Source organism: Kribbella sp. NPDC055110, assembly GCF_053607525.1.
In genome coordinates this window covers 1-55,922 of record NZ_JBSGTS010000020.1, presented here as the reverse complement: position 1 = coordinate 55,922, position 55,922 = coordinate 1, and the positions used below count along the sequence as shown (strand labels likewise).

General features: G+C 68.6%; 56 protein-coding genes (1 of these 56 running past the window's edge). 27 read left to right on the top strand and 29 right to left on the bottom strand.

Translation table 11 applies throughout. The features are described 5' to 3' along the window. Positions 1-1,348 carry the 3' portion of a DUF222 domain-containing protein gene (locus ACWF0M_RS27125; protein WP_452238530.1) on the top strand. The gene continues 632 nt to the left of window position 1, outside the view, so only the last 1,348 of its 1,980 coding nucleotides appear in the window; the start codon falls outside the window, past its left edge; it ends in the stop codon at positions 1,346-1,348. A gap of 449 nt (positions 1,349-1,797) precedes the next feature. Here the strand turns inward: ACWF0M_RS27125 and ACWF0M_RS27120 are convergent, their stop codons facing one another. Next, positions 1,798-2,484 carry a hypothetical protein gene (locus tag ACWF0M_RS27120; RefSeq protein ID WP_452238529.1) on the bottom strand — a complete coding sequence of 229 codons (687 nt, stop codon included), beginning with the start codon at positions 2,482-2,484 and terminating at the stop codon, positions 1,798-1,800. A gap of 11 nt (positions 2,485-2,495) precedes the next feature. Then, a complete protein-coding gene (locus tag ACWF0M_RS27115; RefSeq protein WP_452238528.1) occupies positions 2,496-3,356 on the bottom strand; it encodes an alpha/beta fold hydrolase in 861 nt (286 codons plus the stop codon). Between the two features lie 183 nt (positions 3,357-3,539). On the opposite strand from ACWF0M_RS27115, the gene ACWF0M_RS27110 reads away from it, so the two are divergent. Next, positions 3,540-3,911, top strand: a complete 372-nt coding sequence (locus ACWF0M_RS27110; RefSeq protein ID WP_133785989.1) for an FKBP-type peptidyl-prolyl cis-trans isomerase — start codon at positions 3,540-3,542, stop codon at positions 3,909-3,911. A gap of 72 nt (positions 3,912-3,983) precedes the next feature. Here ACWF0M_RS27110 and ACWF0M_RS27105 read toward each other — a convergent pair whose 3' ends face one another. Next, entirely contained in the window at positions 3,984-7,688 is a 3,705-nt protein-coding gene (locus ACWF0M_RS27105) for a S8 family serine peptidase (protein WP_452238527.1), read from the bottom strand. Positions 7,689-7,828: 140 nt separating this feature from the next. On the opposite strand from ACWF0M_RS27105, the gene ACWF0M_RS27100 reads away from it, so the two are divergent. Both ACWF0M_RS27100 and ACWF0M_RS27095 read left to right on the top strand, forming a co-directional pair. Beyond that, positions 7,829-8,812, top strand: a complete 984-nt coding sequence (locus ACWF0M_RS27100; RefSeq protein ID WP_452238526.1) for a helix-turn-helix domain-containing protein — start codon at positions 7,829-7,831, stop codon at positions 8,810-8,812. 54 nt (positions 8,813-8,866) lie between these two features. Then, positions 8,867-9,475 (top strand): hypothetical protein, encoded by a 609-nt coding sequence (locus tag ACWF0M_RS27095; RefSeq protein WP_452238525.1) that lies wholly within the window; start codon positions 8,867-8,869, stop codon positions 9,473-9,475. Between the two features lie 3 nt (positions 9,476-9,478). Here ACWF0M_RS27095 and ACWF0M_RS27090 read toward each other — a convergent pair whose 3' ends face one another. From ACWF0M_RS27090 to ACWF0M_RS27080, 3 genes are read right to left on the bottom strand one after another with little or no spacing between them, the layout of a single operon-like run. Then, positions 9,479-10,372, bottom strand: coding sequence for an ABC transporter ATP-binding protein (locus ACWF0M_RS27090; RefSeq protein WP_452238524.1), 894 nt, complete (start codon positions 10,370-10,372; stop codon positions 9,479-9,481). A gap of 3 nt (positions 10,373-10,375) precedes the next feature. Continuing rightward, entirely contained in the window at positions 10,376-11,413 is a 1,038-nt protein-coding gene (locus ACWF0M_RS27085; protein ID WP_452238523.1) for a FecCD family ABC transporter permease, read from the bottom strand. After that, the gene (locus ACWF0M_RS27080; RefSeq protein WP_452238522.1) at positions 11,410-12,480 is read right to left on the bottom strand and encodes a FecCD family ABC transporter permease; all 1,071 of its coding nucleotides are present in this window, start codon (positions 12,478-12,480) and stop codon (positions 11,410-11,412) included. The genes ACWF0M_RS27085 and ACWF0M_RS27080 overlap by 4 nt, the downstream gene beginning before the upstream one ends. 114 nt (positions 12,481-12,594) lie before the next feature. On the opposite strand from ACWF0M_RS27080, the gene ACWF0M_RS27075 reads away from it, so the two are divergent. Continuing rightward, the gene (locus tag ACWF0M_RS27075; RefSeq protein WP_452238521.1) at positions 12,595-13,395 is read left to right on the top strand and encodes a siderophore-interacting protein; all 801 of its coding nucleotides are present in this window, start codon (positions 12,595-12,597) and stop codon (positions 13,393-13,395) included. Positions 13,396-13,441: 46 nt separating this feature from the next. Here ACWF0M_RS27075 and ACWF0M_RS27070 read toward each other — a convergent pair whose 3' ends face one another. After that, a complete protein-coding gene (locus ACWF0M_RS27070; protein ID WP_452238520.1) occupies positions 13,442-14,629 on the bottom strand; it encodes an alginate lyase family protein in 1,188 nt (395 codons plus the stop codon). Positions 14,630-14,908: 279 nt separating this feature from the next. Beyond that, complete coding sequence (locus ACWF0M_RS27065) at positions 14,909-15,493, bottom strand: TetR/AcrR family transcriptional regulator (protein ID WP_452238519.1); 585 nt, start codon at positions 15,491-15,493, stop codon at positions 14,909-14,911. A gap of 88 nt (positions 15,494-15,581) precedes the next feature. Here ACWF0M_RS27065 and ACWF0M_RS27060 point away from each other — a divergent pair, with 88 nt between their 5' ends. Both ACWF0M_RS27060 and ACWF0M_RS27055 read left to right on the top strand, forming a co-directional pair. Then, positions 15,582-16,283: an SDR family oxidoreductase gene (locus tag ACWF0M_RS27060; protein WP_452238518.1), complete on the top strand. Its 702-nt coding sequence runs from the start codon at positions 15,582-15,584 to the stop codon at positions 16,281-16,283. Between the two features lie 104 nt (positions 16,284-16,387). Beyond that, complete coding sequence (locus ACWF0M_RS27055) at positions 16,388-18,208, top strand: protein kinase domain-containing protein (protein WP_452238517.1); 1,821 nt, start codon at positions 16,388-16,390, stop codon at positions 18,206-18,208. 19 nt (positions 18,209-18,227) lie between these two features. On the opposite strand, the gene ACWF0M_RS27050 is transcribed toward ACWF0M_RS27055, so the two are convergent. Further along, positions 18,228-19,508: an adenylosuccinate synthase gene (locus ACWF0M_RS27050; RefSeq protein WP_452238516.1), complete on the bottom strand. Its 1,281-nt coding sequence runs from the start codon at positions 19,506-19,508 to the stop codon at positions 18,228-18,230. A gap of 266 nt (positions 19,509-19,774) precedes the next feature. Next, a complete protein-coding gene (locus ACWF0M_RS27045; protein ID WP_452238515.1) occupies positions 19,775-20,251 on the bottom strand; it encodes a VOC family protein in 477 nt (158 codons plus the stop codon). Positions 20,252-20,308: 57 nt separating this feature from the next. Here ACWF0M_RS27045 and ACWF0M_RS27040 point away from each other — a divergent pair, with 57 nt between their 5' ends. Then, the gene (locus ACWF0M_RS27040; RefSeq protein WP_452238514.1) at positions 20,309-21,127 is read left to right on the top strand and encodes a helix-turn-helix domain-containing protein; all 819 of its coding nucleotides are present in this window, start codon (positions 20,309-20,311) and stop codon (positions 21,125-21,127) included. Here ACWF0M_RS27040 and ACWF0M_RS27035 read toward each other — a convergent pair. The 3 genes from ACWF0M_RS27035 to ACWF0M_RS27025 form a co-directional block, all read right to left on the bottom strand. Then, positions 21,114-22,319, bottom strand: a complete 1,206-nt coding sequence (locus tag ACWF0M_RS27035) for an MFS transporter (protein ID WP_452238513.1) — start codon at positions 22,317-22,319, stop codon at positions 21,114-21,116. The two genes, ACWF0M_RS27040 and ACWF0M_RS27035, sit on opposite strands and share 14 nt — an antisense overlap. A gap of 154 nt (positions 22,320-22,473) precedes the next feature. Next, positions 22,474-23,211, bottom strand: coding sequence for a 2-phosphosulfolactate phosphatase (locus ACWF0M_RS27030; RefSeq protein ID WP_452238512.1), 738 nt, complete (start codon positions 23,209-23,211; stop codon positions 22,474-22,476). 43 nt (positions 23,212-23,254) lie between these two features. Next, on the bottom strand, positions 23,255-23,662 hold the full coding sequence (locus ACWF0M_RS27025; RefSeq protein WP_452238511.1) for a DUF3151 domain-containing protein: 408 nt from the start codon (positions 23,660-23,662) through the stop codon (positions 23,255-23,257). A gap of 143 nt (positions 23,663-23,805) precedes the next feature. Between ACWF0M_RS27025 and ACWF0M_RS27020 the strand changes: the two genes are divergently transcribed. The 3 genes from ACWF0M_RS27020 to ACWF0M_RS27010 are packed head-to-tail and all read left to right on the top strand — an operon-like array spanning position 23,806 to position 26,037. Then, a complete protein-coding gene (locus tag ACWF0M_RS27020) occupies positions 23,806-24,255 on the top strand; it encodes an HNH endonuclease (protein ID WP_452238510.1) in 450 nt (149 codons plus the stop codon). Between the two features lie 12 nt (positions 24,256-24,267). Continuing rightward, entirely contained in the window at positions 24,268-25,020 is a 753-nt protein-coding gene (locus ACWF0M_RS27015; protein ID WP_452238509.1) for a GNAT family N-acetyltransferase, read from the top strand. Positions 25,021-25,065: 45 nt separating this feature from the next. Next, positions 25,066-26,037 carry a type IV toxin-antitoxin system AbiEi family antitoxin domain-containing protein gene (locus ACWF0M_RS27010; protein ID WP_452238508.1) on the top strand — a complete coding sequence of 324 codons (972 nt, stop codon included), beginning with the start codon at positions 25,066-25,068 and terminating at the stop codon, positions 26,035-26,037. Between the two features lie 65 nt (positions 26,038-26,102). Here the strand turns inward: ACWF0M_RS27010 and fbaA are convergent, their stop codons facing one another. Continuing rightward, positions 26,103-27,128, bottom strand: a complete 1,026-nt coding sequence (gene fbaA, locus ACWF0M_RS27005; RefSeq protein WP_452238507.1) for a class II fructose-bisphosphate aldolase — start codon at positions 27,126-27,128, stop codon at positions 26,103-26,105. Positions 27,129-27,320: 192 nt separating this feature from the next. Beyond that, on the bottom strand, positions 27,321-28,040 hold the full coding sequence (locus tag ACWF0M_RS27000) for a GntR family transcriptional regulator (RefSeq protein ID WP_452238506.1): 720 nt from the start codon (positions 28,038-28,040) through the stop codon (positions 27,321-27,323). A 139-nt stretch (positions 28,041-28,179) separates the two neighbouring features. Here ACWF0M_RS27000 and ACWF0M_RS26995 point away from each other — a divergent pair, with 139 nt between their 5' ends. Beyond that, positions 28,180-29,199 (top strand): SIS domain-containing protein, encoded by a 1,020-nt coding sequence (locus ACWF0M_RS26995; protein ID WP_452238505.1) that lies wholly within the window; start codon positions 28,180-28,182, stop codon positions 29,197-29,199. 82 nt (positions 29,200-29,281) lie between these two features. Further along, a complete protein-coding gene (locus ACWF0M_RS26990) occupies positions 29,282-29,701 on the top strand; it encodes a VOC family protein (RefSeq protein WP_452238504.1) in 420 nt (139 codons plus the stop codon). Between the two features lie 13 nt (positions 29,702-29,714). Here the strand turns inward: ACWF0M_RS26990 and ACWF0M_RS26985 are convergent, their stop codons facing one another. Beyond that, entirely contained in the window at positions 29,715-30,656 is a 942-nt protein-coding gene (locus ACWF0M_RS26985; RefSeq protein WP_452238503.1) for a GNAT family N-acetyltransferase, read from the bottom strand. 64 nt (positions 30,657-30,720) lie between these two features. Further along, positions 30,721-31,503: an IclR family transcriptional regulator domain-containing protein gene (locus tag ACWF0M_RS26980; RefSeq protein ID WP_452238502.1), complete on the bottom strand. Its 783-nt coding sequence runs from the start codon at positions 31,501-31,503 to the stop codon at positions 30,721-30,723. A 64-nt stretch (positions 31,504-31,567) separates the two neighbouring features. On the opposite strand from ACWF0M_RS26980, the gene ACWF0M_RS26975 reads away from it, so the two are divergent. Genes ACWF0M_RS26975 through ACWF0M_RS26965 form a run of 3 tightly spaced genes read left to right on the top strand, consistent with a single transcriptional unit; the run spans position 31,568 to position 35,224 of the window. After that, a complete protein-coding gene (locus ACWF0M_RS26975; protein ID WP_452238501.1) occupies positions 31,568-32,635 on the top strand; it encodes a maleylacetate reductase in 1,068 nt (355 codons plus the stop codon). Positions 32,636-32,651: 16 nt separating this feature from the next. Continuing rightward, positions 32,652-33,497 (top strand): intradiol ring-cleavage dioxygenase, encoded by an 846-nt coding sequence (locus ACWF0M_RS26970; protein ID WP_452238500.1) that lies wholly within the window; start codon positions 32,652-32,654, stop codon positions 33,495-33,497. After that, positions 33,494-35,224, top strand: coding sequence for an FAD-dependent monooxygenase (locus ACWF0M_RS26965; protein ID WP_452238499.1), 1,731 nt, complete (start codon positions 33,494-33,496; stop codon positions 35,222-35,224). Before ACWF0M_RS26970 ends, ACWF0M_RS26965 begins: the two co-directional genes overlap by 4 nt. On the opposite strand, the gene ACWF0M_RS26960 is transcribed toward ACWF0M_RS26965, so the two are convergent. From ACWF0M_RS26960 to ACWF0M_RS26950, 3 genes are all read right to left on the bottom strand, one after another. Further along, positions 35,213-35,398: a hypothetical protein gene (locus ACWF0M_RS26960; RefSeq protein ID WP_452238498.1), complete on the bottom strand. Its 186-nt coding sequence runs from the start codon at positions 35,396-35,398 to the stop codon at positions 35,213-35,215. The genes ACWF0M_RS26965 and ACWF0M_RS26960 overlap by 12 nt on opposite strands. Before the next feature lie 93 nt (positions 35,399-35,491). Next, on the bottom strand, positions 35,492-36,664 hold the full coding sequence (locus tag ACWF0M_RS26955) for an alpha-amylase family protein (RefSeq protein ID WP_452238497.1): 1,173 nt from the start codon (positions 36,662-36,664) through the stop codon (positions 35,492-35,494). Further along, positions 36,654-37,385 (bottom strand): FUSC family protein, encoded by a 732-nt coding sequence (locus ACWF0M_RS26950; protein WP_452238496.1) that lies wholly within the window; start codon positions 37,383-37,385, stop codon positions 36,654-36,656. Before ACWF0M_RS26950 ends, ACWF0M_RS26955 begins: the two co-directional genes overlap by 11 nt. A 141-nt stretch (positions 37,386-37,526) precedes the next feature. On the opposite strand from ACWF0M_RS26950, the gene ACWF0M_RS26945 reads away from it, so the two are divergent. Both ACWF0M_RS26945 and ACWF0M_RS26940 read left to right on the top strand, forming a co-directional pair. Further along, positions 37,527-37,736, top strand: coding sequence for a hypothetical protein (locus tag ACWF0M_RS26945; protein ID WP_452238495.1), 210 nt, complete (start codon positions 37,527-37,529; stop codon positions 37,734-37,736). A 77-nt stretch (positions 37,737-37,813) separates the two neighbouring features. Next, positions 37,814-38,242: a MarR family winged helix-turn-helix transcriptional regulator gene (locus tag ACWF0M_RS26940; RefSeq protein WP_452238494.1), complete on the top strand. Its 429-nt coding sequence runs from the start codon at positions 37,814-37,816 to the stop codon at positions 38,240-38,242. Here ACWF0M_RS26940 and ACWF0M_RS26935 read toward each other — a convergent pair. Beyond that, a complete protein-coding gene (locus tag ACWF0M_RS26935; RefSeq protein ID WP_452238612.1) occupies positions 38,239-38,859 on the bottom strand; it encodes a TrmH family RNA methyltransferase in 621 nt (206 codons plus the stop codon). The genes ACWF0M_RS26940 and ACWF0M_RS26935 overlap by 4 nt on opposite strands. Before the next feature lie 60 nt (positions 38,860-38,919). Between ACWF0M_RS26935 and ACWF0M_RS26930 the strand changes: the two genes are divergently transcribed. Next, complete coding sequence (locus tag ACWF0M_RS26930) at positions 38,920-39,615, top strand: DedA family protein (protein ID WP_452238493.1); 696 nt, start codon at positions 38,920-38,922, stop codon at positions 39,613-39,615. A gap of 19 nt (positions 39,616-39,634) precedes the next feature. Here ACWF0M_RS26930 and ACWF0M_RS26925 read toward each other — a convergent pair whose 3' ends face one another. The 6 genes from ACWF0M_RS26925 to ACWF0M_RS26900 all read right to left on the bottom strand — a co-directional run bounded on the left by ACWF0M_RS26925 (position 39,635) and on the right by ACWF0M_RS26900 (position 46,073). After that, positions 39,635-40,045, bottom strand: coding sequence for a hypothetical protein (locus tag ACWF0M_RS26925; protein WP_452238492.1), 411 nt, complete (start codon positions 40,043-40,045; stop codon positions 39,635-39,637). A 90-nt stretch (positions 40,046-40,135) separates the two neighbouring features. Continuing rightward, on the bottom strand, positions 40,136-43,117 hold the full coding sequence (locus ACWF0M_RS26920; protein ID WP_452238491.1) for an AfsR/SARP family transcriptional regulator: 2,982 nt from the start codon (positions 43,115-43,117) through the stop codon (positions 40,136-40,138). Positions 43,118-43,334: 217 nt separating this feature from the next. Further along, the gene (locus ACWF0M_RS26915) at positions 43,335-44,111 is read right to left on the bottom strand and encodes a LemA family protein (RefSeq protein ID WP_452238490.1); all 777 of its coding nucleotides are present in this window, start codon (positions 44,109-44,111) and stop codon (positions 43,335-43,337) included. 37 nt (positions 44,112-44,148) lie between these two features. After that, entirely contained in the window at positions 44,149-44,880 is a 732-nt protein-coding gene (locus ACWF0M_RS26910) for a hypothetical protein (protein WP_452238489.1), read from the bottom strand. After that, positions 44,880-45,425, bottom strand: coding sequence for an orotate phosphoribosyltransferase (gene pyrE / locus ACWF0M_RS26905; protein ID WP_452238488.1), 546 nt, complete (start codon positions 45,423-45,425; stop codon positions 44,880-44,882). Before pyrE ends, ACWF0M_RS26910 begins: the two co-directional genes overlap by 1 nt. Positions 45,426-45,458: 33 nt before the next feature. After that, complete coding sequence (locus ACWF0M_RS26900; RefSeq protein WP_452238487.1) at positions 45,459-46,073, bottom strand: class E sortase; 615 nt, start codon at positions 46,071-46,073, stop codon at positions 45,459-45,461. Between the two features lie 84 nt (positions 46,074-46,157). Here ACWF0M_RS26900 and tdh point away from each other — a divergent pair, with 84 nt between their 5' ends. The 7 genes from tdh (at position 46,158) to ACWF0M_RS26865 (ending at position 51,760) form a co-directional block, all read left to right on the top strand. Continuing rightward, positions 46,158-47,207, top strand: coding sequence for an L-threonine 3-dehydrogenase (gene tdh, locus ACWF0M_RS26895; protein ID WP_452238486.1), 1,050 nt, complete (start codon positions 46,158-46,160; stop codon positions 47,205-47,207). Then, positions 47,207-48,391 (top strand): glycine C-acetyltransferase, encoded by a 1,185-nt coding sequence (locus ACWF0M_RS26890; protein WP_452238485.1) that lies wholly within the window; start codon positions 47,207-47,209, stop codon positions 48,389-48,391. The genes tdh and ACWF0M_RS26890 overlap by 1 nt, the downstream gene beginning before the upstream one ends. 229 nt (positions 48,392-48,620) lie before the next feature. Beyond that, on the top strand, positions 48,621-49,028 hold the full coding sequence (locus ACWF0M_RS26885; RefSeq protein ID WP_452238484.1) for a hypothetical protein: 408 nt from the start codon (positions 48,621-48,623) through the stop codon (positions 49,026-49,028). A gap of 38 nt (positions 49,029-49,066) precedes the next feature. Then, entirely contained in the window at positions 49,067-49,345 is a 279-nt protein-coding gene (locus ACWF0M_RS26880) for a ribbon-helix-helix protein, CopG family (protein WP_452238483.1), read from the top strand. Beyond that, positions 49,345-49,755: a type II toxin-antitoxin system VapC family toxin gene (locus tag ACWF0M_RS26875; RefSeq protein WP_452238482.1), complete on the top strand. Its 411-nt coding sequence runs from the start codon at positions 49,345-49,347 to the stop codon at positions 49,753-49,755. Before ACWF0M_RS26880 ends, ACWF0M_RS26875 begins: the two co-directional genes overlap by 1 nt. Before the next feature lie 32 nt (positions 49,756-49,787). Then, entirely contained in the window at positions 49,788-50,873 is a 1,086-nt protein-coding gene (locus tag ACWF0M_RS26870) for a winged helix DNA-binding domain-containing protein (RefSeq protein WP_452238481.1), read from the top strand. A 62-nt stretch (positions 50,874-50,935) separates the two neighbouring features. After that, on the top strand, positions 50,936-51,760 hold the full coding sequence (locus tag ACWF0M_RS26865) for an aldo/keto reductase (protein ID WP_452238480.1): 825 nt from the start codon (positions 50,936-50,938) through the stop codon (positions 51,758-51,760). Here ACWF0M_RS26865 and ACWF0M_RS26860 read toward each other — a convergent pair. Beyond that, entirely contained in the window at positions 51,757-52,650 is an 894-nt protein-coding gene (locus ACWF0M_RS26860) for a LysR substrate-binding domain-containing protein (RefSeq protein ID WP_452238479.1), read from the bottom strand. The two genes, ACWF0M_RS26865 and ACWF0M_RS26860, sit on opposite strands and share 4 nt — an antisense overlap. A 249-nt stretch (positions 52,651-52,899) precedes the next feature. Between ACWF0M_RS26860 and ACWF0M_RS26855 the strand changes: the two genes are divergently transcribed. Then, entirely contained in the window at positions 52,900-53,799 is a 900-nt protein-coding gene (locus ACWF0M_RS26855) for a LysR family transcriptional regulator (protein WP_452238478.1), read from the top strand. A gap of 1 nt (position 53,800) precedes the next feature. Here the strand turns inward: ACWF0M_RS26855 and ACWF0M_RS26850 are convergent. Further along, a partial coding sequence (locus ACWF0M_RS26850) for a N,N-dimethylformamidase beta subunit family domain-containing protein (protein WP_452238477.1) occupies positions 53,801-55,922 on the bottom strand: 2,122 nt, incomplete at its 5' end.

The following is a 55,922-nucleotide window of genomic DNA, read 5'->3' as shown; positions in this document are numbered from 1 at the left end:
CGACCTGGCCCGGGCGTTGAAGATCCTGGGCGACCCCGACGGCCTGGACCAGCGGCGCGCGAAGGCGATCGGCTGGATCTCCGACCCGGCAGCGGCCCACCAGCTCTTGGAGGTAGCCCGCTACCTCGCCCGCACCCAGCCGGCCAACGCCCCGGCCAACTTCCAGCCGTCCCACACCCAGCCGACGCAGGTCACCCCAGACGATGCTGCCGCAGCACCGCCCTGGACCGACCCCGAGGACACGACCGTCCAGGCCGAGCAGGACGCAGCCGCAGCCGACAACACCGCGCCGTCCACAGCCGACCACGAGGCCGGCGACCGCGCAGAGAACCGGGAGCACGGCGGGGCCAACGGTCGGGATGACGCCGCGTACGACGGCGGCCCGATGGATGCGGCTGAGGACCGAGCCGACGGCGACGGCGACGGTTGCGAAGGCTCTGCGTACGACGCTAGGGACGGGGGCGCGTACGGCGGCGTGTCCGACGGTCGGCATGACGCTCTGTACGGCGGTCGCGATGACGGCGGGTACGACCGTCTGGATGACGGCGGGTACGACGACAGCGCTGACGCCGCGGAGCGCGCGTACGACAGCGCGGAGGACGGCGCGGAGGTCGGCGCGGAGGTCGGCGCGTGTGGCGGTGGGGATGGAGGGGAGGCGTTCACGCGGGTGGCCCTGGCGGGCGCGTTGCCGGAGCGGCTGGCGGCGATCAAGCGTGCTGCGTACGGCTCCGGGCTCGGGGCTGGGAGTGGGCGGCGGAACCGGCACACCCTGTACGTGCACTTGACCGACCGGACGCTTGCTACCGGCGACGGTGTACTGCGGGTCGAAGAACTCGGGCCGCTCCTGGCGAGCCAGCTGCGCGAGCTTCTCGGTCATGACCAGGTTGTCGTGAAGCCTGTGATCGACCTACAGGACCAGGTCAGCGTGCACAGCTACGAGATTCCGGACCGGATCCGGGAACGAGTTCGACTGCAGCACCCGGTGGACATGTTCCCCTACAGCGGGGCCGAGGCCACCGCGCGGATGGACCAAGACCACATCACGCCGTACGAGCGGGCCGGTCCACCCGGGCAAACGACCACCGACAACCTCATACCGCTCGGCCGACTCCACCACCGCGCCAAAACCTTCGGCGGCTGGCGAAGCCGACGCCTGCCCACCGGGGCAGTCGACTGGACCAGCCCCCACGGATTCCGGTTCGTCGTCGACTACACCGGCACCCACCCAATGCCAACCACCTCCCGCAGAGGAACATTCGAGGCGGCCCAGGTGGCGGCACGCAAGATCGTGCCCGTACCGGAGCGCACTGGCTCAAGCCGAGAGACTCAAGCGATTCCGCCGGCCTGAGCGGTTGCGTCGGGCTGAGCGGTTGCGCTGGGCTGAGCGGTTGCCTGTCGGTGTAGTGCGAGTGAGCGCTGACGGGCAGTTGCGTCGACGATCGGGCCGGTGAACCGCGGGCGTACCGCGGCTCGGTCGGCGCGCTGGCGGACCGGGTGTGATGACGTTGGCCGGCGGGACCGTTCGTCCCTTGGGACATTGCGGGTTGGGAACGACGCGTTGTGGGCGTCGCCGAACCGGGCGAACCGGTCACACGCGTGCGGCCACCGCTCGGCGTCGGCGGCGTACGGCGGTGCTCGCCGCGTCCGGCATCGAGAAGCCCGGAGAGGTCCACGTCCCGGCCTAGGCCTGCTGCCCGATCCCCGGCTACGGCCGCGTCGACATCCTGCGCCTCTGCCGGGCGTAGACGCAGCACGCTGCTTCTGCCGGGCGTAGACGCAGCGCACTCGCTTCAGCTCTCAGTAGTGCCAGTAGTAGCGGGCGTCTGCGTTCCAGGGGAGGGGGACTGTGGTTCGGTTGGTGAAGGACATGCCTAGGCCGCGGGCGATCTCGACTGTGCGGGCTAGTTGGAGGGCGTAGGGGTGTTGGTTGTCGTCCCACCACTGTTCGTACTGGGTGATGCAGGTTTGGTTCGAGTAGTACGGGTTGTTGCAGGGGTGGGACGGGAGCCACTTCTGGAGGTGGCGGAAGTTGACGGTGGTGGAGCCGTTGGGGGCCTTGATGGTTCCGGTGGCGTCGAGGCAGTAGCCGGTTTCGGGGATGACCCATTTGACGTAGTGCTGGCGGCCGGCGCTGGGCGGGATGGGCTGCATGTTGTTGCAGTTGGCGTCGCCGAACTTCTCGCTCGTCACGCGTTGGATCTGGGTGAGCGGGCGACCCGGGCCGTCGTTGTAGCCGTCGAGGAGGACCCAGTCGCCGTCGTGGATGAAGTGCTCCGCAGACGAAGGCGGCCAGGTCTTCGGGTCGCCCCAGGAGATGTCGGACTCGGTCGCGTTCAGCGGGGTCCACGCCCATTGGCCGGCCGCGGTGCCGCCGGCGTAGTACTGGCCGGCGGCCTTCTCGAACATCAAGGAGTACTGCGCATACGTTTCCGGTGCAGGCACAGGGGTCAGCAGGCTGACCACTAGAACGAGCGCTTTGATCACAGAGCGTTACTCTAGCCGAGTACCTCGCGCAGCGTGGCGGCGAATTCGACCGGCTTGCCCGGCTGCCCGTACTCGTTGCCGAGGAAACCCCCGTGCCCGCTCGGGAACACGACCGGCGTCAGACCGAGCCGCTCGGCCACCGCTTTCCCCCCACGACCGGCGAGTGCGTTCCCCGATTCCTCGCCGACCCCGATGACGATCCGGTCCGCCGCCTTGCCCAGGGCATCGAAGTCCGGCTGGTACGACGTACAGCCGCGCAGGTTCTGGCCGAGGAGAGCGTCGTCGCGGGAACCGTCGTCGTCCACCGGCAGGCCGAACATCGCCGGATTCGGCGCGGGCTGCTGCGTGTAGTCGGCCGGGATCTCACCGTCGTACATGACCAGCGTGATGAACTTCGCCATCCCGGGTCCGAGTCCGTCGCGCTGGTACGTCTCGTACATATCCGCGACCGCGGCCAACGCAGCCTCGCTGTCCGGGAGGATTCCGGCCAGCGGCGGCTCGTGCGCGACCAGCGTGTTGATGAGGTCAGGGCGACGAGCGGTCAGGGCCAGCGCGTTCACCGCGCCGCCGCTGCTGGCGAAGATGTCCACCGGCCCGGCGTCCAGGTGCTCGATGAGCGCGGCGAGATCGGCCGCATGCTCGTCCGGCGACAGCTCAGTGACCGAGCCGGTCCGGACGCTGCGCTCGACGCCGCGCGGGTCGTAGGTCACCACGGTGCGGTCCTCGAAATGCGAGGCCAGGGTCGGGAATCCGCTGGCACCCATCGGCGAGCCGATCATCAACAGCACCGGCCGCTGCGCCAGGTCACCGCGAACGTCGTACGTCAGCGTCGCTCCCGGCACGTCGAGCGTCTGCGTCACAGGTTCCGGCATCACAGCCCCCTCAGGTCCGGCCCACCCCCATTGGTCGGCCTCCTGACCGAGAGCCTAGGGCATGTCTCCCGACCCCACGCCGTAGCGAGGAGGTGCTCGGTGCGGCGAGGTGCCGTGCCGAGTGCCCCGCAGTAGGCGTGGGGTCGGGAGACATGTCCTGAACCGGTCTGGTTAGCTGGTGACATGACTGAGAAGCCAGAGATCGACTTTCCGGATGGACCGCCGCCGGCGGATCTGGAGATCACCGACATCACCGTGGGCGAGGGCGACGAGGCCAAGGCCGGTTCCCGGGTGAACGTGCACTACGTGGGCGTTGCCCACTCCACCGGCGAGGAGTTCGACGCGTCGTACAACCGCGGCGCCCCGCTGGCGTTCCAGCTCGGCGTGGGCCAGGTCATCCAGGGCTGGGACACCGGTGTCCAGGGCATGAAGGTCGGCGGCCGCCGCAAGCTCGTCATCCCGCCGCACCTCGGGTACGGCGACCGCGGCGCGGGCGGCGCGATCAAGCCGGGTGAGACCCTGATCTTCGTCGTGGACCTGATCAGCGTCAGCTGAGCACACTGCGCGACATCTGCACGGCAACAGCCGGCAGCGACCTCCTGGGTCACTGCCGGCTGTCTCATTCCATCACCGGATCGCGGCCGCCCGAATCACTTCCTGGCTGACCTTGTTCCCTGCGTCGTCGGTCGCCGTCGCCCGCAGCGAGAGGTACGACGGCCCCTTCGGCAGCCGTACAGCAGACGACCACTCGGCACCGGTCCGCGAGAGCGGAGCGGCGTGCCAGCTGGCGCCGTCGTCGTACGAGATCTCCAGCGTCGCGCCGTTGACCTTGCCGCCGCCCTCGACGCCGGCGAACTGGAACGCGGACAGCCCGATGCGCTGCCGGCTGCCACCCGCGTACGCGCCGTTCAGGTCCGTCGCCAGGTGGTAGTCGAGCTGGATCAGCGGCAGGTAGACCCAGTCGCTCGCCTCGGTCGTCTGCGCCCGGAAGTCCCACGCGCTCGTCGTCTTCGTCCCGAGGCCCCACACCTCCGGCCGGGCGGTGTCCATCTCGAACCGGTAGTTCACCCATCCGGACGTCGCCGGTACGCCGGTCTGCACCGCCTGGAACGAGCCCTTCCGGACCAGCGTCCCGTTCTGGAACAGCCGTGTCTCCACCGTCGACTCGTCGTCCGACATCGACCCGGTGACACCCTGGTCGCCGCTGCTCGTCGTCGGCACGTTCACCGCGAAGAAGTCACCACTGCGGCGCGGGTTCCAGTACCCCGAACCGACCCGCGGACGAGCGGCCGGAGCGAACCACGAGTTCGTCTGCAGCGACCGCGGCTCGTACGTGTGCCGCTCGCCGCGCTGCTCCCAGCCCCGCGGGTGGTTCGTCTGCTCGTACCAGTCCGTGCCCGCTTGCGTGGACACGTAGTCGATCCGCTGGGTCCCGAGGTGGATCGGCTCGGTCACCTGCAGACACGGCGGCCAGAACCCGATCCGGCAGTCGGCGCGACTCTCGAACGCGAGCTCACCGGTCGGCCCGACGAACCGGTTGACGACCGTGGCCAGCTCCCCGGACCGCGGCGCGTACCGCAGGTCCGCCGGCAGCGCACCGGTGTAGGCCTTCACCAGGTCATACAGGTACGGCGGCGCCTCGGTACCCATCACCCGCAGCCGAACGTTGCCCCCGGCACCGATCCGCGCAACCAACGGCTCACCCTCGGCAGCCGTCAGCGAGTACACGGGCAGATCGGTCCCACCGGCGAGGTTGTAGTACTTGCCCGCACCGTTGTTCACGACGACGAGCACCCGAGCTCCGGCATCGCGAGCAGCCGTCGCCCGCGCGCTCGGCGTGACCGCAGCGCTGGCCGTCACGAATACGGCCTTCCCGCGAACGTCCTTGCCCACATAGTCCGCAGCCGCACCCGCACCGACGTACGCGGCCGTCAACGTCGCCTTGCCGTCCCAGCGCTTCGAGCCGCGCTGCAGCAACGGGTGCAGCTGCTTGTCGTCGACGGTCATCGACACGAGCGGTGACGTACGGCGCCAGCGGGACGAGAAGTCGTACACGCCACCGGCCACCGCACCGGTCGGGGCGGCGTACACCTTGGTGACGACCGGCGTCGGCACGTACTGGGTGAGGAAGGTCGCGTAGTCGCCACCGATCCCGGAGTCGTGGTACCAGCCGGACCGGCGATAGACGTCCTCACCGGGCAGCGGCGCGCTGAGCGTGATCGGGTTCGCCTTCCGCGCGTCCAGCTCGAGGTCGGTGTTCTTGCCGATCACGAGGTGCGGGTTGCCGACCAGCGCGACGCCTTCCTGCCCGTCTACCGGCAGCCAGGAGTACGCCGCGTACACGCCGGGCTCGAGGCGCTGCTTGGAGACGGTCCCGGTGGCGGGGTCGATCTCGAGCGTGCTGACGAACTGGTCGCCGTACTTGTACAGCGTCAGGAACCCGCCCGCCGGCTTGCCGTCACGCCCGGTCGCGTGCACGTTGAGGTCGTACCGCTCACCTTCCATGACCAGGCCGACCGCGGTCTGCGCGATCTGCTTGCCGTCCTGCTTGGCGATGACGGTGCCCGAGTAGGTCAGCCCCGGCGTGGCAAGGTTCGGCGTCGCGGTGACGGTGACCGAAGCAGTCCCGTTCGCGGGCACGGTGACCTGGGTCGAGCCGAGCGTGAACAGTCCGGCCGGCGCAGGCGTCGTAGCGTCGCTGGTTACGTCCGCCGACAGGTCGAGCGAGGCCGGGGTGTCGCCGAGGTTCGTGTAGGTGATGGTGCGCTCGACCGGCGCGTCGTCACCGTGCGGCCAGGTGTGGAGGCCGAAGTCCCGGGTCGCGGTCGCGTTGATGTTCCCGAACGCAGCCGCCGGTACGTCGAGCCGACCGCCGCCGACCTGGTACGCCGTCTCGCCGGCGAGCGGCTTCGCGGTGCTGACCAGTGCGGCCTTGACCTGCTCACCCGTCCAGTCGGGGTGCTTCTGGACGAGCAGTGCCGCGGCACCGGCCACGTGCGGCGTCGCCATCGACGTACCGCTGAGCGACTTGTAGTACCCCGTGCCCGACGACTTCGCTGCGCGGGCCGCCAAAACGTCGACGCCCGGCGCCACGATCTCCGGCTTCACCGTGGCGTCGCCGAGGCGCGGACCCATGTCCTGGAAGTACGCACGCTCATCGTTCTTGTCCACCGCGCCGACCGTGAGCGCGGACGCCGCCGCACCCGGCGAGCCGATCCCGCCGACTCGGCCATAGTTGCCTGCGGCAATCACGAACAGGGCACCGGTCTCGGCGCTCAGCTCATCGACCGCGAGCGCCATCGGGTCGGTACCGTCGCTGGCCTCGGTGCTGCCGAGGCTCATGCTGACCACCTTGGCGCGGTGCGCGGCCCACTCCATCCCGTCGATGATCCAGGACTCGGCGCCGGAGCCGCTGTCGTTGAGCACCTTGCCGATTGCGAGTTGCGCGGCCGGCGCGACGCCCTTCTCGACGCCGTTCGACGCGGCGCCGGTACCGGCGACTGTGGAGGCGACGTGGGTGCCGTGACCGTTGACGTCGTCGGTGGTCTCCCCCGGGACGAAGCTCTTGGTCTCGGCGATCCGCCCCGCTACGTCGGGGTGGGTCTGGTCGATGCCGGTGTCGAGGACGGCGACCGTCGTACCGGTGCCGTCGAGGCCCTGCGCCCAGGCGTCCGGCGCGCCGATCTGGGCGACGCTCTCGGCGAGGCTGGCCTCGACCTTCCCGTCGAGGAACACCTTCTGGATCCCCGCGCCGAACTGGCCCGGGATCGTGGACCTAGCGGTGCTAGAAGTGCTAGCGGCGCTAGCGGTGATGCCGGACCAGAACTCGGAGGCCTCCGCCTTGTGCGCGGACAGGCCGAGACCGCCGATGCTCTCCAGCGTGACGCCACGGTCGGCGTGCTGCGGGGTCGCCGCGGCGGCGCGCAGGCCCGGGCGGTACTGCACGATCAGCGGGATCGACTTGACCGACGCGTCGTCGTACCCCTGGGCGACCAGGGACGTGACGTTGAAGAGTTCGGGGTCGAGACGGCCCGCGGCGAGGTACGGCAGCGCGACGTCCGGTACGACGTGCAGGTCGTCGCCGACCTGCTGGATCTGGACACCTCCGGCATTGCCGGCCGCCTGCTCGACGGCAGCCGTCGGCGGCCCGCCCGCGGTCTCGGTCAGGGTGACCACGTCGCCGGTGAGCAGCGTGACGCGGTGGGTGGACTGGGTGGGTGGTGCGGCATCAGGTACGGCGACGCCGTCGGCCTGCGATGGGGTCGTCGTGACCGCGGCGAGGGCCACGAGTACGGCGAGCCCACCGGCGACGGCGCGGGCGGATCGGGACATGGGCGGACCCTTCCTCGGGGATCTGCGAAACAGATGGCATGAACATGCCATGCCGCCGTAGACTGCTCAATGGCGGGATTGCGGCATGACAGGTGTCCGCCACGCCGTACCTCACCGAAGGGCCCTCGAAGGAGCGCACGATGCTCGACGTGCTGGGATTGGATGCGATCGAGGAAGGCGCCTACCGGCGGCTGATCGCGCTGCCGTCGGAGTCGCTGGAGACCTTGGCCGCCGCGATGGAGGTCGAGGTCGCCGACGTCGCCGCTGCCCTCGACGGACTCGAGGAGAAGGGCCTGGTGGCGCGGTCGACCGCGATGCCGGGCCATTTCGTCGCGTCCCCGCCGACGCTCGCACTCGGCTCGCTGATCGTGCAACGCCAGGAGGAGATCCGGCGCGCGCAACTCGAGCTCGGGCGGCTCGCGGAACAGTACCGGGGTGTAATGGCGGATCGCTCCGACACCGACGTGATCGAGGTGGTCCGCGGCACCCAAGCCGTCGCGCAGCGGTTCGGTCAGATGCAGCGCGGTGCCTCGGAGGAAGTGCTGGCGCTGGTGAAGGCGTCGGTCGCGGTGGTGTCCGCAGACGAGAACGTGGACGAGGACGCGGCGCTGGCTCGCGGCGTCACCTACCGGGTGGTCGTGGAGCGGGCGGCGTTCGCCAAGCCCGGGTTCGTCGACCTGGTGGCCGCGTCGCTCAAGGCCGGCGAGCTGATCCGGGTCACCGGCGATCTTCCGCTCCGCCTCATCATCGCCGACCGTTCGCTCGCATTGTTGCCCTTGGCCCCCACTGCGGCGAACGCCCCCGGCGGTGCGCTGCTCGTCCATCCGTCCGGGCTGCTTGACGCGCTACTGCATCTGTTCAACCTGGTCTGGGCGACCGCCAACGAGGTGCTACCGACCGCCGACGGCACCACCGAGCGCGCGGCCGAACGCCTCGACGACATCGACGCCCGCATCCTCACCCTGCTGCTCGCCGGCCTCACCGACCACGCCATCGGCGGCCAGCTCGGTATGTCGCTGCGCACCGTCCAGCGTCGCGTCAGCCAGCTCATGGACCGGGCCCAGGTCGTGACCCGCTTCCAACTGGGCCACGAAGCCTCCCGCCGCGGCTGGCTGGGCGTCTGATGATCGGGTAGTTGTACTCATCCGCCGTACCCGGCGGGCCGATTGACTGGTGGTATGAGAGTGACACGGTACGGCGCTCTGCTCGCGAAGATCCTGCTCCTCGGGTTGTTGCTGTCGGCCCTGATCTGGCCGGACCTCAGCGGCATCAAGGGAAAGGCGTCGACCGCCCGCCTGATCGTGTACCCGCTCGGCGGGATGATCCTGCCGCTGTGGTGGTGGGCCTACGGACGAACGCGGAGCAAGCTGCACCGCACCTTCCCTTGGCCCGCGGATCTGCTGATGACCCTGCCCTGGTTGATCGACCTGGTCGGCAACCGGCTCAACCTGTTCGACACGGTCAGCTGGTGGGACGACGCGATGCACTTCGTCCTGTGGGCCTTCCTCACCGCCGGCGTACTGCTGGCGTTCGCACCCCGCGACCTCTCCCGCGCCCTCACCATCTTCACGGCTCTCGGCTTCGGCAGCACCGCCGCGGTCGTCTGGGAGGTGGGTGAGTACGTGACCTTCGTCCGCAACTCGCCCGAACTCCAAACCGCCTACACCGACACCCTCGGCGACCTGACCCTAGGCACTCTCGGCGCCCTCGTCGCCGGCCTACTCGTCTATCAAGCGTCTAAGCGTCGCCCGGGCGGCGCAAAGCTTCCATCAGGTTCGTGTGGATGAACCTCAGCGGTCGGCCGGGCGGCAGACTCCGTTGGCGGCGGCGCTGGCGGCTAGGGCCGCGGCTGCGGGGCTGGTGGCGGGTGCGGTGTCCTGGACGGTCGTGTGGCGGCCGATCGGGACGACCATCGGGGTGCCTGCTACCGGGTCCGGGACGACCTTGACGGCCAGGCCGAAGACGTCCTGGACGACCTCCTCGGTGATCACCTGCGACGGGTTGCCCTCGGCAACGATTGCGCCGTCCTTCATCGCGATCAGGTGGTCGCCGAACCGGCAGGCCTGGTTCAGGTCGTGCAGCACCAGCACGATCGTCCGGTCCTCGGACTTGTTCAGGTCGACCAGCAGATCGAGCACCTCGAACTGGTGCGTCAGGTCGAGGAACGTCGTCGGCTCGTCCAGCAACAGGATGTCGGTCTCCTGCGCCAGCGCCATCGCGATCCACACCCGCTGCCGCTGACCACCGGACAATTCGTCGATCGGCCGGTCCGCGATCGACAGCACATCGGTCGAGGTCATCGCCTCCGCAACCGCCTCGTCGTCGGAACGCGACCACTGCCGGATCCACCGCGTCCGTGGGTACCGCCCGCGCCCGACCAGGTCCGCGACCGTGATCCCTTCCGGCGCGGTCGGCGACTGCGGCAGCAGGCCGAGCTTGGTCGCCACCTCCCGCGTCGGGATCTGCTGGATGCTCTTCCCGTCCAGCAGCACCGTCCCGCGCGACGGCTTCAGCAATCGCGCCAGCGTCTTCAGCAGCGTCGACTTGCCGCAGGCGTTGGCGCCGACGATGACCGTGATCTTCCCGGTCGGGATCCGCACCGACAGGTCGTGGATGATCTCCCGCTGGTCGTACCCGACCGCGAGACCGTCGGCCGCCAAGCTGTGTTCCACAGGGTTCTCCATCTTTCAGCCACCACTCCCGACACGGTTGGCCCGCGCCAGCAGGAACATCAGGTACGGCGCTCCGACCACACCGGTCACCACTCCGACCGGCAACTGCGTCTCTCCGAACGCGTGCTGCGCGACGAGGTCCGACAGCCCGACCACGAGCGCCCCGAGCAAGCCGGACGTGATCATCGCGGGCCCCGGCGACCGGGTCAGCCGGCGAGCGATCGGTGGCGCGACGAACGCCACGAACCCGATCGGCCCGGCCGCCGCCGTCGCCATCGCAGCGAGCAGTACGGCGACCACGATCAACCCGAGCCGCGCCACCTCGACCCGCAACCCCAGCCCGTACGCCGTCTCGTCGCCGAGTTGCAGGATCCGCAGCTGCCGCACCAGGAACACCATCAACGGCAGCAGGACGACGAACGTGATCGCCAGCGATCGTACGTTCGACCAGTCCCGCCCGTTCAGACTCCCGGTCAACCAGATCAGCGCCTGCTGCGCGATCTCCACCCGAGCCTTGGTGAGCAGGTACGACGTGATGCTGATGGCGATCGCGCCGATGCCGATCCCGATCAGGATCAGCCGGTAACTCGACACCCCCTGCCGCCACGCGAGCACGTACATGAGGAACGCGGTCAGCACCGCGCCGACGATCGCGGACGCCGACACCGCGACCCCGGTGAGCCCGAGGGTGACGATCGCGAACACGGCGAACGCGCTGGCGCCGTACGTCACGCCGATGATGTCCGGGCTGGCCAGCGGGTTGCGCGCGATGCTCTGGAAGATCGCGCCCGACAGGCCCAGCGCCGTACCGACCAGCAGCCCGGTCAGTGCCCTGGGCAACCGCAGCTGGTTGACGATGAACTCGGTCGCCCGATCGCCACCGCCGAACAGGGTCTTCACCACGTCGACCACCGGGATCTTGAAATCACCCAGCGACAACGAGACGCAGAAGATCGCGAACACCACGACAGCGAGGCCGGCGATGACAACGAGCGAACGAGCCTGACGGACAGCGCGCGCCCTGGCGATGACATGGACCGCTTCGGCCGTCACAGGTCGGCCAGCTTCCGGCGGCGTACCAGAATGATGAAGAACGGGGCGCCCAGGACCGCGGTCACGACGCCGACCTGCAGTTCGCCGGGGAGCGCGACGACGCGTCCGATCACGTCGGACCCGAGCAGCAGGATCGGTGCGAGCAGCATCGAATACGGCAGGATCCAACGGTAGTCCGGGCCGGTCACCAGCCGCGCCACGTGCGGGATGGTCAACCCGATGAACCCGATCGGCCCCGCGGCCGCGGTCGCCGCACCACAGAGCAGCACGACGACCACAGCGACGAAGGCGCGGGCGAGCCCCACCCGCTGACCGAGTGACTTGGCCACGTCATCCCCCAGCGACAACGCGTTCAGCACGCGCCCGCAGAACAAGGCCAGCACGATCCCGACCAGGATGAACGGCGCCACCTGTTTCGCGATGTCGGGACCGCGGCCGGCGAACGATCCCACCGACCAGAACCGGAACTGGTCGAACGTGTCGACGTCACCGATCAGCAAGGCGGTCGTCAGCGACCCGAGCATCGCGGTCAGCGCCGCACCGGCGAGCGCGAGCTTGACCGGCGTAGCACCTTCGCGCCCGAGAGAACCGAGCATGTACACGGCGACCGACGCCGCGGCAGCGCCGAGAAAGGCCAGCCAGACGTACGACGTCAACGACGACAACCCGAACCAGTAGATGCCCCCGACAACGAACAGTGCGGCGCCTCCGTTCACGCCGAGGATGCCCGGATCGGCCAGCGGGTTCCGGGTCACGCCCTGCATCAGGGCCCCGGACAGACCGAGCGCGGCGCCGACCATCAGACCGATCAGCGTCCGCGGCACACGCAGTGACCGGACGATCACGTGATCGGTGTCGGACTCGTTGTAGTGGCGCAGGGCATCGATCACCGTGGACAACGGGATCTGCTTGGACCCGATCGCGATGCTGAGCAGCGACACGAGGACCAGCAGGACGACGCAACCGGCGAGCCCGAAGACGAGCGTGGTCCGCCGGGTCCGACGGCGCGGACGCGACGGGGCGGCGGTCTCCGGGCCGGCGGCGACCACGGCATGAGGCGGGGGCATTGGACTTTCGGGATCCTCTTAGGTAAGGCTAACCTCTAGATGCCTCACCATAACCCGGCCGTCCTCGGGTTCGCACCTGAGGCTCCCCTGTCGAGTTGATGGAGAAACCACAGCATGACGACTGTGCTCGAGCGACCGATCGTGTTCGACTCGCTCCTTGCCACCGTGGCGGCCGTTGACGACCTCAGCCCGCACCTGCGCCGAGTGACCTTCGTCGCACCGCGGATCGCGGAGGCGGTCACCGCCGGGCCGGACCAGCGCATCAAGATCCTGCTCACCCCGCCCAACGGCAGTGCGATCAGACTGCCGTCCGGACCCGAGTGGTACGCCGAGTGGTGCGCCCAACCGGTCGACGAGCGATTCATCATGCGCACCTACACCGTGCGAGCGCTTCGGCCGGAGTTGGCCGAGCTGGATGTCGAGTTCGTCCTGCACGGGGTCAACGGACCTGCGTCCGCCTGGGTCAGTGAAGCCGAGCTGGGCGACCAGGTGGGGCTGCTCCTGCCGTTCGCGGTCGACACGACCAGCACGAAGGGTCTGCTGCATTCCGGCGTCGACTACGTCCCGCCGGCGACCAGTGTGCGCCGGATCTTCGTAGCGGACGAGACAGCGTTGCCGGCACTGGCCGGGATCCTCGAGGAGCTGCCGGCCGCAGTACAGACCACGGTGTTCGTCGCCGTACCGGATGCTGCGGACATTCGCCCCCTGTCACGTGACGTCACCTGGGTCACGGAGGACTCGCTGCTGGATGCTGTGAAGTCAGCTCAGCTCCCGTTCGACCCTGACTACGCCTGGGTCGCCGGGGAGTCGTCGATGATCAAAGAGGTACGTCGTCACCTCGTGAACGCGGTCGGGATGCCGAAGTCCGCGATCTCGTTCCAGGGCTACTGGAAACGCGGCGAGGCGCACTGCTGAACCGGGAGAGCCGGAGGGCAGAGTTCCGGCCCTCCCGGAAGTTCTGCTAGGACGGGTTCTCTGCGTGGGTCAGCGTCTCCCACGCGACGAACAGGTTGTTGGAGCCCGCCGGCCGGCGGGACTCGGTCAGTGCCTGGGTGTTCGCCATCGCGATTCCCAGGCGGGTGTGCAGCGCGTTGTAACCGACCTCGGTGATCGGACCGAGCCCGCGGTTCAGCGTGCCGTTGCAAAGCCACGACGGCACCGGCTCCAGGTTGCGTTCCCACTTGGACTGGAACCCGAGCGCCTGACGGAGCCGCTCACCGAACTCGGGGTACATGTCGATGCCCTGGATCCGCGCCGTCTCCAGCACGTGCGAGATCGACGAGATGCCGTAGCCGGTGTGGGTGAAGTCGCGGCAGGTCTCCTGAGTCAAGCCTGTCACGAACGTCCCCTGGCCCTGCCAGTAGCTGACGATCTTGTCGCGGGTATTGAGGTTCTGACTCGGCACGGTCTTCGGCAGCGCGCCGTCGGACTCCAGATACACGTACGCCGGTACGCGCAGCCGGTAGAGCGCTATCGCCTTGTCGTAGATCGCCTTGTCCTCGAGGAACACCCCGATGCCCTGCAGCGCCTCGGTCATGCTCAACTCCCAGTTCCCGTTGGAGTTCGAGCCGTTGATGATCTCCGGGACGTAGACGTTGCGGAGCATGGTGGCGAAGCGGCCGGAGTTCGGCCAGTTGCCGTACACGTGCTTGATGATCTCCGCGGCCTTCGGCCACGAGGACGCGGACCACGCTGTCTGCAAGGGCGCGTTGCTGTTGGTGTGGTCCTGGATGGTCGCCGACCACGCATCCATCAGTTGGATGGACTTCTGCGCATAGCGGTCGTCGCGGGTGAGGTACCAGAGCAGTGCGTCGGTGTACGCCGCGATGGCGTCCTCACGTTCGTCGGTGCAGCCGTAGTTCGGGTTCGAGTACGGACCGCACTCCACGACCGCGCGTGGTTTCGGCGTACGGGAAAGGGAGGCGTATGCGCTGTTCTTCGCCTGGTTGAAGGCGTCGGTCCACGGCTGCGCGCCGGCCTGCACCTTGGCGCGGACGAAGTCGAGCTGAGCCCGACTCGACCCGACACCCGGATGCGTGAACGTGGCCGGCGCGTCGACGGCTTGTGAGGACGCGACAGCTGGGGTGGTGAGGGTCCCGGCAACCAGCGCGGCACAGGCCGCGGCCAGGACCAGGGGTTTCTTTCTCATGGGCGGTGTCCTGTCTTTCGGGGCGGTGGACACTTGCGCTTCCCCCACTAGCGCAGGGTGTTTTCGAAAGTTTGACGACGGACGGTGAGGGCGTCAACATCTCGGCGGGAAGAAAGTTCACCGCGGAACAAAACAGGAGACTTTCCCAGCTCAGTGGAACAAAGTGCGGATCTGTCCCATGGAACGACGGCAGTTCCTGACCGCCGGAACCGCAGTCATGGCCGCCCCGGCACTACCCTCCGTCACCACCCACGCAGCGCCACCTGCGCCTGGAACGGCTCAGCTGAGGGCGAGCTCGGCGGCGTGGATGCCGGCCGCGTCGAGGAGGGCGGCGGCGGTGATCGCGCCGATGCCGCCGAGCGGCTGGGCGCGGACGACCGCACGGGCGGCCGCACCGTCGAAGATCATCGTGAGCTGGACGGCCAGCGTGGACGGGTCCTCCGCGCCGGCCTTCACCAGCTCGCGGTGGAAGAAGTCGGTGAGCTGCTGCTTGAAGTGCCGCGCCACCACCGACCCAGGGTGCTCGGGGTTCTTCAGCTCCACCGCCGTACTCACGTACGGGCAGCCGAGGTAGTTGCCGTCAGCAACCATGACGTCCTGCCGATCGAACACGGTGAGGATCCGCTCCCGCGGCGCGCGGTCGTCCTCGGCGCCCGGGTGCAGCATCGTCTGGTACGCCGGACCGCGGCTGGCCAGGCTCTCCGCGATCAGCTCGTCCTTCGACCGGAACAGCTGGTACATGGACTTCTTCGACACCCCCGCCGCCTTGCAGAGCGCGTCCACGCCGATGTTGACGCCGTCGCGGTAGAAGAGTTCACCCGCGGCGTCCAGCAGCCGCTCACGGGGAGTCGCGGAGGTGCTCATGTCATCGAGGGTACCGGCTGGATTTGAAATCAGAAACCGATCGGTTTACTGTTGCGGAAACAGATCGGTTTCCACTGAGGAGTTCTAGATGACCACACTCGAAGGCGCCGTTGTCCTCGTCACCGGCGGACAGCGCGGGATCGGCAAGGCGATCGTCGACGACCTGCTCACCCGCGGCGCGGCCAAGGTCTACGCGACCGCCCGCAACCCCCGCCCGAGCACCGACCCGCGCGTCGTACCGCTGCCGCTCGAGATCACCGACCAGGCCTCGATCGACGCCCTGGCCGCGGCCGCGCCGGACGTCACTGTGCTGATCAACAACGCCGGTGCGAGCTCGCCGGACACCTACCTCGACGCCCCGATCGAGGACGTCCGCGCGGTCTTCGAAGCGAACTTCTTCGGCCCGCTCCAGCTCACCCGCGCGTTCGTCCCGATCATCGAGCGCAACGGCGGCGGCCATCTCCTGAACGCCCACTCGGCGCTGTCCTGGGTCGCCCGGCACGGCGCGTACTCCGCGACCAAAGCCGCGTTCTGGCTGCAGACGAACGCGATCCGGCTCGAGCTGCTGGACCGCGGCATCGGCGTCACGGGCCTGCACATGGGGTACGTCGACACCGACATGACGGCTGACGTGACCGCGCCGAAGTCCCGCCCCGAGGACATCGCCAAGCACGCCCTCGACGGCATCGAGTCCAGCGCGTACGAGGTCCTCGCCGACGACACCGCCCGCGGCGCCAAGGCCGCGATGTCACTCGACCTGACCGCCGTCTACCCCGAACTAGCCGGCTGAGAACACGGACGCCAGGCACTCACCAACGCCATCGGCGCAGGTCTGCTGACCTTCACCCTGCCGATCAGGATGGGTTGGTCTGCTGTCGACGTACCGTAGAAGGCATGTCAGTGACAGGGGGGCCGCCTTCCACCCGCGAAGAGGAGGTGGAAGAGCGGGTCGGGCCGTACCGGTTGATCCGACGGCTCGGACAGGGCGGCATGGGTGTTGTTTACCTGGCCGAGGGGCCCGAGCACCAAGAGGTCGCGCTGAAGGTGCTGCGGTCGCACGTGGCGCACGACCCGACCGCACGGGCCCGGTTGCAGCGCGAAGCGACCACACTGCAGAAGGTGAACCACCCCGGTGTGGCCGGCATCCTCGACCACGACCTGGAGAGCGAGCGGCCGTACCTGGTGACCCGCTTCGTTCCCGGCCGGCCGTTGGACGAGCAGGTGGACGAGCGGGGACCGCTCACGCCACGCAAGTGGCTCCCACTGGCCGGCTGCCTCGCCGAGTCGCTCCAGGCGATCCACGCGGCCGGAGTGATCCACCGCGACCTCAAGCCCGGCAACGTGATGATGTGCAACGGCAAGCCGGTGATGATCGACTTCGGCATCGCCCAGGCCGCCGACGACCTGCGACTCACCCAGACCGGACTGGTGATCGGTACGCCGGGCTACCTGGCACCTGAGCTCATCGAGGGCGAGATGGTGTCGCAGTCCGCGGACTGGTGGGGCTGGGCGGCCACTGCGGCGTTCGCCGCGACCGGACGCCGGCCGTTCGGCAAGGGACCGTTCGAGGCCGTGCTGGCCCGGGTGCACTCCGGACAAGCCGACCTGGACGGGCTGGACCCGCGTCTGAAGTCACTGCTCGCCGCGGCGCTCGCGCCCAACAAGGCCGACCGGCCGACGCAGGACGAGATCATGGCCGGCCTCAGCCGGTACGCCGAGGGTCGCGACGCGTTCCCGCCGCGTGAGGCTCAGACCGTGGCCGCCGTACCGCCGACCAAGTTGGTGACGAGGCTCATGCCGACGGAGGCGCCTGCGGTCGAGGAGCCGACGGGTCCGACACCGACCGAGGTGGCGCAGCTGGTTCCGCCGGTGATTCCGCCGCTGTCGGCGTTCACCCCGATCCGGGACAAGATCCGGGACGCAGCCGCGAAGAAGCCAGTGGCAGAAGCACCCCCAGCTGGCTACAACCCGTATGCGCCGTACCAGAGTGGTCCTCCGGTCCCCTATCAGCAGCCTGCTCAGCCGGTGCCTGTCCCAGCTCAGCCGGCTCAACCAGTCAAGGCTCCACCGACAGGTCGGCGTACTGCGGTCATCGTCGGCTTCATGCTTGCGCTGACCGGACTGGTCGCTCTGACGCCGGGGCTCGGCGCAGTGGTGGCGATCCTGCTGCTGGTGCTCGCCCGGACGGTGGACCGCTCGAGTACGGCGCTCATGCGGCGCCGTCTGGTCCGGGGCCGGGCCGGGAAGTCGGACGGCGTCATCGCGCTGGCCGCCAGCCCAGTGCAGCTCGCCACCGCTGGCCTGATCACGCTGCCGTGCCTGATCCTGCCGCTGCTCACAGCGGTTGTTGTCGGCGGCGTCGTCACCGGCGTCGCTGCCTCGGCGTACGGGCTCGAGTGGCCGCCGCTGTCGGCGGTCGGCTTCGGTACGGCGGCACTCACCGCGCTGTTCTGCTGCTGGTGGGGTCCTGGTGGCAGCTCGCTGCGCCGCGGTGCGCACATCGCGGCCCGCAACACGTTCCGGCCGCACTGGTTCTCCGGCATGATGGCCGTCGTACTGGTGGCGATCGGTGGCGTGACGTTCTACCTCGCCACGCAGGGCGAAGGCGCCGGCTGGGCACGCAGCCCGATCCAGACGCCGAACATCCAGCGTCCAACACTCGGCGACCTGCGCAACGCACCGTTCATCCGAGACCTCCCCGTCATCGGCAACTGACGACGGGGAGATCCTCGGCTCAGAGCTGGACGATCTGGCTGCGCTCCGGGCCTACGCCGATGGCGGAGATCCGGGCGCCGCTGAGGGACTCGACCGCGCGGACGTACGTCTGCGCTTCCTTCGGCAGGTCCTCGAACGTGCGGCAGCCGGTGATGTCGTCCGACCAGCCGTCGAACTCTTCGTAGACCGGCATCGCGTGGTGGAAGTCGGTCTGGGTCATCGGCATCTCGTCGTGCCGGACGCCGTTCACGTCGTACGCGACACAGACCGGGATCTTGTCGCGGCCGGTCAGCGTGTCCAGCTTCGTGAGGACGAAGTCGGAGACGCCGTTCACGCGGGCGGCGTACCGGGCGATCACCGAGTCGTACCAGCCGCAGCGCCGCGGGCGGCCGGTCGTCGTACCGAACTCGAAGCCCTGCTGCCGCAGCCACTCGCCGTCCGCATCCAGCAGCTCGGTCGGGAACGGACCCTCACCGACGCGGGTGGTGTACGCCTTCACGACGGCCATCACACGGTCGATCCGGGTCGGCGGGATGCCGGTGCCGGTGCAGGCGCCGGCGGAGATCGCGTTCGAGGAGGTGACGAACGGGTACGTGCCGTGGTCGACGTCGAGCAGCGTGGCCTGACCGGCCTCCATCAGCACGGTCTTCCCGTCGTCGAGCGCCTTGTTCAGCAGCAGGCTCGTGTCGGCGACCATCGGCCTCAGACGGTCGGCGTACCCGAGCAGCTCGTCGAGGACCTCGCGGATCTCGACCGCGCGCCGGTTGTACACCTTCACCAGCAGCTGGTTCTTCTGCTCCAGCGCACCGGTGACCTTCTGCTCGAGGATCTTCTCGTCGTACAGGTCCTGGATCCGGATCCCGATCCGGTTCATCTTGTCGGCGTACGTCGGACCGATGCCACGGCCCGTCGTACCGATCCGGCGGCTGCCGAGAAACCGCTCGGTGACCTTGTCGAGGGTCCGGTTGTACGGCGGGATGATGTGAGCGCTCGCACTGACCAGGAGCCGCGACGTGTCGACCCCCCGGGCCTGCAGCGCGTCGAGCTCCTCGAACAGCACGCTGAGGTCGACCACGACCCCGTTGCCGATCACCGGGGTGACACCCGGTGTGAGGATGCCGCTCGGGAGCAGGTGCAGCGCGTACTTCTCGGACCCGATCACGACCGTGTGGCCGGCGTTGTTACCGCCGTTGAACTTCACCACGTAGTCGATGACCTCGCCCGTGTTGCCGAGCAGATCGGTCGCCTTGCCTTTGCCCTCATCGCCCCATTGGGCGCCGACGAGCACGATTGCGGGCATCTCAGCCCTCCTGTGCTGGAAACGGTGAAGCCCGGAGACGTTCACCGGACATTCATCCGGCAACGCATCCAGGCTCTTGCGACCAAAGCCTACCGGACCGGAGCTCACTCGTTTCGGGCCTGTCCACAACCACCAAGCGATCGTTTCAAGTCCCTGTTTCATCAGGTGACGGGTTGCCAATTTCCGTGATCGCGTGCACACTCTTAGTCAGCGGCCCGCCGAAACTGCCGCAGGGGACGGTTCCGGCGGGCCGCTTCCTCATGTGCTCACTCCGCGCCGGCCGCCAGCCACTCGTTGACCCGCCGCTCAGCCTCCTCGCGGGAGACGTCCTCGACCCGGGTCATGATCGCCCAGCGATGCCCGAACGGGTCGATGACCGTGCCGAACCGGTCGCCGGTCAGGAAGGTCTGCACCTCTTCCACGGACTTCGCGCCCGCCTCGATCGCCTTCGCGTACGTCGCGTCCACGTCCGGCACGTAGTGCACCAGCGACGAGTGCACCCAGTCGCCGGCCGGCGCGCGCAACCCGATCTGCGGCATCTCGTCACTCAGCTGCAGCATCGAGTTGCCGAACTTCAGCTCGGCGTGTGCGACCCGTCCGTCCGGCAGGTCCTGCCGGCTGATCACCTCGGCGCCGAACACCGATGTGTAGAACTCGATCGCCTTCGGCCCGTCCGCGACGGCGAGGTACGGCGTCAGCGAGTGATAACTGTCGGGGATGGGGTTTACCGTGTTCGTCGTCATGCCACTCAGTCAATCTGCTGAGCCCCGAACGTTCTTGTAAGAAAGCGACAGCCCGCGTTGACCGAGCCGACCAGCAGCGAGAAGGGGATCCTGCATCCCCGCGAGCAGGCCCGGCATCGCTCGCTGAACCGGCTCGCCGCGGGGCCGGAGGCCGGGCGGTTCGTGGAGTGGTACTGGATCGTCGAGTGGGATCTCGACGAGCCGTACACGGCCGAGGTGCTGCCGTTTCCGGCGGTGAACGTGACGTTCGAGCAGCCGGGCGGCGCCTTCGTGAACGGGGTCTGCACGCGCAAGTTCGAGCGCGAGCTGCTCGGTCGCGGGCGCGCGTTCGGGGTGAAGTTCTGGGCCGGTGGGTTCGGCGCGATCACCGGCCTGGACGTCGGCTCGTTCCGCGACGAGGTGCTGCCGCTGACCGCGGTCTTCCCCGACGGCGACCGGCTCGCGGACCTGGTCTTCGAGGCCGAGTCCGACGTACGGCGGCGTGCTGTGTTCGAGGCGTTCCTGCGCGATCACCTGGCGCCGCCCGATCCGTCGTACAAGCTGGTCCGGGAGATCGTGTCGACGATGGCCGCGGACCGCTCGATGGCCCGCGTCGACGAGGTCACCGAGCGCTTCGGCGTACCGATCCGGACGCTGCAGCGGCTCTTCCGGCGGTACGTCGGCGTGGGTCCGAAGTGGGTGTTGCGGCGCTATCGGCTGCACGACGGCGCGGAGCTGCTCGCCCAGGGCGAAGTCGCCGAGCTCGCGGAACTGTCCGCATCCCTCGGCTACTTCGACCAGGCTCATTTCTCCAAGGAGTTCAAGCAGCAGATCGGGCTGACGCCGGCCGAGTACGCAGCACGCGCCGCGGCCGAACGCCAGATCACCTACCGCTGACCTTCACGGTCACCGCCATCGCTGTTGCCATCAGCGCCGCTCCGAGTGCTACCGCGAACCCGTACTGCGGGCTGTGCCCGTCAACGATCCAGCCGGCGAAGGCCGAGCCCAGCGCCATACCGGCTGCGCCGCCCGAGTTCACCCAGGTGAAGGCCTGGGTCAGGACCGCGGAGTCGACGGCCGACTCGGTCAGCACGGCCGACAGGGTCTGGAACGGTGCGATCGCCAGGCCGGGAAGTGCCAGCGCGAACGCTGCGGTCAGTGGGCTGTCCACCGCCATCAAGGGCAGACAGCTCACGGCCAGCCAGACGAAGGCGATGACGAACTGCGTCTCCGGAGCGATCCGCCAGCGCCGCGCGCCGTACAGGAGGCTGGCGAACAGACTCACCAGGCTGGTGATGCTGTAGAGCGGTCCGGCGAGTCCCGGCGTACCTCGTGAGACTGCGAACGCGGTGACGGAGACCTGCATGCTGCCGAAGAACAGACCGATGCCGACGTTGGTCCCGACCAGGCCGACAAATCGCTTGTGCAGCAAGCGTTTGGGGCTCTCGTGCTGACCGGACCTGCTCGGCGGCGGCGCAGTACCCCGCTGCACTGCCAGCAGGAAGCCGCCGGACAGCAGGAGACTGGTCGCGAGGACCGAACCGATGGCCGGGCTGCTGGACGAGCTCACGATGCCGACCAGTCCAGGGCCGACCATGAAGGCGACGCCGACGCTGAACGCCTCCAGTGCAAACGCTGTGGACAGGAGGGGCGTGTCCCGGAGTGCGTACGACCAACGCGCCCCAGTCTGCGCGCTCAGCTGCGGTAACGATCCACCTGCGAGGACACCGGCCACGACGAGTGCCCACAGAGAGGCGTGCGAGACCGTGAGACCGATGAGCAGCGCCATCGTCATCGCATGCGCCAGCAACGTGACGGGCAGCATCCGGGTCTGACCGAAACGGTCGATCAGCCGGGCGACCTGCGGCCCGGCGACCGCCTCGGCGACGGCGAAACCCCCTGTGACACTGCCTGCCGCGGCGTACGAGCCGGTCGATCCGTGCACCAGCCAGACGATGCCGAGGCCGGTCATGGCGATCCCGATTCGGGCCGGGGCCGCCGCTAGGTAGAACTTCCACGCGCCAGGAGTACGCAGTACCGCTGCGTAGGTGTTGGTGGGCGCGTCGATCCGTCCGGTGAGAGCCGGCACGGTGAGACCTTCCGCTGCCCGATGGGGCGGGGGACCCGACCGTGGGCGTCCTGCTTCGCCGGCCTGTCCGTCCGCCTAGAACCGTCCATGTTCGGCAGACAACGGGGACGCTCGCCACCTACCGGCACTGTCAACGGGCAGAAACCTTGATGGTTCAGGTTGACCGGAACATCGTACCGTCCTCGAGCACCGGCACAGAGTCGCTGCCGTCGACCTCAGCCGCGACCCCGACGTCCTCACCGAAGCCGTACTGCGTGAGCTCGCGACCGCCGGCGCACTCGTGCAGCAGCGCAGGCAGCTCGTCCGCGACCGCGTCGTACGCCGCCACCGCCGCTCGTGCTTCCGGGGAGAGGTCGTCGCGCTGGAGCGCACTCAGGAACCCGCCGGCTCCCCAGAGATCCTCGACCGCGGGCCGGAGCGACCCGTCCTTCCACCGCTCCCCTGCCGCGATCGCAACCACCCTGCGGCCGGCACCGTGCTCCTTGACCCAGTCCGCGGCAGCCCGCCGATTCTGCAACGACACCGCGAGCACCGTCGCGCCGCTGTCACTGAGCAGCTTCGCGATCGTCGATCCGTTCGGCGACGGCAGCACGAGCTTGGTGATTCCGGTCACTCGTCTGATGGACAGCGGCGACAGGCTGACGTCACCAGGGCCTGCCTCGGAACGGCCGACGGCCAGTTGCGCGCCGTACTTCTCGGCGTACGCGACTGCCGTCTCGTCTCGCCATCGGTACGGGTAGACGTCCATCCCGAGGTCGGCCGCGACGGTCACCGCCGTCGTGAACGAGAGCACGTCGACGACTGCGACGATGTCACCGGCAACGACCCCGGCGCCGACCGGCCCCCACTCGAACCCGACATCGAATCCGTCCTGCGCGTAAGGGCTGGTCACCCGGCAGATCATTCCGCCGGGCACCCAACCCCACAAGCAGGTTTCAGCTCAGAGCGTCGGCAGCAGCCGGCGACGAGTCCCGCAGGAACGTGGCGCAGCGCTCGGCCTCATCCTTCTCCTCGATGAGCGCGGCGGCCTTGCCCAGCGCCGCGAGCGCACGCAGGAACCCACGGTTCGGCTCGTGCTCCCACGGCACCGGCCCGTGCCCCTTCCAGCCGTTCCGACGGAGCAGGTCCAGGGCCCGGTGGTAGCCGGTGCGCGCGTAGGCGTACCCCTCGACCGTGCGCCCGTCCGCGAGTGCCGCTTCGGCGAGCACCGCCCAGGCCAGGGACGACGTCGGGTACTTGGCCGCGACGTCCGCCGGAGCGGCCCCGTCGGCGAGTTCCGCCGCGGCCGGGTCGACCGGTAGTAGTGTCTCGGGTGGACCGGACAGCAGATTGTTCAATTCCATAAGCACATCTTCGCCGATCACGCAGCCGAACCGGCACGTGACCGTCTGGCGAAATCCGTTGACCGTTCACCCAACGGCCACGGATGCTTGAGACCCTGCATCAACCGCCGTGGTTCCCAGCTACGGCCGGAAGGAGGCACCGGATGAGCGTCATAGTCCTGAACGCGTCGTACGAACCGCTGCACACCGTCTCGATCCAGCACGCCATCCGGATGCTGGTGCGGGAGGTCGCAGTGGTGGAAGAGTCGCACGGAGAGCGAACTATCGGCCCGTTCCCGGTCCCTCGAGTCCTCCGCCTGGTCCGGTACGTCGTGACGCACTGGCGCTACGCGGCCGGCCGGATGAAGTACAGCAAGCACGGCGTCCTGCGACGGGACAGGTTCCGGTGCGCGTACTGCGGTCTGGAGAACGCCGACACCATGGACCACGTCCAACCCAGATCCAGGGGCGGCCGCACCGAGTGGCTGAACGCCGTGGCCGCCCATGCCTCCTGCAACGAGCGGAAAGGCAACCGCACCCCGTCCGAGGCCAACATGCCCCTCCTCTGGCAACCCTGGGTACCAACCCGCGCAGAGCTCGTCATAGACACATGACGGGCATTTTTTATGCCCAAACTGCGCTCCGGGCGCACCCTGGAGATCACTGCCGTCGCTGACCGTCCGGACCTCGCCCATGCGGATATCGACGTGGGCGACTGGCCGGCCTTCATGCGCCACAACCGCGTCTCCGAGGCGTACTTCGCCCAAACCGCCGAGACCTTTGCCACGACCTGCCTGATCGCCACGTCCGAAGGCAGACCCGTTGGCGACGCTCACGCGGTCCAACTCTCCGGCGGCAACTTCCCCTCGGGAGGCTGGGAACAGTCGGTCGTCCGTGCCTTCACCGACGCCCGCCGCGGCGTCCAGCCCGACACCGCCTGTGCCCTGAACATCAGCGTCGCCCGAGACTTCCAGGGCGAGGGCGTCGCCGCCCTCCTGCTCGCCGCGCTCCGCGACGCAGCCGCAGACCTTGGCCTCAGCGCCCTCGATGCCCCCGTACGCCCGACGCACAAGCACCTCGAACCGTTGGTCGCGATGGACGACTACGCCTCCCGCACCCGCCCCGACGGTCTCCCCTTCGATCCTTGGCTGCGCACCCACGTTCGCGGCGGCGGACGGATCGTCTCCGTCGCACCGGCGTCGTGGGTGATCGCGGGATCCCTTGCAGAATGGCGCTCCTGGACCGGACTCCCGTTCGATCGCAGCGGGCCTGTCGAGGTCCCGGGCGCGCTCGTTCCGGTGGAGTGTGACGTCGTCGCCGATCGCGCGGTCTATGTCGAACCGAACGTCTGGGTGCGGCACGAGTTCTCCACAGATTGAAAATCGTCGGTCCGGACGGGGTCGGATCACGGCAAATTCTTGGGCATGAACCCTCAACTCGCCGTGATGGCGTCGATCCGGGGTGGCGTGTTCACCCGGGCCGACGCCCGTGCCTCCGGTTACCCCGACGCCGATATCGACTCCCTGCTGCACGCCGGCTCCTGGCGACGGATCCGGCGCGGGACGTATGCCGCTCACCGTTCACTCATGCTCGTCACCGACGAGGTCCTCTACCTGCGCCGGATCTACGACGTCCTGCGCGCCGGCGGACCCGGTGTGTTCGCCAGCCATCAGTCGGCCGCGGCCCTGCATGCCCTGCCCGTCTGGGGTCTCGACCTGACCCGCGTCCACGTGACCGCTGCGGACGGTCGCTCCGGCCGGCTCCGCGGCGTCCACCGCCACATCCGTGATCCAGTGGGGCCCGGCCTCCAACTGTGGAACAGACTGCGCATGACCTCGCCCGCCCGGGCGATCGCCGAGGTGGCCGCGACCTCGCCACCCGCGCCCGCAGTCGTGCTCGCCGACGCCGCGATGTACGCCGGACTCGTCAACCGGCGCACGTTGAACCATGCAGTCACGCTGCTGGACCACGGCACCAAGCGAGCCTCCAGGGTCCTCGACCAACTCACCGGATCGGCCTCGATCGCCGAGTCCCGCCTGCGCTTCATCCTCGCCGACGCCGGCCTGCCCGCCCCCAGCCCGTCACCACCACCGGGCACCGAACCAGCTGATCCCGACGTCTCCGCAGCCGAAGGACTGTGGTTCCCCGACGAGCGCACCGTCGTCGAGTTCGAACCCCGTTTCCCCTTCTGGTGCGAGGAATTCGAGCCGTCCACCGAGGAGCCGTTCCCCGAACCGACCGCTGCCGACCCCGACGGCCCGCAGCCCGTCGAGCACTGCTGGATCTCCTGGACCGACCTAGCCGACCCCCCGACCGTGGCCGACCGCATCCGAACCACGTTCACCCGAGCCGCCCGCCGCACCGGAATCCGCCACTTCGACCTAGCCCGAATCTGACAGAAGGACCCACCGCCAGTGGCGGTGAGTCCTTCGCAGACCCCCTACAGGAGGACCAGATGATGTCAGGCGTTCAGGGATGTGCCCGTCGAGCGGAGGTCTTCGCAGGCTTCTGCGACGCGCTTCGCCATACCTTCCTCGGCTGCCTTGCCCCAGGCGCGCGGGTCGTAGGCCTTCTTGTTGCCGACCTCGCCGTCGACCTTCAGTACGCCGTCGTAGTTGGCGAACATGTGGCCCGCCGCCGGCCGGGTGAACGCGTACTGCGTGTCGGTGTCGACGTTCATCTTGATGACGCCGTTGTCGACCGCCGCCCGGATCTCCTCGAGCGTCGAGCCGGACCCGCCGTGGAACACCAGGTCGAACGGGCGCTCCTTGCCGACCTTGGCGCCGACCGCGTCCTGGATCTCCGCCAGGATCTCCGGCCGCAGCTTGACCGCGCCCGGCTTGTAGACGCCGTGCACGTTGCCGAAGGTCAGCGCGGTCAGATAGCGGCCGTTCTCGCCGGTGCCGAGCGCCTCGACCGTGGCCAGGCCGTCCTCGACGGTGGTGTACAGCTTCTCGTTGATCTCGTTGGCGACACCGTCCTCCTCGCCGCCGACGACACCGACCTCGATCTCCAGGACGATCCTCGCCGCGGCCGTCTTGGCCAGCAGCTCCTTGGCGATCTCCAGGTTCTCGGTCAGCGGCACCGCCGAGCCGTCCCACATGTGCGACTGGAACAGCGGGTTCTCGCCGCGGGCGACGCGCTCGGCGGAGATCTCCAGCAGCGGCCGGACGAAGCCCTCGAGCTTGTCCTTCGGGCAGTGGTCGGTGTGCAGCGCGATGTTCACCGGGTAGTTCTTGGCGACCTCGTGCGCGTAGGCGGCCAGCGCGACCGAGCCGCTGACCATGTTCTTCACGGTGGAACCGGACAGGTAGTCGGCGCCGCCGGTGGAGACCTGGACGATGCCGTCCGAGCCCGCCTCGGCGAAACCGCGGATCGCGGCGATCAGCGTCTGCGAGGAGCTGACGTTGATGGCCGGGTAGGCGAAGCGGTTCTGCTTCGCCTTGTCCAGCATCTCGGCGTAGACCTCAGGGGTTGCAATAGGCATGTCTCGCGGTACTCCTCACAACACAGTTCTTGTGGGTTCGGCTCCAGTATTGCTGCCGGGTACTTCGTCGGATCCGGCGGCCCACCTGCCGAACCGGCCCGGTGGCCGGGGAGCGATCGGCAGGGATGCAGACCAGTTGATGAACAGGACAGGTCCAGTTCGTTGCGGGCCGATGACGACCGCGCGTCGGGCTCAGGCCGACCCGGTGCGCGGGCCGCGCGGGGTCAGGGCCATGTGCAGCCGGTAGCGGTCGGCGCGGTAGGCCGACCAGGACAATTCGACGACCTTGCGGCCGGCGAAGGTGGTGCGCTCGAGGACCAGCAGGGGTGCCCGCCGGGCCACGCCGAGCACCCGGGCGACATGACCGTCGGCGTTGTCCGCCCGGACGGTCTGCTCACCGGAGGTGACGACAACGTCGTACTCACTGGCAAAGACGTCGTAGAGAGTGCCGAGCTCGCGGCCGAGCAGGCCGGGGAAGAGCGCGGACGGGTAGTAGCCGACCTCGTAGGCCATCGGCGACGCGTCGGCCGTGCGGAGCCGCTCGACCCGGATCACCTTGGTGCCCTTCGGGACCCGCAGGCCCTTCGCGGTCTCGTCGGAGGCCTCGATCTCGCTGGCCGACAGCACCACGGTGCCGGGCTCGAGGCCACGGGCCCGCATCTCCCGGGAGAACGACGTGAGGTGCAGCTGCGAGTCGACCTGCGGACCGGTGACGAAGGTCCCCTTGCCGTGCACCCGTTCCAGGGCGCCGGACTCGACCAGGTCGCTGATCGCCTGCCGGACGGTCACCCGGGAGACGTTCAGCTTGTCCACCAGGGCCCGTTCGGAGGGGATCGGGTCCCCGGGATGAAGGTCGACATCGATCAGCCGTTCCAGCACCGATCGGACCTGGGCCCGCTTCGTCGCCACCATGGAATCTCGATCCTCCAGACCTGGGCGGGTCTCGGGGGTGCCCCGGGACGCCGCTCACTGCTATCGTGCGCAGCATACCTGTTAAGACCAGATAGGACCAGTGATCGTAGTGGTGTCTGTCCCCGCCTCGGAAACCCAGATGGCGCGCGAGATCGCCGAGCAGCCGGCCGCGCTCGCGGCGACGTTCGAGCATGTGCTGCCGCTGCGGCACGACATCACCCGCCTGGCCGCCGGGCGCCGGAACGTGATCTTCGTGGCGCGCGGATCGTCCGACAACGCCGGGGTCTACGGCCGCTATCTGACCGAGATCCACGCCGGCCGGCAGGCCTCCCTGGCCGCTCCTTCGGTCGCCACGCTGTACGGCGCGAACCTGGACCTCTCGAACTCGCTGGTGGTTGCGGTCAGCCAGTCGGGCGCGACCCAGGAGATCGTCGACACGGCCGAGTGGGCGAAGCGGAACGGCGCGGCGATCGTCGGCATCACGAACGACGGCAACAGCCCGCTGGCCTCGACGGCCGACGTCGCCCTGATCACGCAGGCGGGCCAGGAGCTCGCCGTACCGGCCACGAAGACGTACACGACGCAGCTGGCCGCGATCACGGTCGCCGTAGACGCGCTCGCGCCGCGGCCGGGGACGCTCGACGCCGATATCGCGCGGGTTCCGGACGCCGCGACCAAGATGTTGTCCGGCTCGGTCGACGCGGCCGCGGACCTGCTGGCGGCGGCGCACGACGTGCTGGCGAGCGGTCGCGGGTTGACGTTCGGCACGACGCTCGAGGTCGCGCTGAAACTCGAGGAGACCTGCCTGCAGCCGGTCCGCGGACTCTCGTACGCCGACCTGAAGCACGGCCCGATCGCCGTCGTCGACTCCGACCTGGTGACGATCCTGGTCGCGGCGGGCGAAGGTCCCGCGCTGCCCGGCATGATCGAGCTGGCCGGCATCGTCCGCGAGAAGGGCAGCAAGATCCTCGGCATCGGCGGCGACCCGACCTTCGCCTCCCGCTGCGACGTGAACCTGGCCGGCCCCGACCTCCCTGAAACCCTGGCGCCGCTCGCGCTGGTCATCCCGGCGCAGCGCGCGATCGAGCTCCTGGCCCGCAAACTCGGCCTCGACCCCGACGCCCCCCGAGGCCTCCGCAAGGTCACCCAAACCGACTGAACAAAGTGCTCACTCGGTGAGCACTTTGGCTGGAATCGTGGTGGTCGTCAACCGGGGCAACACCTGAGAGAGGACCACCACGATGTTGCGAGGGCTTGCGACTGTCAGCTTCTACGCAGGCGACGTGAAGGCGGCGCGGCGCTGGTACGAGGAGCTGCTGGGGATCGAGGCGTACTACGCGGTGCCGTCCGCGGAGGAGCCGGCGTACGTCGAGTTTCGGTTCGGGGACTTCCAGTGCGAGCTGGGGATCATCGACGCCAAGTACGCGACGCATCAGGTCGGGCCGGTGGCGGCCGGGGCGATCGTCAACTGGCACGTCGACGACCTGCAAGGCACGCTCGCGCGGCTGCTCGAGCTCGGGGCGACGCTCAACGAAGGAATCGTTGAGCGAGGCAACAACACGGGCTTCCGCACCGCGTCGGTCGTCGACCCGTTCGGCAACCTCATCGGCATCATGAACAACCCGCACTACCTGCAGATTCTCGAAGAACTGAAGGCCTGAGGGCGCGGGACGTTCAGAAGTCGATCCGCATCACCGCGCGGCGTTTGCCCGGCCGGCTCACCTCGACGAACCCGGCGTCGGCGAACATGCCGAGAGTGCCGACCGATCCGCCTTCGACGAAGTCGGGGTAGCCCTCCACAGCGCGAGCGCCGCGTTCACGGGCGAAGTCGGCGGCGGCGCGGGCGAGTGCGTGACCGACACCGCGACGCCGGTAGCCGACGCGGGTGACGAAGCAGGTCACGGCCCAAACGGTCGTGTCGGCCTTGTCCTCGTTGCGGTCCTGCCAAGGGATCCGGTAGTCGCGGAGGAGCCTCGGGTGGTCGGCGCGCGACGCGACGGCGCACCAGCCGACGGGTTCGCCGTCGAGGTACGCGACCAGGCCGCTCGTGGTCTTGGCCTTCGGGTTTCCGCAGGCGGTCTGGTCACGGAGCCGGGCGGCGAGTTCTTCGGGGCCTTCCGAGGCCCAGGATTCCTTGGGCAGCATCCGGAACCGCTGGCATGAGCAGCGCGCGGTGTCTCCCCTGGTACCGAAGATCGCCTCGAGGTCCTCGGCGGTCGCCTGGTTCGCGGGGACGATCGTGAGCTGTTCCGGGGCAATTGGTTCGCGGGAGCCCGGGGGGCGCGGAACGGGCGTCCGCGGGGGCGCGGGCCGCGTCTCGCGGCGGGGCAGCGCGTCCAGCATGAGCCGGACGTCGACCGTGTCGCCTGGGTCCAGTCCGTGCGGCTTGCGTACTGCGTCCTTCAGCGGGAGCAGGTAGCTGCCGTCCTTCGGCCACAGCGACGTCTTCCACTCGATGCTGCCGATCCGGGCGCGAATCGGCAGCATTCCCCAGCCGTAACTGGCGGCCGAGGCCACGGCCCGCAGCGCGTCGCCCTCCTCGTCCGGCACAGGGACGAAGTAGTACGGCGCCGGACCGCGCCATTCGATGACCTCGCCGCTGAAGGACTGCTCCATGGGTCAGATGCTAGGCCCGGTTCCGGACAGACCACTTCCGGATTCAGCGCCGACTTCTAGGACGTCAGAAGCTGCCGCGGTGGGTGAGGGCGGTGGTGATCTGGGTCGCCGCCCGGTGAAGGTGCGGCAGGAACTCCTCACAGAGGGACGTCGGCGTTGAGCGGGAGGCGTGAGCCGAGACGTTCAGCGCGGCGATGACGCGCCCGCGGGAGTTGTGGATCGGAGCGGCGATGGAGCGGAGACCGAGTTCGAGTTCCTGGTCGACGAGGGCGTAACCGTCGGCGCGCGCCTGGGCGATGCTGGCGCGGAGGTCATCCGGGGCCGTGATCGTGCGATCGGTGAGCGGTTCGGCCTGCAGGTTTTCGAGGTAGGCCATGAGGTCTTCGTCGGGCAGAGCGGAGAGGAGGACACGACCCATCGAGGTCGGGTACGCCGGCAGCCGGGCACCGACCCCGAGGGCGACGGTCATGATCCGGCTGGTCGGCACGCGGGCGACGTACACGATGTCCGGGAGGTCCAGGGTTGCGATCGAGCAGGACTCGCGGGTCTTGGCGCTCAGCTCCTCCATGAACGGGCCGGCGAGTTCGCCGAGGTCCAGGGACGAGAGGTAGGCCCAGCCGAGGGCGAGGACGCGTGGGGTGAGGGAGAAACGGCGGTTGTCGCTGCGTACGTAGCCGAGTTCCTCCAGCGTCAGCAGGATCCGCCGCGCGGTCGCGGGTGTGATGCCGACCGCGCGCGCCACCTCGCTGAGGGTCAGCGAGGGCGCTTGGGTGGAGAACGCGCGGATCACCGCGAGGCCGCGCTCCAGACCCTGCAGAAACGTTCCTGTAGACGCGTCTCCCGGCATCCGCTAGCCTGCTTTTCGTTGAAAGAAGAACTATTCGCTGAGCGAAATCCTAGCGGAGCTGCCGATGCCAGGTCCAGTGGAGTCTGGATTCGTGCACACGTTCCTGCCCGGGCGGGTGGTGTTCGGGGCGGGCTCACTCGACCAGGTCGCGACCGAGGTCGAAGCTCTCGGGGTACGGCGAGCGCTCGTGGTGGCGACGAACTCCGCACGCGCCGCGGCCGACCTGGTGGAACGCCAACTGGGCGACCTCTTCGCCGGGCGGATCGACGGCGTGGCACAGCATGTCCCCACCGAGGTAGCGGAGGGCGCGCGGGCGAAGGTACGCGAGGTCGGAGCGGACGCGGTCGTCGCCATCGGTGGCGGGTCGGCGATCGGGTTGGCCAAGGCGATCGCCCTCACCACCGAACGGGTGGTGATTGTTACGGTGCCGACGACGTACGCCGGGTCTGAGATGACGCCGGTGTGGGGTGAGACGACGGCTGGGCGTAAGAGCACCGGGACTGATGTGCGGGTGTTGCCGCGGGTCGTGGTTTATGACCCGGTGTTGAGCCGCGGCCTGCCGTTGAAGGTGACGGCGGCGAGCGTGGCGAATGCGATCGCGCATTGTGTGGAGGCGGTCTGGACACCGAAGGCCGATCCGATCACGGAGCTGACCGCGGTGGAAGGACTGCGGGCGCTGAGCAACGGATTACGGGATGTACTGGCCACCCCCGACGATTTAGATGCTCGGAGCAAGCTTTTGTACGGCGCCTGCTTGGCGGGATCGGCGTTGGCGACAGCTGGGACCGGCCTACATCACAAGCTGTGCCATCTGCTGGGCGGCACCTACAACCTGCCGCACGCCGAGACACACGCGGCGGTGCTTCCGCAGGTTGCCCGCGTCAACGCTTCCTCAGTTCCACAAGCGAAAGCGCGACTGGAAGCCGCCTTGGGCACAGCAGATCTGGCGGGCGGCTTGTTCGACCTGTTCCGGTCAGCGGGGGTGCCCACGAGTTTGCGGGAGCTGGGCTTGACCGAGGCGCAGGTCGCGGAGGCAGCCGCGGCGTTCAAGCCGACGGACAACCCGATCCCGGTGACGGAGGACCTGGTGCGGGAGATCCTGACCCGCGCCTGGTCCGGTACGCGACCTTGATGAGCGAGGAGACCGGATGGACCTGCAAGGAGATGACCTGACCGCAGCCGTGGTGGCCAGCTTCGGGGACAGCCCGAGTGACCGCTACCGCGAGGTGATGAGCGCCCTCGTACGCCACCTGCACGCGTTCGCGCGCGAGGTGGACCTCACCGAGGACGAGTACTTCACCGCGATCGACTTCCTGACCCGGACCGGTCAGATCTCGACCGGCACGCGACAGGAGTTCGTGCTGCTGGCCGACGTACTCGGGCTGTCGATGCTGACGGTCGGGCTGGGGAACCGGAAGCCGCCCGAGGCCACGCAGTCCACTGTGTTCGGCCCGTTCTTCGTCGAGGGGTCGCCCGAGGTTCAGCTCGGTGACGACATCTCGAACGGTGCCCCTGGACAGCCGTGCCTGGTGAGCGGGCGTGTCCTCAACACCAAAGGCGAGCCGATCCCGCAGGCGCTCGTGGAGACCTGGCAGGCCGACGAAGACGGGTTCTACGACGTACAGAAGGAACTCGACGGTCCGCAGAACCGTGCCCATCTGACGACCGATGCCGAAGGCAACTACCGGTTCTGGGCGGTGAAGCCGGTCGCGTATCCGATCCCCGACGACGGGCCGGTCGGCGAACTGCTTCGAGCCGGTGGGCGCGGTCCGATGCGACCCGCGCACATCCACTTCATGGTCACCGCACCGGGATACGCCCGCCTGATCACCCATGTCTTCGCGGCCGGGGACGAGTACCTCGACACGGACGCGGTCTTCGGAGTCAAGCAGTCCCTGATCGCCGACTTCATCGAGCATCAGGACGACGGCAAGAACTACTACACCGTCAACTACGACTTGGTACTCGCCACCGCCGAGGAGGCTCAGCAATGATCACCACAGACGTTCTCATCGTCGGCAGTGGCCCGGCAGGCGGGGCCGCCTCCCTCTTCCTGTCCACGTACGGCGTCGACAACATCGTCCTCACCCGGTACGGCTGGACCGCCAACACGCCCCGCGCGCACATCACGAACCAGCGCACGATCGAGTTGATGCGCGACGCGGGCATCGAGGACGAGGTCACCGACAAGGGCACCGCGCACGAACTGATGGGTCAGACCGCGTTCTGCACCAGCCTGGCCGGCGAGGAGATCGGCCGGATCCGCACGTGGGGCACGCATCCACGCCGCCTGGCCGACTACACGGAAGCCAGTCCGTGCCTGCCCATGGATCTCCCCCAGACGCTCTTCGAGCCGATCCTGGTCAGTACAGCGGCCGCCCGCGGTGCCCGGCTCCGGTTCAACACGGAGTACGAGAAGCTCGAGCAGGACGACGACGGTGTCACCGCCACGGTGCGGGACCGGCTGAGCGACACGACGTACCAGATCCGCGCCAAGTATCTGATCGGCGCGGACGGCGGGCGGAGCAAGGTTGCCCAGGACATCGATCTGCCGATGGCGGGTGCGATGGACATCGAGGGCTCGATGAACATCGTGTTCGAGGCCGACCTGAGCCGGTACGTCGCACATCGCCCGAGCGTTCTGTACTGGGTCCTGCAGCCCGGCGCCCAGATCGGCGGGATCGGCGCGGGCCTCGTCCGGATGGTCCGCCCGTGGAACGAATGGCTGATCGTCTGGGGCTACGACATCAACCAGCCCGCCCCGGTGGTCGACGAGGCGATGGCGACCGAGATCGTGCACAACCTGGTCGGCGACGACACGATCGACGTGAAGCTGAAAGGTACGTCGGTCTGGAGCGTCAACCACATGTACGCCGAGAAGCTGTCGAAGGGCCGCGTTTTCTGTATGGGTGACGCGATCCACCGGCACCCGCCGAGCAACGGCCTCGGCTCGAACACCTCGATCCAGGACGCGTACAACCTGGCGTGGAAACTCGCGCTGGTGCTCAAGGGCCAGGCCGCGCCCGAGCTGCTGCAGAGCTACGACGCCGAGCGTGCCCCGATCGCGCGGCAGATCGTTGACCGCGCCAACAAGAGCCGCAACCAGTTCGGGCAGATCTTCCGGGCCCTCGGCATGACGCCGGACGCGCCGGCCGGGCGGACGATCGAGTCACGCAAGGACGACACCCCGGAGGGCGCGGCGCAGCGCGAGGAACTGCGGAAGGCGATCGAGCTGAAGGACTACGAGTTCAACGCGCACGGTGTCGAGCTCGGGCAGCGTTATCGGTCGTCCGCTGTCGTCGACGACGGTACGCCGGAGCCGCCGTACGAGCGGGATCACGAGCTGTACTACCACCCGACAACCTGGCCCGGCGCCCGGATCCCGCACTGCTGGCTGACGCGCGGTTCGGACACCTTGAGCACGCTGGACGTGGTCGGGAAGGGCCGGTTCACCCTGCTCACCGGCATCGGCGGCGATGCGTGGGTGAAGGCAGCGCAGTCCGTGTCCGAGCAGCTCGGCGTACCGATCGAGCCGTTCGTGATCGGGCCTGGCCGTGAGCTGGACGACCTGTACGGCGACTGGGCGCGGGCGCGCGAGGTCCCGGACGAGGGCTGTCTGCTCGTCCGGCCCGACGCGCACATCGCCTACCGCGCGTTCGACCAGCCCGACGACGCGACGGAAACGCTGAAGCAGGCCGTCAGCAGCGTGTTAGGCCGCTGACGCCGCCTCCGAACGGAGGATCTTGTCCAGGATCGCCGAGATCTCCGCGGTCTCGGCGTCGAGCAGGGTGATCAGCGCGACTCTCGAGGTCTCTGACCGAGCCTCCAGAGCTGCCGCGCTCAACGCGCGCACGGTGCCCAGCTCGTGTATCAGTTCGTCCCACAGAGTGTTCATCAGCAAACCCCCATGTGCCCCGTCACCACATCCAGCGCGACGAGAAGCCTCACTTCTGTCTCACCGAGAACAACGGGCGCAAGCGGTGGAAGGTTACGGACTTGTCAACAATTCCCAGCTGTGGGCGGGAACCGGCCGGGTGTTCGCGAGCGGGAATTGCTGCTCCTGATCGGAGATGTTCAGCAGCAGGACGATCGATTGGTCACCGTGCGTGCTCCGCAGCGCGAGCGACTCGTTGGTGAGGTGCTCGACAGTCGTCCGCGCCCGGGTCAGCCACGGATGCCGACGCCGTACGCCGATGAGGTCCTGGTGCAGGCGGTACGTCGGCCTGCCGTACGGCGCCAGCTCGTCAGGTGACCCGGGGAACGCCGGCCGGATGGCGTCGTCCCCGCCGGCGCGATCCTCCTTGAGACCGCGGAACGCCTGCTCGTCGCCCGAGTAGACACTCGGTACGCCGGCCACCGTGAACAGGATCGCCAGCGCATGCCCGAGATGGCGCTCGTCCTCGAGCCGGGTCGCGAGGCGGGTCACGTCGTGGTTGCCGACGAACGTCTGCGGGACGAACGTGTCGAGCAGTGCGTTGTGCCGGCCGAGCGCGTGCGAGAGCTCGTAGAAGTTGCGATCGTTGAGCGAACTCCAGATCGCCTTCCAGAGCTCGTACTGCGTGACGGAATCGAGCCCGCTCTTCTCGACGTACGCGGCGTAGTCGCCGTGGATCACCTCGCCGAAGTACCAGGTGTCCCGGTCCCTCGGCAGCGCGTCACGCCAGAACTCGGGCGGTACGGCGTACGCCGCGTCCAGGCGCCACGCGTCGACACCGCGGTCGTTCCAGAACCGCACGACGTCACCGACGTACTGCGCGACGTGGGGGTTGCTGTGGTTGAGCGCCACCAGGTGTTCGTGCCCCTCGAAAGTGTCGCGGCCGCGGAACCATTCCGGGTGGGCGAAGGAGCGGGCGACGTGGTTGAAGACGCCGTCGAGGGCGACCCGGAGGCCGCGGGCGTGCGCCTGGTCTATCAGGCGGTCGAAGTCGGCGTCGTCACCGAGGCGCGGATCGATCCGGAAATGGTCGACGGTGTCGTAGCCGTGGGTTTCGGAGGCGAAAACGGGACCGAGCAGGAGCCCGTTGCAGCCCAGCTCGATCGCGTAGTCGAGCCAGCTCTCCAACTGCGGCAAGCGATGCACAACCGTCTCACGGGCCGTCTTCTCAGCCGCAGTGAAGCCGAGCGGGTAGATCTGCCACCAGATCGCGTGGTCAGGCCACATGTCGCCTCCTGAGAACCAGAGTAGGAAGGATCGCGATCAGGCAGCCGATCACGGTGTCGATCAGGCGGTACCCGACCGTCGAGAGTCCCGGCGTACGGCCGAGGTCCAGCAGGAGAACGACGAGCGGGGTCATGACCGCGGCGTAGGCCGCGTAGTTGCGTTCCTTCAGCAGCGGTCGCAGTCCGGCGAGGACACCGACCACTGCCACGATCGCCCACGACGGCGGCACCCAGAGGACGAGCGCGCCTCCGACGAGTACGCCGACGCACGTACCAAGACAGCGTTGCGTTGCCCGAAGCAATGATCCGCCGCGGCGCCGCACCACGATCACGACGGCAAGCGCGATCCAGTAGCCCTTCTCCTGATGCCACAGCACGCCGATCACTTCGGCCACTGCGAGCGCCGGCACCAGGCGTACGACGTACTGCCAACCCTCGAAGCGATGCAGCGTTCCCCACCAACGTCGCCACAACTGCCGGTACGTCGGCGCGCCGCCGGCCGGGGCAACCGGTGCCGAGAACGCGGCCGCCACGAGCCCGAGCAGGATCGCCCACGCCACCCCGACCGCAAACCACCGCGCGACCTCCCACGCCGCCCCACCCAACCCGGTCGCCAGCACCAGAAACGTGATGAACCGAGCCGTCGCATCAGCCGTCCACCGACTGAACCCACCAACCAAAGCCGCGGCCGCAGCCAGCACCACCACCCCAGCCGCGCCCACCCACCCCCGACCTCCCAACCACGCCCCAACCAACGCGGCCCCCGCCACCACAACCCCAACGCGACCTTGAGCCCACACCAACCACAACGCGCGACTTTGAGCACCGGCCAACCATGAAAACGGTCTGCGAATGGTTGGTGGGTGCACAAAGTTGACGGCCATGGCGCCGAGGGCCGCGAAGGAGGCGTGGACGAGGTCGTCGGCGATCACGCCGTACGCGATCGGGACCGCCATCGACAGCGCCACGCCGACCAGTTGCACGGGGTCAGCAGGCGATTGCCGCGACCAGCGGACCAGGTCGCGCGCAGCGAAGGTCTGATCGGCGTACATAGCGACTCTCTGATCGACTGAAAGTAAGCCGAGCTTAACACCGTGCCACAGGACTGCAAGCTAATCAGCGAAGAACAGTAAGTGTTAGCGTAGTATTTGTGAACGATGTGAGAGAGACCGCGACGCTGCTCCGGAGGGCGAGCACGCGCCTCGCCCTCCGGATGCGGGTCGAGCGCCCGGCCGACGGGACGAGCGGCGCCGGGCTCACGGTGCTCGGCCTGCTTCACCTGCGCGGGCAGCTGACGGCGACCGAGCTCGCGGCCGCCGAGCGGGTCCAGCCACAGTCGCTGACCCGAGTACTCGCGGCACTGGACCAGAACGGGCTGATCAGCCGCTCACCGGACACAAGGGACCGCCGCCGCCAGACCATCGATCTCACCGAGCGGGGCCTGCAGGTGCTGATCGAACACGTCCGCCAATCCGACGACTGGCTCACCCGCGCCATGACCGAACGACTCACTCCGACCGAATTGGACGTACTGCGGCTGGCCTCGAACCTGATCGAGCAACTGCTCGAGGAAACCTAAGGTCGCTGACCGAACGTGTGCCGGCGGATCCAGGCGTGCATCGCGATCGCGGCCGCGGCGCTGGCGTTGATCGAGCGGGTTGAGCCGAACTGAGCGATTGAGAGCACGGCAGTGCAGATCTGGTGTGCGTCGTCGGTGAGCCCGGGCCCCTCCTGACCGAAGAGCAGGATGCACTCCCGGGGCAGGTCGTACGTCTCCAGCGGCACCGATCCCGGCAGATTGTCGATGCCGATCACGGGTAGACCGCGCTCAGCGGCGTACGTCGCGAGGTCCGACAGCTCCGGCTGGTGGCGGACGTGCTGGTAGCGGTCGGTGACCATCGCGCCGCGGCGGTTCCATTTCCGGTTACCGACGATGTGGACCTCGGCGGCGAGGAACGCGTTCGCGGTCCGGACGACCGAGCCGATGTTCAGGTCGTGCTGCCAGTTCTCGATCGCCACGTGGAACGGGTTCCGCTGCCGGTCCAGGTCCTCGACGATCGCCTCGAGCTTCCAGTACCGGTACTTGTCCACGACGTTGCGCCGGTCGCCGCCCGCGAGCAGCTCCGGGTCGAGCCGCGGGTCGTCCGGCCAGTCGCCCTCCCAGGGACCGACGCCGACCTCGCTCGGGCCCACCATGTCCGCTCCCCGTACGTCGCCGCTCAGCTCATGCACAGGTTGGGACGCTACCCTGTCCGCGTGCTGCCTTTTGTCGCGATGCTGATGCCCAACTGGATGGACCCGGAGTACCTGCTGCACTGGCTGGGTGACTGGGCCCTATGGGGCACGCTGGTGGTGGTGTTCATCGAATGCGGGGTGCTGTTCCCGATCCTGCCCGGTGACTCGCTGCTCTTCGCCGTCGGCCTGTTCATCGCGCAAGGCTCCATCGGCGTACCGCTCTGGCTGGCCTGTGTGCTGCTGACCGTCGCCGCGTTCCTCGGCAACGTCTCCGGCTACTACATCGGCCGGGCCCTGGGTACGTCGTTGTTCCGCAATCCGAACGCCCGGTTCCTGAAACCGAAGTACATCGAGCAGACGCACGACTTCTTCGACCGGTACGGTCCGCGGGCCCTGGTGATGGCGCGCTTCGTGCCGATCGTCCGAACGTTCATCACGATCGTGGCCGGCGCCGGGAAGATGGATCCGAAGAAGTTCTTCCTCTGGACCGGGGTCGGCGCCGTCATCTGGGCGCCGGGCATCACGCTGCTCGGTCACGCGCTCGGCAACGTGAAGTTCATCCACGACCACCTCGAGTCGGCGCTGATCCTGCTGGTGGTGGTCTCGCTGATCCCGATGGTCGTCGAGTACTTCCTGGCCCGCCGCCGCAACCGCAACAACAAGTCCGGCGACGCCCCCAAGCACTCCGCCCCCAAGCACATCGTCGGCAGTGACTGAAACAGCCAGACCGCCCGACTCAGTGCCCAAACGGGAAATGCGGTTCTGACCAGACCCAGTCGGTGCTGAGCAGCGCCAGTTCGGCGGCCTCGACCGGTCCGGTCGGCAGCGGGCCGATCACCTGACCGGAACCGAGTGAACAAGCCACCCGGATCCGGTCTGCCGCCTGGTACCAGACCAGCGCCCCCCGTGGCGCAGCCCCTTCGCGAAGCAGGGCGTGGTGGTCGAGCCAACGAACCGCATCGGCTGCGTCGTGCCAGCCGCTGTCGTGCGCATAACCGAAAGCCATCCGCTGGAACTTCAGCGGCCAGTCGAGCCACGCCGCCGATCCGACGCGTTCCAACTGCCAGTTGAGCGCCGCCTCGGTGTCCCGCGGGTTCGCCACCCGCGGGACGTTCCCGCGTTCCACGACTACGTCCCCCCAGGCCATAGGTCCTCCCCGATCCCCGTCCTCGGCCTACGTGCCGTGGCATGGTCAGAATCCTGCCGAACCCGAATACACCCGCCGTACATTGACGGGTCAGCCAGCTGCGGCGCCTGCCTCGAACCCGGCGAGCAGGCGGCGGCACTCGGCCGCCGCGTCGTCGTTCCCCGCCTGCTGCCACACGCGGGCAGCCCGTTCGAGGGTACGGCGGGCATTGTCGAGACTGCCCGTCGACAGGTAGAGCTCGCCGAGGTGCTGCGCCGCCTCGCCCTCGACGCTGCGATCGCCCAGCCGGTGACCGATGTCGATCGCGTCCAGCAGGATCTTGCGCGCCGCGGCCACCTCACCGCGTTCCATCAGCGCCTGCCCGAGCAGCGCCCGGGTGTACGCCGCACAGTGGTCGTCACCCATCCCGTCGAAGATCGCGAGCGCTTTCCGCAGTTGCCGGACCGCCTCGTCGTGGCGTCCTTGATGCACCCGGAGGTCCGCGATCCGCCGCCGTACCTTCGCTTCCCGGTGGGCGTCGACCCGCCGTACGGCGATCAGGAACGCCTCGGCCAGGAGCCGCCGGGAGGTGGCCAGATCGCCGCGGACCATGTAGATGTTCGCGGCCGCCGTCCGTGCGAGGGCCTCGGCGTTGGCGTTCCCGTCCTCGACGAACGCCTCGATCGCCTTCTCGTACTGCTCCAGGCCCTTGTCGCGCTCGCCGCGTTCCCGCAGCCAGGTGCCGAGCCCGACGGCGGCGACACCTTCACCGAGCCGGTCGCCGACCTCCGCGAACGCCTGCGCCGCCGCGTCGAAGTGCCGGCGCGCGGTCTCCCAGTCGTCCTGGTAGACGGCGAGCTGGCCGAGGTTCCGGTGCATGATCGCCTCGCCGCGCCGGTCGCCGCACGCGATCGCGCTGATCAGCCCCTGCTGGTGCGAGCCGTTCCAGTCGTCGAATCGGGCCCGAAGGTCGAGGTACGGCCCCCACGCCGCCGCGATCCGCCACGCGTGCTCGTGCAGCCCGTTCTGCGCCGCGGCCCGGATGGCCGGCACGAACGTACTGCGCTCGCTGTCGAACCAGGCGATCGCGTCGGTCTCGGTGAACGGCGACGGGTCCGGCGCCGTCAGCGGACCGGTGTGCTCCAGTACGCCGAAGTACTCGAAGGACAGGCCGTTGTTGGCGCGCCGGATCTTGTTCAGGATCGCGTCGACCACGGCCTCGACATCGCGGACCGCCTGCGCCTTCTGCTCGTCGTCGCCGACGCCGAGCGCGTGCAGCCGCAGGAGGTCGTGGACGCGATAGCGCGCCGTACCGCGCTGGTCGACCGAGCTGATCCGGACCAGGTTGACCTCGATCAGCCGATCCAGACTGCGTCGTACGGCGGCCGGTGACGCGACCGCCTCGAGCGCACGGGCGGAGAAGACGCCTACTGCGAAGTGACCGATCAGCCGGTACAACCGGGCTTCTTCAGGACTCAGCGCGCCGTAGCTCAGGTCCGCGCTGGACCGTACGGCGAGCTCGCCGATGCTCAGCTCGTCCAGCCGTGACGTCTCGTCCCGCAGCCGCCGCGCCAGCTCACGTGCACTCAGATCGGGGCGCTGCGCCAGGCGGCTGCCGACGATCCGGATCGCCAGCGGCAGGTTCGCGCAGGCCGCCAGGATCTCCTCGGCCTCGGGTGACGACGGGTCGATCCGGCCGGCGCCGGCGACCGACGACAGCAGGAGAGCTGCCTCGCGGTCGTCGAACGTGTCGAGCGGCGTGCTGTCCGCGCCTGCCAGGTCCATCAGTCGGTTGCGGCTTGTCACCACCACCGCTGAGGCGCCGGTGCCGGGCATCAGCGGAATCACCTGACTCGCACTGGCTACGTCGTCGAGGATGATCAGCACGCGGCGGCTGGCCAGCTCTGAGCGCAGCATGGCCGAGCGCCGCTCCGGGTCGGTCGGGATCGCATAGTCGGGCAGGTTGAGGCTGAGCAGTAGATCGGTCAGTGCGGCGGCCGGGTCGCGCGGGTGCGTCGCACCGTGCATGTCCAGGTAGATCTGCCCGTCGGGGAAGTACTCGCGGACCAGGTGGCCCAGCCGTACGGCCAGGGACGTCTTCCCCGTCCCGGGGGCACCGGAGATGACAGCGATCGGCGGCCGTACCGGGTCGCGGCCGCAGACCAGGTCGCGCAGCTGGTCCAGGAGCTCCTGCCGGCCGCTGAAGTCGGCCAGGTCGAGCGGGAGCTGGCTCGGCGGCCGCAGCGGATCGGTCAGCTCGGGCGCGGCCATCGGTCCGGGTTGTGCGGTTGGTCCCGGGCGGTCCGCCGTACGGTCCGCAGGGATGCCCGGGTTGGGCCAGTTGGCGGAGCGGCCGTTCTCGGCGCGGGCTCCGGCGGACTCCAGTTCCGGACCAGGCTTGATGTCCAGCTCGTCGGCGAGCGTCTGCACTGCCTTCGTGTACGCCGCTCGCGCCTCACCCACTCGCCCCGCAGCGACCAGCGCGTCGACGAGGCGCCGCCAGAGCTGCTCGTCGTACGGGTCCTCGGTGAGGCGTGCACTCAGCAGTACGGCGGCACCGCTCGCGTCGCCGTACTCGAGCCGCAGGTCCAGCAGGCTGTCGACGAGCCCGCGGTGCTGCGCCTCCAGGCGGGCGATCGAGCCCTCCCAGGCCGCGGGCATCGGCAGGTCCTCGAGCGGACGGCTGCGCCAGAGCGAGTACGCGCGGGACAGCACCTGCATCGCCTGGCGGCCGTCACCCTGGTCGCGGAGGTGGCCGCCTTCCGCGAGCAGCGACTCGAACAGGCTGGCGTCGAGCTCGTCGACACCGACCTCGATGCTGTAGCCGGCGGCCGACGTGTCGATCGGAGCGGGCAGGCCGGCGTCCTGCAGCACTCCGCGGAGCGCCCGGACGTACGTCCTGATGTTGGCGGTCGCGGACCGCGGCGGGGTGTTCTCCCAGAGCGCGTCCGCGATCAGGTCGGTCGAGACGAACCGGTTCGGGTGCAGCAGCAGCGTGGCGAGCAGCTGACGCGGTTTGGCGGCCTTGAGCGGCTGGCCCGGGACGTGAACGAGGCGCAGAGGTCCGAGGATCCCGTACCTCAGACTATCCACTCGTCCGACCTCTCCACTCTGGAACCGACCTATCGTGGCATCCGGCTGTACGCCGAAGGAAGTCCGATGTACGCCGGATGTATCTCAGTCCGGCACTGTTGACACAGGTACCGGGGGGAGGGCAGGCCCGGAGGTGGCGACTTGACCGCCGTCACACCGGGCCTGGCACTGGGAGAGAGTCCGGGATCGGGGGTCCTGGACTACGGGGAACCGGTGCCTACTGGCCACCGGTGAATGGCGGCTGTCCGTCCTGTGGCGCGGGGGAACCCGCAGGCGGCCCGCCCACCGGTGGCTCCCCCTGGTACTGCCCCGGGATCTGCGGCGGGTAGTTGCCCTGGTCCCCCGGCATCTGCGGGTGGATCTGACCCGACGACGGCGCGCCCGGCTGCATCTGCGGTGGCGCCTGCTCGCCCGCGACCGAGCCGATGGTGCCGAACGACACCTGCGGCACCGCGCGCACCTGCTCGTCCTTGACCTCGAAGTAGCCGGCCTTCTCGAACTTGAAGCCGCCCGCGATCAGGTTCGACGGGAACGCCTCGATCCGGGTGTTGTAGTCGCCGACGTTCGCGTTGTAGAACCGGCGGCCGGCCGCGATCCGGTCCTCGGTGTCGGTCAGCTCGCGCTGCAGACCGAGGAAGTTCTGGTTCGACTGCAGCTGCGGGTACTGCTCGACCGAGATCATCATCTGACGCAGCGCGCCGGACAGCTGACCCTCCGCAGCGGCCCGCTGCTCCGGGTTCGAGCCCTGCACGTTCACCGCCTGGGTGCGCAGCCGGGCGACCTCCTCGAACACGTGCCGCTCGTGCGCCGCGTACGCGCGCACGGTCTCGACCAGGTTCGGGATCAGGTCGTACCGGCGGTGCAGCTCGACGTCGATCTGCCGCCACGACTCCTGGATCAGGTTCCGCTGCTTGACGAACCGGTTGTACGACGTGATCAGCATGATCGCGAGAACGACGATCACCGCGACGATCACGATGATGACCCAAACCATGACGAGCTCCCGAGAGTTGGCAGTACTGGGAGCGACTCTACGGGTAGGTGGGTCCGCCTGGTGGGGGCTGCTGAATGCGGGGGTCGACGCCCGCGTAGTCGCGCCAGACGTACGCCGGGACGTTCAGCGCGACCTGTTCGAGCAGCGCGAGGCGGTTCAGCACCTCGTTCGGGTTGTGCGCGCCCTTGTCCCAGCCGACCAGCGAGTTCCCCTCGACCCGCCAGCCGATCTCGCCGCGGGCGAGCAGCAACTCCATCATCCGCGGCGTCACGACCGCGTGCCCGAACCGTTCGTCGTCGGCCTTGACCCGGAACGCGCGGTTGAACTGCTCGCTCTCGAACTGGAGGTCCCGGAAACCGAAAGCGTTGGCCACCGCGCCGCCGAAGATTCCCTCGTGCGTCACCTCGAGGTGCGGCAGCGCACCCGGCAACTGCAGCACGACGACACCGAAGTTGTGGGTGGTCGTCCGCCGGTGACCTTTCCCGTCGGTGGTGTGGGTCTGGTAGCTGTAGTCGAAGGCAACCATCTGGTGACCGTTGAACGGCCCCGACAACACGTTCTTGACGCGCCAGTTGTCGCCGGTGCGGAACGGCGTACCGGCCCATTGACCGGCGAGCGAGTTGTTGACCGGCACGTACGACCAGCCGTACTGGGCGGCGACGCCGGCGAACATCTCCCGGCGCTTCTTCGCCCGGTAGTAGTTGAAGTAGGCGAGTCCGACGCCGACCACGAGCGCCAGCAGGATGAACAGGAAGGTGCTGCTCTGCATCAGCCGAGCCCCAGGTCCTCGAGACCGAACACTGTCCGGTACTCCAGGCCCTCCGCCTCCACCCGCTCCTGCGCGCCGGTCGACCGGTCCACGATCACCGCGACCGCGACCACCTCGGCCCCGGCCTCGCGCAACGCCTCGACCGCGGTCAGCACCGATCCGCCGGTCGTCGAGGTGTCCTCGACCGCGAGTACCCGGCGACCCTTCACGTCCGGTCCCTCGATCCGCCGCTGCAGACCGTGCGTCTTCTCGGCCTTCCGTACGACGAACGCGTCGAGCGTCCGGCCCTCCTGGGCGGCCGCGTGCAGCATCGACATCGCGACCGGGTCAGCGCCGAGTGTGAGTCCGCCGACAGCGTCGTACTCCAGATCCTTGGTCAGCTCGAGCATCGCCGGGCCGATCAGCGGTGCCGCGGCCGCATCGAGCGTGATCCGCCGCAGGTCGACGTAGTAGTCGGCTTCCTTGCCCGAGGCCAGCGTCACCCGGCCGTGCACGATCGCCTTGCCCTTGACCTGCTCCAGCAGTCCGTCCCGGTCGTAGCTCATGAGCCTTGAGCTTAGATCACCAGTGGGGCGCGCCTACTTCTTGCTCACCTTGACCAACTGTCCGAAGGCGACGGACCGGTCTGGGGAGTGGAAGAGGTCTTGGCAGGTGGTCAGGGTGATGATCGAGTGGGTCGGCGCGTCGCGCTTGCCGGGGACCGGGTCGAGGACCCAGGTGTCGGTCGGCTTGACGGTCAGGTCGCGGGGCGAGCCGTCCAGCTCGTACGTGTAGACGGCCTCCGCGGTCTCGACGACGACCTGGTCGCCTTTGTGCAGCTCAAGCAGCTTGCGGAACGGCGAGCCGTGCGTGACGCGGTGGCCGGCGATCGCGAAGTTCCCCGGCTGACCGGGCAGCTGCGTCTGCGGGTAGTGCCCGATGCCGCGGGCCAGGTCGTCCGCGTCGACGCCTTCCACGACCGGCTTCTCCCAGCCCGCGCCGAACTTCGGGATCCGGATCAGCACGAACGCCTTCCCGGTCGACGGCTTCACCGCCGCGGGCGTCCGCCACTCGTCCCGGAGCGCGCGCTCCGCCTTGTCCATCTGCTGGTTCGAGACGACACCGGTCCCGAAGTACTGCCAGCCGACCCACCCGAGCAGCCCGACCCCCACAACGAGGAACACGATTCCGAGCCCTCTGACTACTCCCCGCATGCGGACAAGTATGCAGTTGGACTGCAAAGGCTGTGTACGACGTGTCGATGGACGGCGATGGTTGCCCGGGACGACGATGTGGGCATGAAGGCACTGGTCAAGGCCGAGGCAAAGCCAGGACTGTGGTTGCAGGACGTCCCCGAGCCGAAGATCGAGGCCGACGAGGTCCTGATCAAGGTGCTGCGCACCGGGTTGTGCGGCACCGATCTGCACATCCAGAGCTGGGACCACTGGGCGCAGAAGAACGTGCCGGTGCCGATGGTCACCGGACACGAGTTCTGCGGTGAGGTGGTCGAGGTCGGCGTCGGCGTCCGGGACGTCGCGGTCGGCGACCTGGTCAGCGGTGAGGGACACCTGGTGTGCGGCCGCTGCCGCAACTGCCGGGCCGGGCGTCGGCACTTGTGCATCAAGACGCGCGGCCTCGGCGTACACGTGCCGGGTGCGTTCGCGGAGTACGTCGCTCTGCCCGCCATGAACGCGTGGGTGCACAAGGACAAGGTCGACCTCGACGTCGCCGCGATCTTCGACCCGTTCGGCAACGCCGTCCACACGGCCTTGTCGTTCCCGCTGGTCGGCGAGGACGTGCTGATCACCGGGGCCGGCCCGATCGGCGTGATGGCCGCGGCGGTCGCGCTGCACGCGGGTGCGCGGAACGTGGTGATCACCGACCTGTCGGAGTACCGCCTCGATCTCGCGCGGAAGATCGGCGTGACCCGCGCGGTGAACGTCGCCGACGAGACGATCGCGCAGGCGCAGCAGAGCCTCGGGATGCGCGAGGGGTTCGACGTCGGGATGGAGATGTCGGGGCAGCCGGCCGCGCTGCGGGAGCTACTCGCGAACATGACGCACGGCGGGAAGGTCGCGATGCTCGGCCTGCCGGCGGACGAGATCGCGATCGACTGGGGCACGGTGGTGCTCAACATGCTGACCATCAAGGGCATCTACGGGCGGGAGATGTTCGAGACCTGGTACTCGATGTCGGTGATGCTGGAGCGCGGTCTGGACCTGACGCCGGTGATCACCCACCGGTTCGGGTACGGCGACTTCGACCAGGCCTTCGACGTCGCGCGCCAGGGGCACTGCGGCAAGGTGATCATGGACTGGACGGCTGAGACGCTGGAGGAGAAGCACTGATGTTCGGGCGGATGCGGGACGACCTGACGACGACCATCGGCGAGATCCGGGACGCGGGGCTCTACAAGTCCGAGCGGGTGATCACCTCACCCCAGCAGTCCCTGATCTCGGTTGCCTCCGGCAAGGAGGTGCTGAACTTCTGCGCGAACAACTACCTCGGGCTGTCCGACCACCCGGACGTCGTCGCCGCGGCGAAGGAAGCCCTCGACCGGTGGGGCTTCGGCCTGTCGTCGGTGCGCTTCATCTGCGGCACCCAGCAGATCCACAAAGACCTGGAAGGTGCCCTGAGCAACTTCCTCGGGACCGAGGACACGATCCTCTACAGCTCCTGCTTCGACGCGAACGGCGGCCTCTTCGAGACGCTGCTCGGCGCGGAGGACGCGATCATCTCCGACGAGCTGAACCACGCCAGCATCATCGACGGCGTCCGGCTCTCGAAGGCCAAGCGCTACCGCTACAAGAACCGCGACATGGCCGACCTCGAGGCCCAGCTGAAGGACGCCGCCGACGCGCGGTACCGGCTGATCGCCACCGACGGCGTGTTCTCGATGGACGGGTACGTCGCCCCGCTCGACGAGATCTGCGACCTGGCCGAGCGGTACGACGCCCTGGTGATGGTCGACGACTCGCACGCGGTCGGCTTCGTCGGACCGGACGGCGCCGGCACGCCGTCGCTGTTCGGCGTGAAGGACCGCGTCGACATCGTCACCGGCACGCTCGGCAAGGCCCTCGGCGGCGCGTCCGGCGGCTACGTGTCCGCCCGCCGCGAGATCGTCGAGTTGCTCCGGCAGCGTTCCCGCCCGTACCTGTTCTCGAACTCGCTCGCGCCGTCCGTCACCGCTGCCTCGCTGAAGGCATTGGAGCTGATCGGCACGTCGAGCGACCTGCGCGACAAGCTCGCCGCCAACACCGCGCTCTTCCGCGCCAAGATGACCGAGGCGGGCTTCGACGTACTGCCCGGCGACCACCCCATCTCCCCCGTGATGATCGGTGACGCCGCCGAAGCCGGCCGCCTGGCCGACAAGCTGCTCGACCTCGGCATCTACGTGATCGGCTTCTCGTATCCCGTCGTACCGCAGGGCAGGGCCCGCATCCGGGTGCAACTCTCCGCGGCCCATTCCACCGAGGATGTGGAACGCGCCATCTCCGCCTTCGCCGAAGCTCGCGCCGCCCTCGCGAACTAGTCCGGCCCGGACGCCGCTAGGGTTGTCCGGTTCGCACTGGGTGAGGAGCTTTATGCGCCAGATGCTGGCCGTTGTCGGAGTACTGGGTTTGGCCTGCGCCGGGTGTGGGGCGGACGGCGGGCCGGTGGCTACGGCACCGTCACCTGCGTCGTCGAGTGCGCCGTCGGTGACACCAACTGATCCGGCCGGTGCGTATGCGCCACCATCGCCGGCACGGAGCGTTCCGGTCATGCGGACGACGCCAACGGTGCTGACCCTTGCCGCTGCCGGGACGAAGTACCTCGAGATCACTCGGGCGTACAACGTCGCGCTGGAGCGGTTCCAGAAGGCCGCCAACGAGAACATGGCGCTGACGACCCTGCAGGCCAGGGCCAAGGCGGTGGCCGCGACGAACCTGGCCGAGTACAGCGCGCTGAGGTCGATCGTCTGGCCCGCGAAGGTCTCGACGCAGATGCGGGCGCTGGCGAAGGCAGATGCCGCCGCCCGACCGCACTGGCTCCTGGCCGCCACAGCCGGCACCAAGTCCGAGATGGCCGACCACATCCAACGCGCCACAGCCGCCGGCGGCAAGGCCCCCTCGACCCAGATCCGCCAACTCCTCGCCCTCCCCAAGTACGACGAGAAGAACTACAGCTGACGGTACCATCACCGGTACCGCCGTGGTACCGTTGATCCATGGCGATGAACCTGCGACTCCCTCCTGAGGTGGCGACAGCACTTCAGGCCGAGGCAGCACGCACTGGACGTTCCCAGCAGGAGATCGTGCGAGACGCGCTCGGCCGGCACCTGCATCTGATCGACACGGTGGAGGCTCAGATCACGGATCGCGACCGCGCCCGGGTGACCCTCGGCGTGCAGCCCGCGCGGGTCGGCTATCGCAAGGTGAAGCCGCAGCTCCGGCTGCCGAAGGGCACGACCAGTCTCGAGCTGCTCGACCGCGACGACCGCTTCTGATGCGGGTCTATTTCGACAGCAGCGCCCTGATCAAGCGAGTGGTGGCTGAGGACGAGTCCGACGAACTGGCCGACTTCCTCGACGCACACTACGAGCAGGGCGATCTGCTGGCCTCGTCGTCACTCGCCTGGGTCGAGGTCTCACGGGTCGTTCTCTCGCGGGTGAAGGCTCCGGCCATCGCGGGCGACCTGATCGACGGCGCGATGTCCGGTATCGACGAACGTGCAATGTCGGCCGAGGTGGTCAGCGTCGCCCGGCGGATCGAGCCGCTCATCCTGCGCAGCCTCGACGCACTGCATCTCGCAACGGCGGTGCTGATCGACGCCGACCTCGTTGTCACGTACGACGAACGCCTCGCAGACGCGTGCCGTCGCAACGCACTCGCCGTTGCGTCGCCGGGGCGCCGCTGACATTTGTCGGTGCGGGCGGGCAGGATGCGTGCATGGCGGTGATGAGTGGGCGGGCGGTCAATCGGGCGACGTTGGCGCGGCAGGTTCTGCTGGGCAGGGAAGCGGTGCCGGCCGTTGAGGTGGTCGGGCGGTTGGTGGCGATGCAGGGCCAGGAGGCCAAGCATCCGTACGTCGGGTTGTGGTCGCGGATCGACGGGTTCGCGGAGTCCGAGCTGGATCAGGCTGTCCGGGAGCGGAACGTCGTACGGGCGACGTTGTTTCGGGGGACGCTGCATCTGGTGACTGCGGCGGACTACCTGCGGTTCCGGGTGACTGTGGCGCCGGTGCTCGAGGCGGGGCTGAAAGTCCTCGGGGATCGCGGCGCGGGGCTGGAGCCGGAGAAGGTGGTGGCCGCGGCGAAGAAGCTGCTGGCGAAGGAGCCGTTGACGTTCACCGAAGTACGCGACGCGCTGCAGCAGCAGTTCCCGGACGTGAACGAGCGGGCGCTCGGGTTCTGCACGCGGATGCTGGTGCCGTTGGTGGTCTACCCAACAGACGTCCGCTGGTCCTGGACGGCCAACTCGCGGTTCACCCCGGCCGAGGAGTGGATCGGGAAGAAGCTGCACGGCCGCGCTGAGTCCAAGGAGCTGGTGACGCGTTACCTGCAGGCGTTCGGCCCGGCGACCCCAGCCGACTTCCAGACGTGGTCCGGTCTGCAGAAGGCGAAACCGTTGTTCGACGAACTGGAGCTCGACACGTTCACGGACGAGGCCGGCAAGACGCTGTACGACGTACCGGATGCGCCTCGCCCCGATCCGGACACACCGGCGCCGGTGCGGTTCCTCCCGGAGTTCGACAACGTGCTGCTGTCGCACGCGAAACGGGAGCGGATCATCGCGGACGAGCACAAGCCGGCCGTGTTCACGAAGAACCTCCGGGTCAAGGCGACGTACACCGTCGACGGCCTGGTCGCCGGGCTGTGGACGACCGAGAAGAAGCGTGGTGTGGCCACTCTCACGCTGACGCCGTTCGGCCGGATGCTGAAGAAGACGCAGGCGGAGCTGGAGCGGGAAGGCGACGGGTTGCTCCGCTTCCTGGAGCCGGATGCCAAGTCCTACGCGATGGTTACTACCGGTTAATGAGGTTGTTGTCACACGTCGGATGACTGGGCCAGAAACCCTTTGCCGGGTGGAATGGGTAGATGAGCACAGTCCCCTCCATCACTCTGGACAACGGTGTCGAGATCCCGCAGCTGGGCCTCGGGGTCTGGCAGGTCGACGACTCGATCGTCACCGACGTCGTGGCCTCGGCGTTCGAGACCGGCTACCGGCACATCGACACCGCCGCGATCTACGGCAACGAGAGCGGCGTCGGCCGGGCGATCGCGGCGTCGGGCATCCCGCGTGACGACCTCTTCATCACCACCAAGCTGTGGAACTCCGAGCAGGGGTACGACAGCACGCTGACGGCCTTCGACGCGAGCGTGGAAAAGCTCGGCCTCGAGTACGTCGACCTGTACCTGATCCACTGGCAGTCGCTGCAGCGGGACCTGTACGTCGAGACCTGGAAGGCGTTCGAGCAGCTGTACGCCGACAAGCGGGTGCGCGCGATCGGCGTCTCGAACTTCCACGAGCCCGCGCTGCGGCGGATCTTCGAGGAGACCACGATCCGCCCGGCGGTGAACCAGATCGAGCTGCACCCGGCGCTGCCGCAGGACGAACTGCGCGCGTTCAACGCCGAGAACGACATCGTCACGCAGGCGTGGAGCCCGCTGGCGTCCGGCGAACTGCTGGCGAACCCGGCGCTCGCGACGATCGGCGCGAAGTACGGCAGGTCGGCGGCCCAGGTGATGATCCGCTGGCACCTGCAGCTCGGCAACGTGGTGATCCCGAAGACGGTCACGCCGAGCCGGATCCAGGAGAACTTCGAGGTCTTCGACTTCCGGCTGGACAACGACGACATGGCCGCGATCGCGGACCTGGAGACCGGCGTCCGCACCGGCGGCGACCCGGACGTCTTCGGCTAAACGAGTTCGAGGAAGCGCGCCAGGACGGGTGAGCGGTTGTCCGGGGACCAGGCTACGGAGAGTGGCCAGGGTGGTAGGTCGTCGGACAACTCGCGGTAGACGACCGTGTCGGGGTTGGACGGCGGGGTTGGGCCGATCAGCAGCGAGATGCCGAGTCCGGCCGCGACCAGCGACACGATCGTCTGGACGTCGGCCGCTTCTTGCTCGATCCGCGGTGTGAACCCGACCGCGCGGCAGTACCCGACGATCGTGTCGTGCACCGCAGGCCCGCTCGGCCGCGAGTAGAACACGAACGGCTCCTCCGCCAATTCGGCCAGCCGCAGCCGTTTCCGTCGCGCCAACCGATGCCGGGCCGGCAATGCCACCACCAACGAGTCCTCGGCAACTACCCGCGACGTCAACGTGGGCGCCAGTTGCACGACGGCACTCGCACCGTCCGGCGTACTGGGCCGAAGCAGCCCGACGTCGATCCGCCCGTCCCGTAGCGCCTCGGTCTGCCGCAGCGTCGTCCACGACTCCAGGTCCAGCACCACCTCGGGATACGCCTGCCGGAACGCTCCCAGCAGCCGCGGCAGCGCGTCGAACGTTGCCGACTGCACGAACCGCAGCCTCAACGTCCCGAGCTCACCACGCTGTGTCCGTTGCGCCGTACGGACCGCCTCGTCCGAACGCCGCAGCAGGTCCTGCGCGTCGGCGAGGAACGTCGCGCCGGCGGCCGTCAGCACGAACCGGCGCTTCACCCGGGCGAACAGCTCGACGCCCAGATCGTGTTCGAGTGCTGCGATCTGACGACTCAACGACGGCTGGGTCAGGTGCAGCCGCGTAGCCGCGCGCCCGACGTTCATCTCCTCGGCCACCACCACGAACGACCTGAGCTGGCGCAGTTCCATACCGACATCATGCACCAGACACATCAACTTCACGCAGAACTTTCATTGGACGTATCAAGGTCCAGATTCCTAGGCTCGAAGGCATGCAATACATCCCGTTCTCGATGATCAAAGCGATCCACGAGCAGACCCACTCCGCGATGCCCGACGCCCCGATGCGCCCGTACCGCCCTCGTCGCCACCTCTTCTCCACCTTCCGTAGCTGGCTCCGCAGCAGCCAACCCGAACAGCTGTGCCAAGCTGAGGTCCGTGATCGAGGTACGACGCCTGCGGGTGTTGCGCGCGCTTGCTGACCACGGGACTGTGACCGCGGCCGCCGAGGTGCTGCATCTGACGCCCTCGGCGGTCTCGCAGCAACTGGCAGCCCTGGAGTCCGAGGTCGGCCAGGAACTGCTCGAACGCCGCGGCCGCAGGGTCGCGATCACCTCGGCCGGCCGGCTGCTCCTGGCCCATGCCGACACCATCCTCGCCGAGGTCGAACGTGCCGAGGACGCGATGCGGCTGCACGCGAACGGCGCGAACGGCGAGGTCCGCGTCGTCGCCTTCGCGACCGCGATCACCCTGCTGGTCGCACCGGCGCTGACCAGGCTCCGCGAGACCAGCCCCGGCCTCTCACTCGTCGTCCGCGACGCCGAGGGCCACCAGGGCATCACCCATCTACTCGACGGCGACGCCGACCTCGCGATCGCCGTCGAGCACCGGGGCTCCCCGCGGCACGACGACCAGCGCCTGGTCCGAATCCCCTTGTACGCCGAGCCGTTCGTCGCCGTCCTGCCGCCGACGCACCCGGGCGCGGACCACGGCACGATCGAGCTGGGCATGCTCGCGGACGACGACTGGGTGATGACCGCACCCGGCAACCCGATCCGCGACGTCGTACTGCTCGCCTGTGAGCAGGCTGGTTTCCAGCCGCGGATCGTCCACCAGTCCGACGACTTCCGCGCCGTCGCCGCCCTGGTCGCGGCCGGTGGCGGCGTCTCCCTCGTCCCACGCCTCGCCGTACCCGAACCGACCCTCGCCCTGATCCGCCCGCTCCCCCACCCCGCGCCAACCCGCCGCGTCTACGCCGCCGTCCGCAACAGCCGCGCCGACCACCCGTTGATCACCGCAACCCTCGCCGTCCTCACCGAGGTAGCCGAGAAGCTGTAACTCACTTGTCGTCCGTCGACAGCGGATGGCTGGGAACGGACACCCGTAGCTCGGCCGCCGCCGCACCTCCGGTGACTCCGATCGTCCCGCGGCCGACCCAGTTGGTGATGTTGGTGACCATCGTGGTCACCACCTGCCGCGACTCCACCGACTGCGCCGGGATCCCCAGGTTCGACGGACAGCGGCGAACCAGGAAACAGCCGTAGGCGAACGTCGAGCCGTTGAACACCCGCGCACCCGATGGCGCGATGAACGCGGTCGAGTGCACCGGGGTCGACCTTCCGGTCACACGGCACGTGGCGCTGCCGCTCGCGACGATGCCCAGTCCAGGGTGCTTGTACTGCCCCGGCCAGACGTAGTCGGCCTCGCCCGCAAGGAAGCCTGGTACGACGGTGCCGGCCGGGATGCCCCGGAACAGCCAACTGCTTCCTGTCCTGAGATTGCCTGCGAGGATGCCGCAGCTGTACTCGGCGCCCAGCAGCGGCTGCGACGCGTACGCATCACCCAGGTACCGCCACAGAGTCGAACTCCCGCCGGCGGTGTACCGGTCGACGTCCCAGGAACGCCGGGTGCTGTCGGTGAAGGTGATGCGGCGGTACGTCGCGTTCGCCCCGAAGCTGGCCACGTTGACGCCGCGCTTGATCGCCTGGCTGAGCGAAGCGCGCATCCGCAACGAGTAGTACTCGTCGTGCCCGGGCAGGAAGATCGTCCCGGCCCGTGCCGCCAGTTGTCCGCCGTACACGTCCAGGTCGTTGTCGGTCCAGTACGTGACGTCCAGCCCCTTCGACTCCGCCCACACCACCAGTCCCTGCTCCAGCGGCAGGAACTCCCCGGAGCCTTGCCCCTCGGCGTACGGACGGTCGAAGGTCAGCCGGCCCGAACCGGTCGTCGCGCTGCTGTAGAAGCTCCGGCCGCCGTACCAGTTGTAGGCCTCCCAGGTCGTTGTCGCTTGCTGGATGAGGAGGCTGTGTTTTCGGCCGGTGTCGTCGCGAACCGTCAGCGGGGCGTATGCGGCGTACCTGCCGTCGCTCACCTTGATCAAGTAGGTGCCCGGCACCCAGTTCCGGTCCACCGGGATGGTCAACGTCTTCGACCAGTTCGCCGCGGATGCCATCCGCAGCGGGTGACCGTTGGCCGTACCACCGATCGTCGGCGCGGGTTGCAGGACAGTCGGTACGCCGACCCGCCGCCACACTTCACGCCCGCCAAGGCCCTGGTAGTACCCCATCCGGTAGGCCACGACACTGACCGGCCTACCAGACGTGACCTTGAGATCGACCGTGCTACCGCAGGTCGCGGAGACCTTGGTCAGGTACGCCGCCAGCGGACCGCTCATCGAGGTCGGGATGACCCACGCGCCCGTGCCCGGTTTCGCGTTCTCGGCGACCGTCGTCGGCCACGCGGTCGGGCATCCCGCGGGTCTCGCAGGGAACGAACCGGCGAGGATCGTGGGCATCGGCGCGGGTGGTGCGATCAGTGCCAGGGTTCCCGTTCCCGCCATCAACTGGACGCCCGTCGACGAGGTGGCCACCATCCCCAGTCGCATGATGCCGCCGTACTTGGAGAGGACGACTCCGTAGATCGGGATCGCCAGCCGTACGCCGCCGCGGACGCTGAGACGGGCGCGCGGCCGCCAGGTCGCATAACCGCTCGCGATCGTCAGCGTTCCGTTGACACTCGTCAGCCTTCCGCTTGCACCGGTAGGCAGCCTCATCCGGACAGCGGTCAGGACACCGGGGCGGCCCACGGTTCCGGCGTACGTGAGCGCTGTCTTCTGGCCCGGGATCGGTCTGGTCGCAGTGATGCGGACGTTCGCCGGGCGGACCAGCGTTCCGGTACCGGCGGAGAGCACGTTTCCGGTCGTACCCATGGCTCTGAAGCTCAGTGTCCATGGACCGCCGCTCGGGAGCAGGACGCCGTAGAACGGAATCGAGAAGCGTGCACCGACGGCAATGCTCAACGTCTTCGTCGGTCGCCACTGCAGCACACCCGGCGAGACCGTGCGTACGGCGCCGTTGACCGAGGTGATCCGGCCACCGGAGCCCGGCGGGATCGAAACCACGATGTAGCGCAGGGTTCCCACCCTGGTCGCCGTAGCTCGATAACTCAAGGTCGTGGTGCCG

Coding starts and splice junctions, on each gene's coding strand:
- ACWF0M_RS27075 (WP_452238521.1), top strand. CDS start 12,595: ATGACGACTGTGCTCGAGCGACCGATCGTGTTCGACTCGCTCCTTGCC.
- ACWF0M_RS26860 (WP_452238479.1), bottom strand. CDS start 52,650: ATGGAACTGCGCCAGCTCAGGTCGTTCGTGGTGGTGGCCGAGGAGATG.
- ACWF0M_RS27020 (WP_452238510.1), top strand. CDS start 23,806: ATGAGCGTCATAGTCCTGAACGCGTCGTACGAACCGCTGCACACCGTC.
- ACWF0M_RS26865 (WP_452238480.1), top strand. CDS start 50,936: ATGAGCACAGTCCCCTCCATCACTCTGGACAACGGTGTCGAGATCCCG.
- ACWF0M_RS27000 (WP_452238506.1), bottom strand. CDS start 28,040: ATGGTGGCGACGAAGCGGGCCCAGGTCCGATCGGTGCTGGAACGGCTG.
- ACWF0M_RS27080 (WP_452238522.1), bottom strand. CDS start 12,480: ATGCCCCCGCCTCATGCCGTGGTCGCCGCCGGCCCGGAGACCGCCGCC.
- ACWF0M_RS26980 (WP_452238502.1), bottom strand. CDS start 31,503: ATGCCGGGAGACGCGTCTACAGGAACGTTTCTGCAGGGTCTGGAGCGC.
- ACWF0M_RS26870 (WP_452238481.1), top strand. CDS start 49,788: ATGGCGGTGATGAGTGGGCGGGCGGTCAATCGGGCGACGTTGGCGCGG.
- ACWF0M_RS27095 (WP_452238525.1), top strand. CDS start 8,867: ATGAGAGTGACACGGTACGGCGCTCTGCTCGCGAAGATCCTGCTCCTC.
- ACWF0M_RS27010 (WP_452238508.1), top strand. CDS start 25,066: ATGAACCCTCAACTCGCCGTGATGGCGTCGATCCGGGGTGGCGTGTTC.
- ACWF0M_RS27065 (WP_452238519.1), bottom strand. CDS start 15,493: ATGAGCACCTCCGCGACTCCCCGTGAGCGGCTGCTGGACGCCGCGGGT.
- ACWF0M_RS27025 (WP_452238511.1), bottom strand. CDS start 23,662: ATGGAATTGAACAATCTGCTGTCCGGTCCACCCGAGACACTACTACCG.
- pyrE (WP_452238488.1), bottom strand. CDS start 45,425: ATGAGCTACGACCGGGACGGACTGCTGGAGCAGGTCAAGGGCAAGGCG.
- ACWF0M_RS26900 (WP_452238487.1), bottom strand. CDS start 46,073: ATGCGGGGAGTAGTCAGAGGGCTCGGAATCGTGTTCCTCGTTGTGGGG.
- ACWF0M_RS26925 (WP_452238492.1), bottom strand. CDS start 40,045: ATGGCCTGGGGGGACGTAGTCGTGGAACGCGGGAACGTCCCGCGGGTG.
- ACWF0M_RS26970 (WP_452238500.1), top strand. CDS start 32,652: ATGGACCTGCAAGGAGATGACCTGACCGCAGCCGTGGTGGCCAGCTTC.
- ACWF0M_RS26995 (WP_452238505.1), top strand. CDS start 28,180: ATGGCGCGCGAGATCGCCGAGCAGCCGGCCGCGCTCGCGGCGACGTTC.
- ACWF0M_RS26910 (WP_452238489.1), bottom strand. CDS start 44,880: ATGCAGAGCAGCACCTTCCTGTTCATCCTGCTGGCGCTCGTGGTCGGC.
- ACWF0M_RS27060 (WP_452238518.1), top strand. CDS start 15,582: ATGACCACACTCGAAGGCGCCGTTGTCCTCGTCACCGGCGGACAGCGC.
- ACWF0M_RS26935 (WP_452238612.1), bottom strand. CDS start 38,859: ATGGTGGGCCCGAGCGAGGTCGGCGTCGGTCCCTGGGAGGGCGACTGG.
- ACWF0M_RS27110 (WP_133785989.1), top strand. CDS start 3,540: ATGACTGAGAAGCCAGAGATCGACTTTCCGGATGGACCGCCGCCGGCG.
- ACWF0M_RS26955 (WP_452238497.1), bottom strand. CDS start 36,664: ATGTGGCCTGACCACGCGATCTGGTGGCAGATCTACCCGCTCGGCTTC.
- ACWF0M_RS26960 (WP_452238498.1), bottom strand. CDS start 35,398: ATGAACACTCTGTGGGACGAACTGATACACGAGCTGGGCACCGTGCGC.
- ACWF0M_RS26985 (WP_452238503.1), bottom strand. CDS start 30,656: ATGGAGCAGTCCTTCAGCGGCGAGGTCATCGAATGGCGCGGTCCGGCG.
- ACWF0M_RS26975 (WP_452238501.1), top strand. CDS start 31,568: ATGCCAGGTCCAGTGGAGTCTGGATTCGTGCACACGTTCCTGCCCGGG.
- ACWF0M_RS27090 (WP_452238524.1), bottom strand. CDS start 10,372: ATGGAGAACCCTGTGGAACACAGCTTGGCGGCCGACGGTCTCGCGGTC.
- ACWF0M_RS27015 (WP_452238509.1), top strand. CDS start 24,268: ATGCCCAAACTGCGCTCCGGGCGCACCCTGGAGATCACTGCCGTCGCT.
- ACWF0M_RS27105 (WP_452238527.1), bottom strand. CDS start 7,688: ATGTCCCGATCCGCCCGCGCCGTCGCCGGTGGGCTCGCCGTACTCGTG.
- ACWF0M_RS27055 (WP_452238517.1), top strand. CDS start 16,388: ATGTCAGTGACAGGGGGGCCGCCTTCCACCCGCGAAGAGGAGGTGGAA.
- ACWF0M_RS26880 (WP_452238483.1), top strand. CDS start 49,067: ATGGCGATGAACCTGCGACTCCCTCCTGAGGTGGCGACAGCACTTCAG.
- ACWF0M_RS26885 (WP_452238484.1), top strand. CDS start 48,621: ATGCGGACGACGCCAACGGTGCTGACCCTTGCCGCTGCCGGGACGAAG.
- ACWF0M_RS27070 (WP_452238520.1), bottom strand. CDS start 14,629: ATGAGAAAGAAACCCCTGGTCCTGGCCGCGGCCTGTGCCGCGCTGGTT.
- ACWF0M_RS27115 (WP_452238528.1), bottom strand. CDS start 3,356: ATGCCGGAACCTGTGACGCAGACGCTCGACGTGCCGGGAGCGACGCTG.
- ACWF0M_RS26875 (WP_452238482.1), top strand. CDS start 49,345: ATGCGGGTCTATTTCGACAGCAGCGCCCTGATCAAGCGAGTGGTGGCT.
- ACWF0M_RS26915 (WP_452238490.1), bottom strand. CDS start 44,111: ATGGTTTGGGTCATCATCGTGATCGTCGCGGTGATCGTCGTTCTCGCG.
- ACWF0M_RS26890 (WP_452238485.1), top strand. CDS start 47,207: ATGTTCGGGCGGATGCGGGACGACCTGACGACGACCATCGGCGAGATC.
- ACWF0M_RS27100 (WP_452238526.1), top strand. CDS start 7,829: ATGCTCGACGTGCTGGGATTGGATGCGATCGAGGAAGGCGCCTACCGG.
- ACWF0M_RS26965 (WP_452238499.1), top strand. CDS start 33,494: ATGATCACCACAGACGTTCTCATCGTCGGCAGTGGCCCGGCAGGCGGG.
- fbaA (WP_452238507.1), bottom strand. CDS start 27,128: ATGCCTATTGCAACCCCTGAGGTCTACGCCGAGATGCTGGACAAGGCG.
- ACWF0M_RS27050 (WP_452238516.1), bottom strand. CDS start 19,508: ATGCCCGCAATCGTGCTCGTCGGCGCCCAATGGGGCGATGAGGGCAAA.
- ACWF0M_RS26990 (WP_452238504.1), top strand. CDS start 29,282: ATGTTGCGAGGGCTTGCGACTGTCAGCTTCTACGCAGGCGACGTGAAG.
- tdh (WP_452238486.1), top strand. CDS start 46,158: ATGAAGGCACTGGTCAAGGCCGAGGCAAAGCCAGGACTGTGGTTGCAG.
- ACWF0M_RS27045 (WP_452238515.1), bottom strand. CDS start 20,251: ATGACGACGAACACGGTAAACCCCATCCCCGACAGTTATCACTCGCTG.